General features: G+C 46.9%; 54 protein-coding genes and 1 riboswitch (2 of these 55 running past the window's edge). Of the genes, 31 read left to right on the top strand and 23 right to left on the bottom strand.

Annotated features, from left to right (window positions below; all coding sequences use genetic code 11):
• Both yoaA and JAO78_RS03100 read right to left on the bottom strand, forming a co-directional pair.
• Positions 1-603, bottom strand: partial view of a DNA repair helicase YoaA gene (yoaA, locus tag JAO78_RS03105; RefSeq protein WP_226749878.1) — the start only. Its footprint begins 1,344 nt before the window's first position; only the first 603 of its 1,947 coding nucleotides appear in the window; its start codon is at positions 601-603; its stop codon lies beyond the left edge, outside the window.
• 146 nt (positions 604-749) lie between these two features.
• Positions 750-998, bottom strand: coding sequence for a hypothetical protein (locus tag JAO78_RS03100; RefSeq protein ID WP_226749877.1), 249 nt, complete (start codon positions 996-998; stop codon positions 750-752).
• A gap of 480 nt (positions 999-1,478) precedes the next feature.
• Here JAO78_RS03100 and hisG point away from each other — a divergent pair, with 480 nt between their 5' ends.
• The 10 genes from hisG (at position 1,479) to JAO78_RS03050 (ending at position 13,221) form a co-directional block, all read left to right on the top strand.
• Positions 1,479-2,387 carry an ATP phosphoribosyltransferase gene (gene hisG / locus JAO78_RS03095; protein ID WP_226749876.1) on the top strand — a complete coding sequence of 303 codons (909 nt, stop codon included), beginning with the start codon at positions 1,479-1,481 and terminating at the stop codon, positions 2,385-2,387.
• A 3-nt stretch (positions 2,388-2,390) separates the two neighbouring features.
• Positions 2,391-3,713, top strand: a complete 1,323-nt coding sequence (gene hisD / locus JAO78_RS03090; protein ID WP_226749875.1) for a histidinol dehydrogenase — start codon at positions 2,391-2,393, stop codon at positions 3,711-3,713.
• Positions 3,706-4,782 carry a histidinol-phosphate transaminase gene (gene hisC, locus JAO78_RS03085; RefSeq protein ID WP_226749874.1) on the top strand — a complete coding sequence of 359 codons (1,077 nt, stop codon included), beginning with the start codon at positions 3,706-3,708 and terminating at the stop codon, positions 4,780-4,782. Before hisD ends, hisC begins: the two co-directional genes overlap by 8 nt.
• The gene (gene hisB, locus JAO78_RS03080) at positions 4,779-5,849 is read left to right on the top strand and encodes a bifunctional histidinol-phosphatase/imidazoleglycerol-phosphate dehydratase HisB (protein ID WP_226749873.1); all 1,071 of its coding nucleotides are present in this window, start codon (positions 4,779-4,781) and stop codon (positions 5,847-5,849) included. Before hisC ends, hisB begins: the two co-directional genes overlap by 4 nt.
• Entirely contained in the window at positions 5,849-6,442 is a 594-nt protein-coding gene (hisH, locus tag JAO78_RS03075; protein WP_226749872.1) for an imidazole glycerol phosphate synthase subunit HisH, read from the top strand. The genes hisB and hisH overlap by 1 nt, the downstream gene beginning before the upstream one ends.
• Complete coding sequence (hisA, locus tag JAO78_RS03070; RefSeq protein ID WP_226749871.1) at positions 6,439-7,176, top strand: 1-(5-phosphoribosyl)-5-[(5-phosphoribosylamino)methylideneamino]imidazole-4-carboxamide isomerase; 738 nt, start codon at positions 6,439-6,441, stop codon at positions 7,174-7,176. Before hisH ends, hisA begins: the two co-directional genes overlap by 4 nt.
• Positions 7,158-7,931, top strand: a complete 774-nt coding sequence (gene hisF, locus JAO78_RS03065) for an imidazole glycerol phosphate synthase subunit HisF (RefSeq protein ID WP_226749870.1) — start codon at positions 7,158-7,160, stop codon at positions 7,929-7,931. The genes hisA and hisF overlap by 19 nt, the downstream gene beginning before the upstream one ends.
• Positions 7,932-8,417: 486 nt before the next feature.
• Positions 8,418-9,032: a bifunctional phosphoribosyl-AMP cyclohydrolase/phosphoribosyl-ATP diphosphatase HisIE gene (gene hisIE, locus JAO78_RS03060; RefSeq protein ID WP_226749966.1), complete on the top strand. Its 615-nt coding sequence runs from the start codon at positions 8,418-8,420 to the stop codon at positions 9,030-9,032.
• 215 nt (positions 9,033-9,247) lie between these two features.
• Complete coding sequence (locus tag JAO78_RS03055) at positions 9,248-10,942, top strand: PocR ligand-binding domain-containing protein (protein ID WP_226749869.1); 1,695 nt, start codon at positions 9,248-9,250, stop codon at positions 10,940-10,942.
• Positions 10,943-11,064: 122 nt separating this feature from the next.
• Positions 11,065-13,221, top strand: a complete 2,157-nt coding sequence (locus tag JAO78_RS03050; protein ID WP_226749868.1) for a S46 family peptidase — start codon at positions 11,065-11,067, stop codon at positions 13,219-13,221.
• Between the two features lie 51 nt (positions 13,222-13,272).
• Here the strand turns inward: JAO78_RS03050 and JAO78_RS03045 are convergent, their stop codons facing one another.
• Both JAO78_RS03045 and JAO78_RS03040 read right to left on the bottom strand, forming a co-directional pair.
• Positions 13,273-13,704 (bottom strand): CBS domain-containing protein, encoded by a 432-nt coding sequence (locus tag JAO78_RS03045; RefSeq protein ID WP_226749867.1) that lies wholly within the window; start codon positions 13,702-13,704, stop codon positions 13,273-13,275.
• 137 nt (positions 13,705-13,841) lie between these two features.
• Positions 13,842-14,660, bottom strand: coding sequence for an EamA family transporter (locus tag JAO78_RS03040; protein ID WP_226749965.1), 819 nt, complete (start codon positions 14,658-14,660; stop codon positions 13,842-13,844).
• A 330-nt stretch (positions 14,661-14,990) separates the two neighbouring features.
• On the opposite strand from JAO78_RS03040, the gene JAO78_RS03035 reads away from it, so the two are divergent.
• Together JAO78_RS03035 and JAO78_RS03030 are read left to right on the top strand one after the other, a co-directional pair.
• Positions 14,991-16,268 carry a DUF3422 domain-containing protein gene (locus JAO78_RS03035; RefSeq protein ID WP_226749866.1) on the top strand — a complete coding sequence of 426 codons (1,278 nt, stop codon included), beginning with the start codon at positions 14,991-14,993 and terminating at the stop codon, positions 16,266-16,268.
• Positions 16,269-16,286: 18 nt separating this feature from the next.
• On the top strand, positions 16,287-16,991 hold the full coding sequence (locus JAO78_RS03030) for a lytic transglycosylase domain-containing protein (protein WP_226749865.1): 705 nt from the start codon (positions 16,287-16,289) through the stop codon (positions 16,989-16,991).
• Positions 16,992-17,031: 40 nt separating this feature from the next.
• Here JAO78_RS03030 and JAO78_RS03025 read toward each other — a convergent pair whose 3' ends face one another.
• Genes JAO78_RS03025 through JAO78_RS03015 form a run of 3 tightly spaced genes read right to left on the bottom strand, consistent with a single transcriptional unit; the run spans position 17,032 to position 19,644 of the window.
• Positions 17,032-17,457 (bottom strand): CBS domain-containing protein, encoded by a 426-nt coding sequence (locus tag JAO78_RS03025; protein WP_226749864.1) that lies wholly within the window; start codon positions 17,455-17,457, stop codon positions 17,032-17,034.
• 13 nt (positions 17,458-17,470) lie between these two features.
• On the bottom strand, positions 17,471-18,589 hold the full coding sequence (locus JAO78_RS03020) for a PilT/PilU family type 4a pilus ATPase (protein WP_226749863.1): 1,119 nt from the start codon (positions 18,587-18,589) through the stop codon (positions 17,471-17,473).
• 11 nt (positions 18,590-18,600) lie between these two features.
• Positions 18,601-19,644, bottom strand: coding sequence for a type IV pilus twitching motility protein PilT (locus JAO78_RS03015; protein WP_226749862.1), 1,044 nt, complete (start codon positions 19,642-19,644; stop codon positions 18,601-18,603).
• A gap of 30 nt (positions 19,645-19,674) precedes the next feature.
• Here JAO78_RS03015 and JAO78_RS03010 point away from each other — a divergent pair, with 30 nt between their 5' ends.
• The 11 genes from JAO78_RS03010 (at position 19,675) to JAO78_RS02960 (ending at position 30,361) form a co-directional block, all read left to right on the top strand.
• Positions 19,675-20,373, top strand: coding sequence for a YggS family pyridoxal phosphate-dependent enzyme (locus JAO78_RS03010; RefSeq protein WP_226749964.1), 699 nt, complete (start codon positions 19,675-19,677; stop codon positions 20,371-20,373).
• Entirely contained in the window at positions 20,366-21,181 is an 816-nt protein-coding gene (gene proC, locus JAO78_RS03005; RefSeq protein WP_226749963.1) for a pyrroline-5-carboxylate reductase, read from the top strand. Before JAO78_RS03010 ends, proC begins: the two co-directional genes overlap by 8 nt.
• 18 nt (positions 21,182-21,199) lie before the next feature.
• Complete coding sequence (locus tag JAO78_RS03000; protein ID WP_226749861.1) at positions 21,200-21,739, top strand: YggT family protein; 540 nt, start codon at positions 21,200-21,202, stop codon at positions 21,737-21,739.
• A 71-nt stretch (positions 21,740-21,810) separates the two neighbouring features.
• Complete coding sequence (locus JAO78_RS02995) at positions 21,811-22,251, top strand: DUF4426 domain-containing protein (protein WP_226749860.1); 441 nt, start codon at positions 21,811-21,813, stop codon at positions 22,249-22,251.
• Between the two features lie 9 nt (positions 22,252-22,260).
• Positions 22,261-22,875 (top strand): RdgB/HAM1 family non-canonical purine NTP pyrophosphatase, encoded by a 615-nt coding sequence (rdgB, locus tag JAO78_RS02990; protein WP_226749859.1) that lies wholly within the window; start codon positions 22,261-22,263, stop codon positions 22,873-22,875.
• Complete coding sequence (gene hemW / locus JAO78_RS02985) at positions 22,872-24,014, top strand: radical SAM family heme chaperone HemW (RefSeq protein WP_226749858.1); 1,143 nt, start codon at positions 22,872-22,874, stop codon at positions 24,012-24,014. The genes rdgB and hemW overlap by 4 nt, the downstream gene beginning before the upstream one ends.
• A 24-nt stretch (positions 24,015-24,038) precedes the next feature.
• Complete coding sequence (locus tag JAO78_RS02980; protein WP_226749857.1) at positions 24,039-25,898, top strand: DUF885 domain-containing protein; 1,860 nt, start codon at positions 24,039-24,041, stop codon at positions 25,896-25,898.
• Positions 25,899-25,978: 80 nt separating this feature from the next.
• Positions 25,979-26,941 carry a magnesium transporter CorA family protein gene (locus tag JAO78_RS02975; RefSeq protein ID WP_226749856.1) on the top strand — a complete coding sequence of 321 codons (963 nt, stop codon included), beginning with the start codon at positions 25,979-25,981 and terminating at the stop codon, positions 26,939-26,941.
• Between the two features lie 12 nt (positions 26,942-26,953).
• The gene (gene mgtE, locus JAO78_RS02970) at positions 26,954-28,303 is read left to right on the top strand and encodes a magnesium transporter (protein ID WP_226749855.1); all 1,350 of its coding nucleotides are present in this window, start codon (positions 26,954-26,956) and stop codon (positions 28,301-28,303) included.
• A gap of 88 nt (positions 28,304-28,391) precedes the next feature.
• Entirely contained in the window at positions 28,392-29,309 is a 918-nt protein-coding gene (gene rimK / locus JAO78_RS02965; RefSeq protein ID WP_226749854.1) for a 30S ribosomal protein S6--L-glutamate ligase, read from the top strand.
• Positions 29,309-30,361: a succinylglutamate desuccinylase/aspartoacylase family protein gene (locus tag JAO78_RS02960; RefSeq protein WP_226749853.1), complete on the top strand. Its 1,053-nt coding sequence runs from the start codon at positions 29,309-29,311 to the stop codon at positions 30,359-30,361. Before rimK ends, JAO78_RS02960 begins: the two co-directional genes overlap by 1 nt.
• Positions 30,362-30,407: 46 nt before the next feature.
• Here the strand turns inward: JAO78_RS02960 and JAO78_RS02955 are convergent, their stop codons facing one another.
• From JAO78_RS02955 to JAO78_RS02940, 4 genes are all read right to left on the bottom strand, one after another.
• Positions 30,408-31,106, bottom strand: a complete 699-nt coding sequence (locus JAO78_RS02955) for a DUF2884 family protein (protein ID WP_226749852.1) — start codon at positions 31,104-31,106, stop codon at positions 30,408-30,410.
• A gap of 165 nt (positions 31,107-31,271) precedes the next feature.
• Complete coding sequence (locus JAO78_RS02950) at positions 31,272-32,921, bottom strand: flagellar assembly protein A (protein WP_226749851.1); 1,650 nt, start codon at positions 32,919-32,921, stop codon at positions 31,272-31,274.
• Between the two features lie 108 nt (positions 32,922-33,029).
• The gene (locus JAO78_RS02945; protein WP_226749850.1) at positions 33,030-33,365 is read right to left on the bottom strand and encodes a hypothetical protein; all 336 of its coding nucleotides are present in this window, start codon (positions 33,363-33,365) and stop codon (positions 33,030-33,032) included.
• Between the two features lie 58 nt (positions 33,366-33,423).
• Positions 33,424-34,089, bottom strand: a complete 666-nt coding sequence (locus JAO78_RS02940; protein WP_226749849.1) for a DUF2982 domain-containing protein — start codon at positions 34,087-34,089, stop codon at positions 33,424-33,426.
• A gap of 220 nt (positions 34,090-34,309) precedes the next feature.
• Here JAO78_RS02940 and JAO78_RS02935 point away from each other — a divergent pair, with 220 nt between their 5' ends.
• Together JAO78_RS02935 and JAO78_RS02930 are read left to right on the top strand one after the other, a co-directional pair.
• Entirely contained in the window at positions 34,310-35,365 is a 1,056-nt protein-coding gene (locus tag JAO78_RS02935; protein ID WP_226749848.1) for an efflux RND transporter periplasmic adaptor subunit, read from the top strand.
• Between the two features lie 2 nt (positions 35,366-35,367).
• Entirely contained in the window at positions 35,368-38,493 is a 3,126-nt protein-coding gene (locus JAO78_RS02930; RefSeq protein WP_226749847.1) for an efflux RND transporter permease subunit, read from the top strand.
• A 254-nt stretch (positions 38,494-38,747) separates the two neighbouring features.
• Here the strand turns inward: JAO78_RS02930 and JAO78_RS02925 are convergent, their stop codons facing one another.
• The 3 genes from JAO78_RS02925 to JAO78_RS02915 form a co-directional block, all read right to left on the bottom strand.
• Positions 38,748-39,806, bottom strand: coding sequence for an alpha/beta hydrolase family protein (locus JAO78_RS02925; RefSeq protein WP_226749846.1), 1,059 nt, complete (start codon positions 39,804-39,806; stop codon positions 38,748-38,750).
• An 88-nt stretch (positions 39,807-39,894) separates the two neighbouring features.
• Positions 39,895-40,605, bottom strand: a complete 711-nt coding sequence (locus JAO78_RS02920; protein ID WP_226749845.1) for an SDR family NAD(P)-dependent oxidoreductase — start codon at positions 40,603-40,605, stop codon at positions 39,895-39,897.
• The gene (locus JAO78_RS02915) at positions 40,598-41,575 is read right to left on the bottom strand and encodes an NAD(P)/FAD-dependent oxidoreductase (protein WP_226749844.1); all 978 of its coding nucleotides are present in this window, start codon (positions 41,573-41,575) and stop codon (positions 40,598-40,600) included. The genes JAO78_RS02920 and JAO78_RS02915 overlap by 8 nt, the downstream gene beginning before the upstream one ends.
• Before the next feature lie 86 nt (positions 41,576-41,661).
• Between JAO78_RS02915 and msrA the strand changes: the two genes are divergently transcribed.
• Entirely contained in the window at positions 41,662-42,195 is a 534-nt protein-coding gene (msrA, locus tag JAO78_RS02910) for a peptide-methionine (S)-S-oxide reductase MsrA (RefSeq protein WP_226749843.1), read from the top strand.
• An 87-nt stretch (positions 42,196-42,282) separates the two neighbouring features.
• Here msrA and JAO78_RS02905 read toward each other — a convergent pair whose 3' ends face one another.
• Both JAO78_RS02905 and JAO78_RS02900 read right to left on the bottom strand, forming a co-directional pair.
• The gene (locus tag JAO78_RS02905; RefSeq protein ID WP_226749842.1) at positions 42,283-44,055 is read right to left on the bottom strand and encodes a TonB-dependent receptor domain-containing protein; all 1,773 of its coding nucleotides are present in this window, start codon (positions 44,053-44,055) and stop codon (positions 42,283-42,285) included.
• A gap of 36 nt (positions 44,056-44,091) precedes the next feature.
• Positions 44,092-44,296: riboswitch (cobalamin riboswitch) on the bottom strand.
• A gap of 71 nt (positions 44,297-44,367) precedes the next feature.
• Complete coding sequence (locus JAO78_RS02900; RefSeq protein ID WP_226749841.1) at positions 44,368-44,850, bottom strand: YajQ family cyclic di-GMP-binding protein; 483 nt, start codon at positions 44,848-44,850, stop codon at positions 44,368-44,370.
• 83 nt (positions 44,851-44,933) lie between these two features.
• Between JAO78_RS02900 and JAO78_RS02895 the strand changes: the two genes are divergently transcribed.
• Together JAO78_RS02895 and JAO78_RS02890 are read left to right on the top strand one after the other, a co-directional pair.
• Positions 44,934-45,305, top strand: coding sequence for a VanZ family protein (locus JAO78_RS02895; protein ID WP_226749840.1), 372 nt, complete (start codon positions 44,934-44,936; stop codon positions 45,303-45,305).
• Positions 45,281-46,171, top strand: a complete 891-nt coding sequence (locus tag JAO78_RS02890) for a ketopantoate reductase family protein (protein ID WP_226749839.1) — start codon at positions 45,281-45,283, stop codon at positions 46,169-46,171. The genes JAO78_RS02895 and JAO78_RS02890 overlap by 25 nt, the downstream gene beginning before the upstream one ends.
• Here JAO78_RS02890 and thiI read toward each other — a convergent pair.
• The 3 genes from thiI to pomA form a co-directional block, all read right to left on the bottom strand.
• Positions 46,168-47,625 carry a tRNA uracil 4-sulfurtransferase ThiI gene (thiI, locus tag JAO78_RS02885; RefSeq protein ID WP_226749838.1) on the bottom strand — a complete coding sequence of 486 codons (1,458 nt, stop codon included), beginning with the start codon at positions 47,623-47,625 and terminating at the stop codon, positions 46,168-46,170. The two genes, JAO78_RS02890 and thiI, sit on opposite strands and share 4 nt — an antisense overlap.
• A gap of 84 nt (positions 47,626-47,709) precedes the next feature.
• A complete protein-coding gene (locus JAO78_RS02880; RefSeq protein WP_226749837.1) occupies positions 47,710-48,660 on the bottom strand; it encodes a flagellar motor protein MotB in 951 nt (316 codons plus the stop codon).
• Positions 48,657-49,427, bottom strand: a complete 771-nt coding sequence (gene pomA / locus JAO78_RS02875; RefSeq protein WP_226749836.1) for a flagellar motor protein PomA — start codon at positions 49,425-49,427, stop codon at positions 48,657-48,659. Before pomA ends, JAO78_RS02880 begins: the two co-directional genes overlap by 4 nt.
• A gap of 211 nt (positions 49,428-49,638) precedes the next feature.
• Between pomA and xseB the strand changes: the two genes are divergently transcribed.
• The 3 genes from xseB to dxs are packed head-to-tail and all read left to right on the top strand — an operon-like array spanning position 49,639 to position 52,654.
• A complete protein-coding gene (xseB, locus tag JAO78_RS02870; protein WP_226749835.1) occupies positions 49,639-49,881 on the top strand; it encodes an exodeoxyribonuclease VII small subunit in 243 nt (80 codons plus the stop codon).
• Between the two features lie 2 nt (positions 49,882-49,883).
• Positions 49,884-50,771: a (2E,6E)-farnesyl diphosphate synthase gene (gene ispA / locus JAO78_RS02865; protein WP_226749834.1), complete on the top strand. Its 888-nt coding sequence runs from the start codon at positions 49,884-49,886 to the stop codon at positions 50,769-50,771.
• Between the two features lie 14 nt (positions 50,772-50,785).
• Complete coding sequence (gene dxs / locus JAO78_RS02860) at positions 50,786-52,654, top strand: 1-deoxy-D-xylulose-5-phosphate synthase (protein WP_226749833.1); 1,869 nt, start codon at positions 50,786-50,788, stop codon at positions 52,652-52,654.
• A 55-nt stretch (positions 52,655-52,709) separates the two neighbouring features.
• Here the strand turns inward: dxs and JAO78_RS02855 are convergent, their stop codons facing one another.
• The 4 genes in view from JAO78_RS02855 to nusB are tightly spaced (at most 43 nt apart) and all read right to left on the bottom strand, a layout consistent with a single transcriptional unit that may run on beyond the window.
• Entirely contained in the window at positions 52,710-55,733 is a 3,024-nt protein-coding gene (locus JAO78_RS02855) for a two-component regulator propeller domain-containing protein (RefSeq protein WP_226749832.1), read from the bottom strand.
• A 43-nt stretch (positions 55,734-55,776) separates the two neighbouring features.
• On the bottom strand, positions 55,777-56,268 hold the full coding sequence (locus JAO78_RS02850) for a phosphatidylglycerophosphatase A family protein (protein WP_226749831.1): 492 nt from the start codon (positions 56,266-56,268) through the stop codon (positions 55,777-55,779).
• Entirely contained in the window at positions 56,265-57,227 is a 963-nt protein-coding gene (thiL, locus tag JAO78_RS02845) for a thiamine-phosphate kinase (protein WP_226749962.1), read from the bottom strand. Before thiL ends, JAO78_RS02850 begins: the two co-directional genes overlap by 4 nt.
• A 35-nt stretch (positions 57,228-57,262) precedes the next feature.
• On the bottom strand, positions 57,263-57,671 hold the 3' portion of the coding sequence (nusB, locus tag JAO78_RS02840; protein ID WP_226749830.1) for a transcription antitermination factor NusB. Its footprint extends 5 nt past the window's final position; 409 of the gene's 414 nt are visible here — the last part of the coding sequence; the start codon falls outside the window, past its right edge — the gene reads right to left on this strand; its stop codon occupies positions 57,263-57,265.

Raw genomic sequence — 57,671 nt, 5'->3', positions numbered from 1 at the left:
ATTCACTACCACTAAATCGGCGGCCTGTGCCTCTTTGCGCGCTTTTAATAAGTGGCACTCTTCATAAACGGGGCAGTCTTTACCCAAGCAGTTATCGGTAGTACTGGTTACATAGGGTAAGGCTTTGGAGTCTTCGGCAATATAGGTTAATTCGCCGATGTCACCGCTGTGCGTCTCCGCAGACCATTTTTTGATTAAGCTTAAATCGGCGATCAGTTGCGGATCAGCTACCGGAATATGCTGATAATGCTGCTCTAAACGAAACAAACACAGGTAATTTGAGCGGCCTTTAAGTAAAGCCGTTTTAACCGGTAACGCTAACGCTTGAAGTACGGTTGGCAGATCACGAAAGTACAATTGCTCTTGCAGGTTTTTCGTTCCGGTTGATAACACCACTTTTTTACCAGACAGTAACGCAGGCACTAAATACGCATAGGTTTTACCGGTACCCGTCCCGGCTTCTACCACCAAGGCACCGTCTTTTTGAATGGTTTGTTCAACAGCGGTTGCCATTTCCAGTTGCGCGGCGCGAGGTTTAAAGCCTGCAATATGCTGCGCGAGTATACCGTTTTCAGCAAAGGCTTTGGCAGATTTAACGGCCATAGGTTATCCAGATGAAAACGGGCAAATTGCAATAGCTCACTGGCACTCCACAAAGGCTTGATTAGCTTAAACGCAGGCTTTGAAACGCTAACGTATTCGCTGCATAAGATGTATTGCTGGCTATTATGCCTTGTTCAGCTAAAAAATCAGACAAAAATATCTAAATGCCCGTCTTTATCAACATGCTGATCTTCTTCGGGAGTGGTGTAAGGGGCGGCAGGATAATCATCAGCGAGGCCGGTTTTATAACCAAAACGACGTAAAATAAGGTACTTTTGCTCTTCGCGCTTGAGGGGCTCAAGGCGTGCCTCTTTAAAAACAGGCAGCACCGTTTTCGGGTCCGGCTCAATCGGCGTTCCCGGAATACGTTGTATAAATGGCATAAAAGCATCCATTTTTGCCTCCTGTCCGTATCTCAAATGTTATTTGGGTTTTATATTATTATATCGGCGGAAAATCGCATCACTTTAATGCTAAGAGTGCAATGCATGCCTATACAACCTGACCACAATTTAAACAAATGGTTTAATTTTTAAAAACACGACTCTGCAACTGTTTAGCTTAAAAAAACGCAGCATCAGCTTATACTATTGATTTTAATGAGTTTACATTAAATTACCCGTTGGATTACTTGAAAAAAAGCGCTTGCGAAAAACAGTCTGCTGCAGTAACTTGTATAGCATAGCATTTTGGATAAATTTACAGCATGAATAGTTTAACAGTAACATTGCATCACCATCATATTACCTAGCCTTACCGCTTAGGTGGAGGGCTGTTGTCTGGGCCTCCGGTGCATCTTGTTACTCGCAACCCCGCAGGCCTAAGCCACGGGGTTTTTTGTTTTTAATTACAGTTTTTAATTTTCGGAGTGACCAATGAGTCCAGCCATTGAAAGTAAGCGTCTTCGCATCGGTATGCAAAAATCAGGTCGTCTGTCGATTGAATCACAAGCACTGCTAAGCAGCTGTGGTTTAAAAATTAATCTACGTGAACAACGCTTAATTGCTCACGTTGAAAATATGCCGATTGATATTTTACGGGTGCGAGATGATGACATCCCAGGCTTAGTAATGGATGGCGTCTGTGATCTAGGCATTATCGGCGAAAACGTATTAGAAGAAGTGTCACTGCAACGGCAAATCGACAACGAAAGCGCGGACTATGAAGTGCTAGCCCGCTTAGATTTCGGCGGTTGCCGCTTATCAATTGCCGTACCACAAGAAGAGCAATACCAAGGCGTTAGCAGCCTTGAAGGCAAAACCATTGCAACTACTTACCCACGTTTACTGACGCGCTATTTAAAACAGCAAGGCGTGAATGCCCGCGTAGTGATGTTAACCGGTTCAGTTGAAGTGGCACCTCGGGCCGGTTTAGCCGATGCGATTTGTGACCTCGTTTCTACCGGCGCGACTTTAGAAGCTAATGGTTTAAAAGAAGCCGAAGTGATCTACCGCAGTAAAGCCGTGCTGATCCAACGCAAAGGTTTAGCTGATGCTCAGCACCAGAAACTGATTGCTAAGTTAATGCCACGCATTCAAGGCGTGATGCAAGCCAACGAAAGCAAATACATCATGCTGCACGCCCCGCGCGCTAAGTTAGATGAAGTGATCGCGTTATTACCTGGTGCAGAAAATCCAACCTTACTGCCACTCGCCGGCAATAACGATATGGTGGCACTGCATGTGGTCAGCAGCGAAACGCTGTTCTGGGAAACCATGGAACAACTTAAAGTGTTGGGCGCCAGCTCAATCTTAGTATTACCTATTGAAAAGATGATGGAGTAATCGATGCAACGCTTTAACTGGAGTCAACTTGATCAAGCTGGCCAACAAGCGGCCTTGGCCAGACCGGCCCTGCCTGATTCAGCCAGCCTTGCACCCAAAGTACGCGAGATCATTGCGGCGGTGCGAGCAGAAGGTGATGCTGCCTTACGTCGTTTTAGTCAGCAATTTGATCAGCTTACCGATAACCCATTGGCGTTAAGTGCCAGCTTGCAGCAGCAGTTGTTAAGCCAATTACAACCTGAGCGTAAAGCCGCGATTGAATTAGCCTATGACAATATACGCAAGTTTCATGCGGCGCAATTACCGCGGGATATCGAAGTTGAAACCAGTATTGGCGTAATGTGTCAGCTAAAAAGTCGCCCGATTGGCAGTGTCGGCCTGTATATTCCTGGCGGTAGTGCGCCGTTACCTTCTACGGTGTTAATGCTGGGTGTCCCGGCGCAATTAGCCGGCTGCCCACGTGCAGTCTTGGTCACGCCACCGGGTAAACCCTTGGCGACCGATATTGCACCCGAGATTATTTATGCCGCTAACCTTTGTGGCATTACCGAAATTTATACCATTGGCGGGGCTCAAGCTGTGGCGGCGCTGGCTTACGGTACAGAGACGATTGCCAAAGTAGATAAAATTTTTGGACCAGGCAATCGCTATGTTACTGAAGCGAAACAGCAAGTAAGCCAAGATGCAAAAGGTGCGATGATTGATATGCCAGCCGGCCCGTCTGAGGTGCTCGTGCTGGCTGATGCTCAGGCTAACCCAGAGTTTGTCGCAGCAGACTTACTCTCGCAGGCTGAACATGGTCCTGATTCACAGGTTATTTTAGTTAGCGATAGCGCAAGTTTGCTGGATGCTGTAGAGCAAGCCCTCAGCGTGCAATTAGTCGCCCTTCCGCGCCGTGATATTGCTGCGCAAGCGCTTGCGCATAGTCGAGCCATCTTAACAGCCGACTTAGACAACGCCATTAGCGTGACCAATGCCTATGCACCAGAGCACTTAATTGTGCAAACGGAGCAAGCCGAGCTACTCACTGAGCGCTTTACCAGCGCAGCCAGTATTTTTGTTGGCGCTTGGACGCCCGAATCCGCTGGGGATTACGCCAGTGGCACTAACCATGTATTACCGACTTATGGCTACAGTCGCACCGTCTCAAGCTTGTCGATGACCGATTTTTACCGCCGCTTTACCGTGCAGCAATTATCTGCCACTGGGATGCGAAATATTGGCCCCGCCATTGTCACCCTGGCTGAAGCCGAAAGTTTAGAAGCGCACGCCAATGCGGTACGGTTACGCTTGGCCAGTTTATTAAAGGAGACTGAAAATGTCTAAGGTACACCCGCTGGCCCGTGATGCCGTAAAAGCTATCGTGCCTTATGCTTCTGCCCGCAGCTCGATGAGTGGCGGTGCGGTGTGGCTTAATGCCAATGAAAACGCGCTAGCGCCAGCTTATCAGTTAGATGGCACCTTTAATCGCTATCCGTCTTGTCAGCCCAAAGCCGTGATTGATGGCTACGCCGCTTATGCAGGATTAGCTGCCGAGCAAGTATTGGTAAGCCGTGGCGCAGATGAAGGCATTGAGCTGCTGATCCGAAGCTTCTGCGAGCCAAAGCAAGATAGCATTACAATTTGCCCACCGACCTATGGCATGTATGCCATTAGTGCCGAGAGCAATCAAACGTCGGTGAATAAAGTACTGTTAAAAAATAATGAGCGTTTAGATTTACCCGGCATTTTCGCTACCTCGCCAAAGCTTGTGTTTATTTGTAGCCCCAATAACCCAACCGGAGATCTCATTCCGCGCGAAGATATTATCGCCGTGTTAGAGCACTTTAAAGATCAAGCCTTAGTGGTGGTCGATGAAGCCTACATTGAATTTGCACCAGAGGCGTCTGTGGTGTCGCTACTGAGCCGTTATCCGCACTTGGTGATCTTGCGCACGCTATCTAAAGCCTTTGGTTTAGCGGGTTTACGTTGTGGTTTTACGTTGGCTGCACCTGAAATTATCAACGCCCTGAAAAAAATGATTGCGCCCTACCCGATTGCCGAGCCGGTGGCACAAATTGCTGCGCAAGCCCTATCGCCCACTGGTATCGCGCAAATGCAACAGAGCGTAGCCACCATTAACGCTTTACGTGATGACTTTATCACGCTTGCCGCAAGCTTACCGGGCATTAATAAAGTCTGGCCAAGCAATGCTAACTATGTGCTGTTGCAAGTAAGCGATGCCGCAGCCTGTGTTAATGCGCTGATTGCAGAGGATATCTTGATCCGCAACCAATCTAGCCAACTGGGTTTATCGCAGGTAGTACGGGTATCCATTGGCAGCCCTGCAGAAATGCAGCGCTTAGCCGGCGCAATGCAACGTTATTTCCAACCTAATCAGAGAGAAACCGCATGAGTGGCCAACCTATTTTATTTATCGATCGTGACGGCACCATGGTAGAAGAGCCGCCAATAGACAAGCAGCTCGATAGCCTTGAAAAATTGGCCTACGAGCCAGGCTTAGTGCCGGCGCTATTAAAACTGCAAGCGGCGGGTTATCGCTTAGTGATGGTGACCAATCAAGATGGTTTAGGCACCGACAGCTTTCCGCGCGATACCTTTGATGCGCCCCATGACAAAATGATGCAACTGTTAACCTCGCAAGGTATTCAGTTTGATGATGTGCTGATTTGCCCACATTTTGAGCGTGATAACTGCAGTTGCCGCAAACCGAAATTGGGTTTAGTCAAAGACTACCTGCAACAAGGTAAAATCGATTTTACCAATTCTTATGTGATTGGCGATCGGCTAACCGACGTGCAATTGGCTGAAAACATGGGCTTACCGGCTTTTCAGTATCAACGTGACAGCTTAGGCTGGGCTGAAATCACCAAACGTTTATTAAGCCGTGGCCGCAGCGCGACCGTGGTGCGTACCACCCGCGAAACCGATATTAAAGTGACGGTCGATTTAGATAGCAGTGGTAATAACCTGTTCAACACGGGCGTTGGCTTTTTTGATCATATGTTAGAGCAAATAGCTACCCACGGCGGCTTCTCATTGCAAGTGGAGGTGAAAGGCGATTTACATATTGACGATCACCACAGTGTCGAAGATACCGCCCTCGCCTTAGGCCAAGCCTTAAAACAAGCGCTGGGTAACAAGCGGGGTATCAACCGCTTTGGTTTTGTGCTGCCGATGGACGAGTGCCGCGCCGAGTGCATTTTAGATTTATCGGGTCGGCCGCTGTTTGTGTTTAACGGCGAGCTAGGCGAAGGTGCGGTGGGCGGTTTAACGCTGGAGATGGTGCCACACTTTTTCCGCTCAATAAGCGATGCCATGTTGATGTCTTTGCACTTGAGCATTACCGAAGGTAATAAGCACCATAAAGTAGAAGGCTTATTTAAAGCCTTTGGCCGGGCGCTACGCCAAGCCATCACCGTATCGGGTGAAGCCTTACCAAGCTCAAAAGGAGTGTTGTAATGAGTTTGGTGATTGTTGATACCGGCTGTGCCAACATCAGCTCAGTGTATTTTGCGGTAAAACGCTTAGGCGTTGAGCCTGTAATAAGCCGTAATGCCGCGGTGATCCGTGATGCCTCGCGGGTGATCTTACCGGGCGTTGGTACCGCAAAAGCGGCCATGCATAATTTAGCCGAGCGCGAGCTTATAGGTACCTTACAAAGCCTAACGCAGCCGATGCTGGGTATTTGTTTGGGCATGCAAATGCTCACCGCCCACAGTATGGAAGGTGATGTAGCCTGTTTAGGATTAATTCCAGGCGAAGTGGCACCGCTTAATGCCGCTGGCCTGCGCTTACCGCATATGGGTTGGAATACCTTGCACCAGATCAGTAAGCACCCCATTTTGGCAGGCTTTACTGAACAAGATTATCTGTATTTTGTGCACAGCTTTGCAGTGGTGCCGAGCGAATATAGCTTAGCACAATGCCACTATGGCTCTGACTTTGCCGCGGTTATTGGCAAAGATAATGTGGTCGGTGCGCAATTTCACCCTGAGCGCTCAGGTAAAGTGGGCGCGCGATTATTACAAAACTTTCTGGAGTGGCAGTTGTGATTATTCCGGCGATAGATTTAATTGACGGCACAGTCGTGCGTCTATACCAAGGCGCTTACGATAAAACCACCGAGTACACTTTCAGCCCCTTTACGCTTCGCGATAGCTATGCCAAAGCCGGTTCCCCGCTACTGCATGTGGTTGACCTCTCGGGTGCCAAAGATGCCAGCAAGCGGCAAATTGCCCTGTTAACCAAGCTAATGACCGACTCGCCATTGCAAATTCAAGTCGGTGGTGGTGTGCGCAGCGAGCAAGATGTGATGGATTTACTCGCCGCCGGTGCTAGCCGCGTGGTGATTGGTAGCTTAGCAATTCGGGAGCCTGAGTTGGTTCAAGGCTGGATCCGCAAATACGGCGGTGAGCGCATTGTGTTAGCCTTAGATGTGGCCATTAATGCCCAAGGCGAAAAAACCTTACCCAGCCACGGTTGGATTGAAGAGTCTGGCGTAACACTAGAGCAAGTGTTAGACGGTTATATTACCGCCGGTGCCAAGCATGTACTGTGTACCGATATCAGTAAAGATGGCACCTTAACTGGCGCTAATGTGGCGTTATACCGTGAGCTAAGCAGTAAATACCCAACGCTGGCTTGGCAAGCGTCTGGCGGCATCGGTTCATTAGCCGATATCCAAGCGTTAATCGGCTCGGGTGTTGCGGGGGTGATCTTAGGTCGCTCGCTGTTAGAAGGTAAATTTACGCTTGAGGAGGCCATTGCATGCTGGCAAAACGCTTAATTCCTTGTTTGGATGTGCGCGATGGCAAGGTAGTCAAGGGCGTACAGTTTCGTAACCATGAAATTATTGGTGATATAGTGCCATTGGCCCAGCGCTATGCTGAAGCCGGCGCAGATGAATTAGTCTTTTACGATATCACGGCGTCCAGTGATGGCCGGGTGGTTGATAAGAGCTGGGTGCGCCGCATTGCTGAGGTAATAGATATTCCCTTTTGTGTGGCCGGTGGCATTAAATCGGTGGCAGATGCCGGCAAAATTTTGGAGATGGGCGCAGATAAAGTGTCGATTAACAGCCCAGCCCTTTCTAACCCGCAGTTAATTGCCGAGCTTAACCAAACCTATGGACAGCAGTGTGTGGTCATTGGGATTGATAGCTTTTTTGATGTGGCGTCGGGCCAATATCAAGTATATCAATTTACCGGCGATGAGAGCCGCACCCAAAAAACACAGTGGTTAACTCGCGACTGGGTGACTGAGGTGCAGCGCTTGGGTGCCGGTGAGATTGTGCTGAACTGCATGAATCAGGATGGGGTGCGGCAAGGTTACGATTTGGCGCAGCTGAAAACCATTCGGGATCTGTGCAAGGTGCCGTTGATCGCCAGTGGTGGTGCCGGTGCAATGCAGCATTTTACCGAAGTGTTTCAACAAGCCGATGTGGATGGGGCCTTAGCGGCCAGTGTCTTCCACAAGGGTATTATTCAGATCAGCGAGCTAAAAGCGAAGTTACTGGCCGATGGTATTAGTATACGGCCTTAAAAGGAAAGCCATAAAACCCACGCAAGCACCACGTACATTTTTTCTGTGACACGCCGTGAAGCTTTCTCGGGGCTAGATTGTGAATATCATTCATGATATTCGCCCATTTGGACAGCAAGGCTGGCCCAAAAGGCAAACTTTTGGATTGAAGTTTGCCACACTACGGGAAAGTATTTACGGCGTCTTTGCGTGCTGTATTCATATGAAACGGACTAGAGATAACGCTAATAGACGTATCGCTCTTGCATAGCTCAGGGCTTTTTCTGAGCTGAGGAGCGAAACACTGATACTGCTAAGCAAAGCGTCTTTGGCATGGATGCCAAAGAGGAGCCTACAGGGAAGTATTCACGGCGGCTTTGCGTGCAGTATCAGTGTGAAGCGTGGAAGTGTTTACAGCGGTTTTGCGCACAATGACCATGTGAAGCGTACTAGAAATAACGCTAATGCTACATGGCAAAATACACATTCGAACGTGAGAATTACATGATGAACCAACAACAGATTGAACAACTGAGCTGGCCTGAAAATCAGTTACTGCCCGCCATAGTGCAGCATGCCATCTCGGGTAAAGTGCTGATGCAAGGGTATATGAATCCAGTAGCACTGTCTCACACCCTTGCAAGCAACACGGTTACCTTTTTCAGTCGCAGTAAACAGCGGTTGTGGACCAAAGGTGAAAGCTCAGGTAACACCCTAAGCCTGGTCAGCATTGACAAAGACTGCGATGCCGACAGCTTACTAATTATGGCGCTGCCGGCAGGCCCTACTTGCCACGAAGGCACCGAAACCTGCTGGCATGATAATAACGCCAACAGCCCACAACTGAGCTTTTTGTATGACTTAGAGCAAGTGATTGCCAGCCGCGAAGGTGCCGATCCGAAAAGCAGCTATACCGCCAGTTTATTTGCCCGTGGCGTAAAACGCATTGCGCAAAAAGTGGGGGAAGAAGGTGTAGAGTCAGCCCTTGCGGCCATGGCAGGTGATAAAGAAGAGCTGGCAAACGAAGCAGCAGATTTAATCTTCCACCTACTTGTTTTGCTGCGCAGTCAAAAATTAGCACTTAATGATGTCATTAAAGTGCTACAAGATCGTCATAAATAACAATACGCTAGCGATTTTACTGGGCTGAAAACGTTTTATACTGCGCGATTCAGCCTTTCTCATGACAACGTTCGTGCAAAATATATGCTATTCTTAACAGTGACGTTTTGGCTTAAAGACCATGGGTAGCTGGACGTTGGGGTGATTTAGCGCTTGCTGCAACAACGCTAAATCACAACTTGAGTTAACGCCTGACAAATAATGGATTAATTGGCATGGGCAAATTTAAAGCAGACATCAAATTTGATGTCCAAAATCTAAACCCTGTGCTGGCGTCGTGGCAGTTTTCAGCCAGTAATCAAGCACCGGATGCGCAACAGTCTGTTCTAAAAACCTTAGACCTCAACCTGCTAAATAGCATTTTTGAGAACTTTCAAAAAGCCTTAGGCGTGTCAATCGCGCTGATTGATTTACAAGGTAAAGTCGTCTCTTCATCTAACTGGCAACGCGTTTGTATGCAGTTTCATCGTCAGCACCCGGCTAGCCTTAAAAATTGCATTAACTCTGATACAACTCTCGCTAACGAAGCCATAAAACAGCAAAATTATGCCACTTATGCGTGTTTAAATGGCTTAATTGACTGTGCAGCGCCAGTAAAAATAAACAATAAGCACGTAGCTAATCTTTATATTGGTCAATTCTTTATAAAAAAACCGGATTTAAACTTTTTTAAACAGCAAGCAAAAGCACATAATTTTGATGAAGATAGCTATTTAAAAGCGATTGCCGAAGTCCCTATTATCCCAGAATCAAAAATTGAAGCGATGATGAAACTGATCGCTTTTCTGGCAGAACAAGTCGCAGAGCTGAGCCATAGCAATTATAAAGCAGACCGCATGCTGCAAATTGTCGAGCAACAAGTAAAAAATCGAACGCACGAATTAGAAATGCAAAACCAGATCCTTAGTATGATCAGTCATGGTTCGGTATTGTCTGATGTTTTAATACAACTTGTTCGACAAATTGAAGCCCAATATCCTGAAATATTATGCTCGATACTGTTACTCGATGACGCGCAGTATTGTTTACGCGTGGCCGCCGCCCCTTCGTTACCTCAAACGTTTAATGATGCTATTGATGGATTAACACCGGGCCCTGATGTCGGATCTTGCGGCAGTGCGGCTTACAGTGGCCAAGCTGTTATGGCTGAGGATTTATTACAACATCCTCATTGGCAAGCCTATCGCGAATTGGTGTTATTGAACGACTTAAGAGCCTGTTGGTCAATTCCGATAAAAAATGCCCAAGGTAAAGTGTTAGGTGCATTTGGCTTTTATCAAAAAGAACCCGGCTTACCCTCGGCTGAGTTTAGCAGCAAGATGTCTATTTTCAGTAACTTAGCTGAGCTTGCCATTTCCCGCTCGCTCTCAGCTGAACATATTCATAAAATGGCGTTTTATGATCATCTCACCGGTTTAGCCAATCGCCGCTTATTGGATGATCGCCTACAACTGGCTTTTAAACAAAGCAAGCGCAGCAACAGCTTTGGCGCTTTATTATTTATCGATTTGAATCATTTCAAGCCAGTGAACGATCGCTTTGGCCATAAAGTGGGCGACTTACTACTGATTGAAGTAGCGAATCGGCTAACAAATCAAGTACGAGAAGTCGATACGGTTGCTCGCTTAGGGGGTGATGAGTTTGTCATCGTGTTGTGCGATTTAGACTGTGATGCCGATAAAGCAAAAACGCTGGCACAACAACTGGCCGAAAAAATCAGTGCGGCTTTAGCAGAGCCTCATGTATTTACCGAAACGCTTGCCGTAAAGCATAGCTGCACGGGTAGTATTGGCGCTAACTTATTTCATGGGGCACTTCACAACAGTTCAGACGTATTGCGACAAGCAGACATGGCGATGTACCAAGCTAAACAGCAGGCTAAAGCCATTTGCTGGTTTGAATCTCGTTAATGCCTACTTACTTAACAAAAGTGTAACGGTGTATGTCTACGGCTTGACAAGACTGAGCCATGCACCGACTATAACGTTGTAACCTCGTTATCCTCATTAATTCAATAAGACTAAGAGATTTTATGAAAAAGTCATTACTTGTACTGGCACTGGCCAGCGGTTTCGCTATGGCAGATGAAGGCATGTGGATGCCGCAACAGCTGCCCAATATTGCCACTGAATTAAAAGCAGCTGGCCTAGAATTAGATCCAGCTAACTTGACGAAATTAACCGAATTCCCAATGGGCGCCATCGTCAGTTTAGGTGGCTGTTCAGCGTCTTTTGTTTCACCACAGGGATTAGTAGCCACTAACCATCACTGTGTTTACAACAGCATCGCGCACAACTCTACTGCAGAGAATGACTTACTCAGAAATGGTTTTTTAGCCAAAACTTTAGCCGAAGAAGTGCCGGCCGCACCGGGTAGCCGTATCTATGTCACTAAGGCGGTTGATAACGTCACTAACAAAGTGATTGATGCCCGTACCGCCAAATTATCTGGTAAAAAGCGTGTAGACGCGATTGAAGCCAATCAAAAAGCCATCGTTGCGGAATGTGAGCAGGATGCGGGGCATCGCTGTTCTGTAGCGGCTTATTACGGCAGCTTAGAATATTATTTAATTAAGCAATTAGAAATTAAAGATGTGCGTTTAGTGCACGCCCCTGCCGAAGGTGTCGGTAAATTTGGTGGCGACACCGATAATTGGATGTGGCCACGCCATACCGGTGATTACGGTTTTCTGCGAGCTTATGTTAGCCCTGAAGGGAAATCAGCCGATTTCCATGCGGACAACGTGCCTTACACCCCAGATTTTCACTTGAAATTAGCGAAAGAAGGCTTAAAAGAAGGTGATTTTGTGATGGCATTAGGCTATCCGGGGCGCACTAACCGCCATCGCTTACCGTCTGAAGTGGCGGACACCTTTGAGTGGAGCTATCCGAACACCGTTAGCCAGTTTGCTGAAACACTGGACATTATTGGCCGCGAAACGGCCGATGACCGTGATGCAGCATTAAAATATGCCAGCCGAGTGGCAGGTTTAAATAACTACATGAAAAATCGCCAAGGCATGCTCGATAGCTATGCACAAAGCGATTTTCTAGCGCGTAAACAAGCTGAACATCAAGCATTGACCGCTTGGGTTAACAGCAATAACGCCAACAAAAAAGCCTATGCCAAAGATCTGGCTAATATCGAAAAACTGTTAAAAGAGCAGCAGCAACAAGGCCGCGATAATTATTTACTGAATAATGCGAGCCCTCGCTTACTTGGCACAGCCCGCAGTTTGTACCGCTTGGCGCAAGAGAGCACTAAGCCCGATGCAGAGCGAAAAGCAGGTTTCCAGGCACGTGATTTACCGCGCTTTAAAGCCTTTATCGCCGGTATGGATCGCTCTTTTGATGTGCGTGTAGAAAAAGCGTTAGATCTGCAAAGCTTAACTAAGTATGTTGCTTTACCGAAAAAACAACGCAATGCCGACTTCGACAAAGCGATGGGCATCAAAGATAATATGGATCAAGCCGCTTTAGTAGCACTGATTGATAGCTGGTATGCCGCTACTGTATTAACGGATGCAGCACAGCGCGCGGCCCTGCTCGAAAGCACACCCGCACAATTTGCTAATAGCAACGATCCTTTTGTTAAAGCCGCAGTGGCACTGTACAAAACGGATCGTTCAAAAGAAGCGGAGCAAGAAGAGCTAGGTGGCAAGATCCAACAAGCTTATGCCAGTTACATGCGCGCGAAAATTGCCTTTATGCAATCACAAGGTAAAGCCGTTTACCCTGATGCCAACAGCACACTGCGTGTCACTTACGGTAATGTTACCGGTCGGGCTCACGGTAATGAAGATGGTAACGCTTGGACCGCATTCACCACCCTGCGCGGTATTACTCAAAAAGCGACCGGCGAAGGTGAATTTAATGCACCACAAAATCAACTTGATGCCATTAAAGCCAAAAACTATGGCCCTTACGCAGTTGATAGCATGAATTCAGTTCCGGTGAACTACCTTGCCACCTTGGATATTACTGGCGGTAACTCAGGCTCGGCCGTGTTAAATGGTAAAGGTGAGTTTGTGGGGTTAGCCTTCGATGGTACGCTAGATTCTATTATCTCTGATTGGGATTTTAACCTAGCGAACACGCGCTCAATCCAAGTCGATTTACGCTTTATGTTATGGCAGATGCAAGTTGTCGATAAAGCTGATAACCTGTTAAAAGAACTAGGTGTAAACTAAACCACTCCCCCAAGTCGGTTGACACTGGCTTGGGGGTTTTCATCTTGCACTTTATGCTTTTTCCGCCAACAACTGCACTGCTAATTTAACAAAATCAGATGACGTTAAAATACCAAGTAGTTTATTGTCGCCAGAGACCACTGGCAAACAACCATGCCGATTACTGACAAAAAACTCTGCCACATCAGTTAAGCTTTGATCGGGTGTGACTGTGGCAAAATCGGTTAACATTAATGTCGCTACACCTAACTGTTGTTCTTTATGATCTAGCGCCGCCGCACCGTATTTCGCCAAAAGATTAATCACAGCACCAATCAACACTTTTTGCGTTAACATGCCAATTAAGAAGCCCTCGTTATCAATCACCGGAATATGCCGGATATTTTTTATCCTCATCAACTCATGCGCGTCTTTCAAGGTGGCGCCGCGTTGCAGTGATAGCGGATCTGGGGTCATTAAATCAGTGACAGTTTGCATACTCATCGATACTCCTTATTCGCAGTAGCATAGCGCAACAGGATGCACTGTGCTTGCCCAACCCTTTAGTTATAACGAATAAAAGCCCTTACTGCTTCGGTACAGATCAACTTTTTATGATTTTAAGGGTTTAAAAACCCAACTTAGCTCGCTGCAGCAGATTTACTGCTTAAGGTGCTGCCTAACGAAGCACTGATCACTAATAAAATGGCGAGCCATTGCGTTAAGCTGAGTAACTCGGCTAAAAACAAGAAACCCGCTAAAGCCGCAATAGCCGGCTCTAAGCTCATCAAAACACTAAAGGTTTGCGCGGGTAGTTTTTTTAATGCCACCATTTCTAAACTATAAGGTATGGCACTGGATAACGCTGCCACGCCAATCGCTAATGGGATCACCTGCCAACTGAGTAAACTCTGCCCAGCAGAAAAGAGGCCAAGCGGCAACAGAAAGCTCGCGGCTACAGCCATCCCCAAGGCAACCGTGACACCCCCTGAGGCTAAGCTGCCAGCACGTTGCCCAAATAAGATATAACCCGCCCAACAAGCTCCCGCCCCCAGCGCCAGCGCAACACCGACGGGATCTAAGGCATCAACCGAGCGCATATCGGGTAACAGCAATACTATCCCCGCGATGGTTAGTGCAACCCACAATAGATCACTGCGTTTTCTTGAAGAGAATAACGCCACCGCCAGTGGGCCGGTGAACTCTAACGCCACACCTATACCCAATGGAATGCGCGCTATGGCTAAATAGAATAATAAATTCATGCCTCCTAAACAGACGCCATAGATAAAAACGGCTCGCCAATTGCGACCGACGGGTAAATGTCGCCAAGGTCGAAACACTAACCACAACATTAAAGCAGAAAAACCGATACGCAGACCGGTCGTACCTGTTGGGCCAATTAGAGGAAATAATTGCTTGGCTAAAGACGCACCGGATTGGATCGTCAACATCGCCATCACCACACTGGCAATCGCTAAGAAAAAGGTTTTGTTTAACGGCACATTATTCTCCGAATGCGCAATGGAATAGTTGTGGTATGCGAAGCCAATCGCCCTGATGGCCTGTTTTATACATTATTTGCACTGAAACTAGGCAACTGCTTTCATTTCAAGCACAAATTTTAGCAGTTTTAACGGCCTGAGCCTGATGTAATTTTCAAACTTTATTCATTTCAGCATCTTACACTCGCAAATTGTTACGCTTCACACTGGCATACAACCTGCAATAATCGTGTTTAGACCTTCCGCCTGAGTGAACGACCTAGGCCTGCAATCATGAGGTGAATTATGGAAAATCTATCCCGTCGCAGCCATCCTCTTCGCGATTTATTGGATAAAGAATTACAACAGCGCACGTTTCCGCCTTTAACGGCCCCCTGTAGACTGTGTCATTTTATGCTGACCTTAGCCCCCGCGTCACGCGCCCTAGAGTTTCAATGTATGCAGCAATTGGCTGCACAGCAAGGCAGCCAATTAACCGAAGCAGCACAAGATCTTACCTTATCACTGTATGGCCAATGGCTGCGCTGGGAACGACATGGTGAGTTTTCCAGTTATACATTTATTCGTGCTGACGCCGAAAAGCCATGGTTTGATGATCCATTAGATTTTTTGCCCTCACGTGATTGGTTTGATCACATCCCAGGGCAAATTTTTCGGATTGTACAACTGACGATCATTGATGCTAAACAACCCTTAGCGGCACAACAAGTGGCGCGCTTGTTTAATGCCGAGAATTGTATAAACAGCTTATTAGCTGCAGGCAAAGCCAAAATATGGACAGATTTTCAAAAACATGCTGAAGGTGCCGGTCGCATGCTGCTGCTGGATCAAGGGCTCTCTGCTGCGGCATTAGGCCGTTTAGTGCAGCAATTATTTGATTTAGGAAATTATCGAAAATTATCGCTACTCGGTTGGCCGGTCTCAAGACAAAGTTTGCAGCAACTCAATAGCTTAGAGCAAAATTTAGCTTCGCTGACTCAACGTATTGAACTAGAACGCGATAATGATGAACAGTTACTGGATCAGATCAGTCAGCTTGCGGCAGGAACAGAGCGCTTAATTGCCGAAAACAGTTCTCGATTAGAAGCCACCGCCGCTTATTATCAATTAACCTTGGATCGACTAAAAGCTTTAGACGAAACTAGTATTGACGATAAGCTATCGCTACAGGATTTTACCGAACGCCGTTTAACCCCGGCTTATCGAACCAGCGCATCGGTGCAACTGCGGCAAAATAGCTTGTCAAACCGGTTAGGCCGCTCAATTGAGCTACTACGCACCCGGATGAGTTTAAAATTAGCTCAGCAAAATCAGCAATTGCTGCTTTCGATGGAACAAAAAGCAAAACTGCAATTAAAATTGCAGCAAATGGTCGAAGGCTTGTCATTAGTGGCGATTAGCTATTATGCGGTGCAATTAGCCGATAAGTTATTGCGCTCATTAAGCTATTGGCTACCCGAATTACCGATAGCGCTCTGGCAAAGCATTAGCGTTCCCGTTATCATTTTAATGGTCGCGGTAGTATTAAAATGGTTATCCCACCGCGTTAAACGCCAAACCTGACAGCAAGGATCTCCGGTAATGCCAAGCGTGCGATGGGCCACACTAAGCGTAAGTAGTATTTGTTTAATCTTTAGCGCCCTGCTCGCGGCGACAGACCGTATCACCGAGCCGAAAACGACGATTAAACTAACGCCTAATAGTGCACCTTTACCGCAACCGACTGCCAGCAGCGCTAATACACCCAAGGTGTTAGTTTATAAAACCATGCTGCCCGATGGCAGCGCACGATTTTCAGATCAACGCCCTGTTGGCCAAGCTTTTGAATTATTGCGCTTTGATTGCTTTGCTTGTGCCCCTAACTCCAGCATTGACTGGCAAAAAACACCGTTATTTAAACAACGTTTTGCACGGTTAATTAATCAGGCGGCAGCTGAGCATCAACTAGAAACGGCTCTAATCCGGGCGGTGATCCACGCCGAGTCGGCATTTAATCCCAACGCTATTTCCGCAAAAGGAGCAATGGGACTCATGCAACTGATGCCCGCCACAATGCAGCAATTTCAGGTCTTAAATGGCTATGAGCCCGAACAAAACATTCGTGCTGGCAGTCAATATTTAGGGCAGTTGTTAAAAGACTATCAAGGCGATCTTACCTTAGCGTTAGCGGCTTATAACGCGGGGCCAGGCAACGTAAAACGCTATAATGGCATTCCACCTTTTGCAGAAACTCAGGCTTACATTGAGCGGGTGCAGATTTTACGCCGCCGTTATGCCGCAGATTAAATTTGGTGGACAACATTAAGTCATAATTGACCAAAGACGCTTAACTTTTAGGTTTGGCTAACAAAGCGGCTTTCATTATATCCTTCCATGATAACAAGCCTAGCAGGTGCTGTTGATTGTCGGTAACTAAAATACAACTGATATTATGCTCGATTAACATAGCCGCGATAACTCGAATACTGGTATCCAAGGGTACAGTAATCACCGGCGAGACCATCACTTGATGCACCTTTCGCGTGCGCATAAACAAGCCTAGCGTTGTTTCGCTAGCCGAGTCGATAAGCGGGCTGACCTCTTTAAAATAATCTTTTACTGAGACAATACCTACCACTTTATCGCTGCTATCGACAACCGGCACATGCTGAAAATGCGACTGTTTAAAAACGTTACGCAGCGAAGATAAACTGGCATCACCTTGAGTGGTTACCAGTTTGCTGCGAGGAGTCATGATCGAACTTAAACCCATAATTTGTTGGCGCCTATTCTTTATCCATGCCGTCTAGGGTGACTCCGGACAAGAAACCTGAACCTTTAACTTCATTATTACGCAGTTTAATCATTAAACGTAAGTCATTGGGAGAATCGGCATGATGTATCGCATCGGTATAGCTGATCACATCGGCCTTGTACAGATCATACAGCGCTTGGTCAAAGGTTTGCATGCCTAACTCGCGTGACTTTGCCATCACCGTTTTAATCTCGGCAATTTGCCCTTTACTGATTAAATCGGCAATAAACGGAGAATTGAGTAACACTTCAATGGCGGCAACACGCCCCTTACCGTCGGAGGTAGGAATTAATTGCTGCGCCACAATACCGCGTAAATTCAGTGATAAGTCAAATAGCAACTTACTGTGCATCTCTTTTGGTACGAGATGCATGATGCGGTCAATCGCTTGGTTGGCATTGTTCGCGTGCAAGGTGGCGATACATAAGTGCCCGGTTTCGGCGAAAGACAGTGCAAACTCCATGGTGTCTTGTGAGCGAATTTCACCAATCAAAATCACATCAGGAGCTTGGCGTAATGAGCTTTTTAGTGCTGAGTCAAAAGTATCAGTATCCAAGCCGACTTCACGCTGGGTAATCATACTGCGGCCATGCTCGTGCACAAACTCGATGGGATCTTCAATAGTCAGAATATGCCCTTTCGAGTTTTTGTTTCGGTAACCAATTAATGCCGCCAAAGACGTCGACTTACCAGTACCCGTTCCACCCACAAACAGCACTAAGCCGCGTTTGGACATGATGATTTCTTTTAAAATCGGTGGTAAACCCAGATCGTCAACATTCGGAATGGTGGTCACGATGCGCCGCATCACCATACCGGCTTTGTCACGTTGCCAAAAGGCGGAAACACGGAAACGCCCCGCATCATTGGCAATCGCAAAGTTACATTCTTTGGTGGTATTGAACTCGTGCTGCTGTTTTTCACTCATCGCCGACAACACTAAATTTAACGAATCGACTTCTGATAAGCGTTGATCATCAATCGGCTGTAATTCGCCGTTAATTTTTGCCGCCACCGGCATACCTGCGGTGATAAATAAATCCGAGGCTTTTAACTCAACCATTTTTTTCTGATAATCAACCAGCTGCATATAAACCCCGATTACATTCTGCTAAAGGTATTTTTATCTTGCGCTTTCGCTGCCGCATCTTTTTGCGACACTAAACCACGGTTTACCAAGTTAATCAGACATTGATCCATGGTTTGCATGCCATGTGCCGCACCGGTTTGAATGACCGAATACATTTGAGCAATTTTATCTTCGCGGATCAAATTACGGATAGCCGGTAAACCAACCATAATTTCGTGCGCAGCAATACGACCACCACCGACCTTTTTCAATAAGGTTTGTGAAATAACCGCTCGCAAAGACTCCGATAACATCGAACGCATCATGGCTTTCTCTTCGCCTGGGAACACATCGATGATCCGGTCAATGGTTTTCGGCGCGGAGGTGGTGTGCAAGGTACCAAACACCAAGTGACCGGTTTCAGCGGCGGTCATGGCTAAACGAATAGTTTCTAAGTCACGTAATTCACCCACCAGAATTACATCCGGATCTTCACGCAAGGCAGAGCGTAACGCATTGCTAAAACTGTGCGTATCACGATGCACTTCACGTTGGTTGATCAAACTAAATTTATTGGTGTGCACAAATTCAATGGGATCTTCAATGGTTAAGATGTGATCAAAGCGCGTGGTGTTGATGTAATCGATCATCGCCGCCAAGGTGGTACTTTTCCCCGAACCTGTGGGCCCCGTCACTAGCACCAAACCACGGGGGTTTTCTGATATCGATTTAAAGATATCCGGTGCGCCGAGATCATCTAACGTTAATACGTCACTGGGGATGGTTCGAAATACCGCAGCCGCACCGCGGTTTTGTACAAAGGCGTTAACCCGAAAGCGAGCAAGGTTAGGCACGTCGAACGAAAAATCCGATTCTAACCGCTCTTCGTATTCCTTACGTTGCTTATCGGTCATAATCTCATACACTAACGCATGCACTTCTTTGTGCGTTAACGGCGGAATATTCAGTTTGCGTACATCGCCATCGACACGGATCAACGGCGGTACACCCGCAGAAAGGTGTAAGTCTGATGCTTTATGTTCAACACTAAAAGCTAATAATTCGGTAATATCCACGTTTAGGAAACTCCAATTTACTTATTTATGATGAATAACATAGCAGAACAACTTGCCCTCGCCTATCAGAAGCTAGCGAAAAATTGTGAACAATTACCAGAATCGCGCCAGCCCGTGCAATTAATCGCCGTGAGCAAAACGCAACCTGATACAGCCGTACTGGCCGCCTACGAGGCAGGTCAACGTCTGTTTGGAGAGAATTACCCACAAGAACTGGCCACCAAGGCTGAAGCGCTGGCACATTTACCAGACTTGCAATGGCATTTCATCGGCCCCATTCAGTCTAATAAAACGCGGATTATTGCGCAGTATGCCAGCTGGGTGCATAGCATCGATCGTTTAAAAATTGCTCAGCGCCTTAGCGAGCAACGACCTGCTGATTCCGCCGACTTACAGGTGTTATTGCAGATCAATATCAGCGATGAAGCCAGTAAATCCGGTATTGCGGCCACAGAGATGCTGGCACTGGCGGCCAGTGTTAATGCATTACCTCGCATCACTTTACGAGGTTTAATGGCTATTCCAGCACCTGGCGATGAGCACAAGGTAACAGCCGACTTTGCGGCGATGCAGGCGTTATCCATGCAGCTACAAGCACATTATCCGGCGGCGACTGAATTATCCATGGGTATGTCGAATGACTGGCCACTGGCTCTACCATACGGTGCAACTATGATAAGATTAGGCACCGCAATTTTTGGCGCAAGGAATTATGAAAAACATGAATGACAATCGGGTGGCGTTTATAGGCGCTGGTAATATGGCGCGCTGTGTTATCGCAGCCATGGTTAAAGCTGGCTATCCAGCAGAGAATATTATGGCGGCTAATCGTAGCCAACCAAAATTAACCGAGCTGGCAAAAGATTACGGTATTGCCACCACCTTAGATAATGCGGCCGCGGCCGACTGGGCAGACGTTATCGTGCTGGCGGTAAAACCGCAAATGATGCAAGACGTTTGCAGCGCACTGCTTGAGCAAGCTCCGCAGTGCCAGGACAAAATGTTCGTAACGCTGGCCGCAGGTTTACCGGTAGCACATTATGAAAATTGGTTAGGCAACATTAAGTTAGTTCGCGCTATGCCTAATACGCCATCGTTGGTTGCACTCGGTGTTACCGGCTTGTTCCCAAGCCGTTGTTCAAACTATGAAAAAGCCTTTGTTGATCATATGTTTCAAGGCACAGGCATGACAGTATGGTTAAATGAAGAACACGAAATTAATCATATTATTGCCGTAACCGGCAGCTCACCGGCTTACTTTTTTTACTTTATGCAATCGATGCAACAAAAAGCCGAACAATTGGGGTTTAGTGCCGAACAAGCAAAAGCCATGGTGGCACAAACCGCCTTGGGAGCCGCAACAATGGCGCTGCAAAGTGATTTAAGTTTTGCACAACTGCGCGCCCAAGTAACGTCGAAAGGCGGTACTACGCACGAAGCTGTCAGCACCTTTGCAAATAACGGTTTAGAAGAGATGGTGGCAAAAGCAATGCAAGCAGCGATTGATCGGGCACAAGCCATGGCCAAAAGTATTTAAGTTAGCGGAGAAACTCAAATGGAAGCAATACAGTTTTTAGTGCATACCGCTTTTACACTCGCCATTATGCTGATGTTAATTCGCTTTTGGTTACAGCTGGTTAGAGCCGATTTTTATAATCCGTTTAGCCAGTTTGTGGTAAAAGCCACCAACCCCGTTGTACTGCCTTTGCGCCGGGTGATCCCCAGTATTGGTAAACTCGACACCGCCACCTTATTAATCGCATATTTACTTGCAACAACCAAGTTTATTGTGTTGCAGTTATTGTTTTCTGTGTCGTTACAAATTGGCCCAAGCTTTATTTTAGGCGGCTTGCTGTTAATGAAAGAGATCCTCAGCTTAATTTTCTGGATCTTATTGATCCGCGCCATTATGAGCTGGGTTAGTCAAGGCCGTAACCCGATGGAACAAGTGTTTCAGCAATTAACCGAGCCGATGCTCTCGCCGATCCGTCGCATCTTACCGCCGATGGGCGGCTTAGATTTATCGGTGTTGATTGCCCTAGTCGCGCTGAAATTTATTGAGTTACTGTTCGCGGGCTGGTTCCGCGGTTTATAAGCACGGTACTCAAACGGTTTTTAAGGCCGTCGAATGGCGGCGCATTTCTCACCTAAAGCGGAGTTATCAAGATGCAACAACGCACAACGCACTACTTACTGTATCTGCTTATGCTAAGCAGTTTTTTGTTTGCAGGTACATTACAAGCTGAACAAAAAAAACAGTTAGGCGATTGGGATATTCACTATATTGCTTTTAACTCGACGTTTCTGACACCAGAAGTGGCCAGAGCCGCTAATCTAAGCCGCAATAAAAACAACGCGATCATAAATATTTCGGTACTGGATACGCAAACTCAGCAAGCACAAGCCGTGATTATTAGCGGCATAGCCCGAAATTTATTAGGGCAACAGCGCAGTTTAACCTTTCGTGAAATTAAAGACGGTGCAGCCATCTATTATATCGCTGTCATGCCTTTTCGTAATGAAGAGCAGTTTCGTTTTAGCCTCGACATTCGCCAAGGTAATACCCGTCAGCAACTGAATTTCGAACAAAAACTTTATACAGAATAAGGCTTAGGCATGAACAAAGTGGTATTGGCGACCGGAAATAAAGGCAAGGTGGCAGAGTTAGCCGCAATGCTCGCCCCTTTTTCGTTAGACGTGGTCACGCAAAGTAGCTTGGGCGTGAGTGATGCTGACGAAACTGGTTTAACCTTTATTGAAAACGCCATTTTAAAAGCCCGGCATGCTGCGGCCATCACCGGCCTACCGGCCATCGCCGATGACTCCGGCTTAGCTGTTGCAGCCTTAGCCGGCGCACCGGGGATATACTCGGCACGTTATGCCGGTCAGGGGGCGAGCGATCAGCAAAACTGTGAGAAATTGCTCAGCGCTTTAACTGATGTCCCGCCAGCGCAACGTCAAGCAACCTTTCATTGTGTGTTGGTGTATTTAAGCCATGCAGCTGATCCAACGCCACTTGTCTGTCATGGTCAGTGGCAAGGTGAAATTGCCTTAGCTGCTCGCGGTGAGGGTGGCTTTGGTTATGATCCCATTTTTTATCTGGCCGACTTAAATAAAACCGCAGCAGAGCTGAGCCCTGACCAAAAAAAGCAACGGAGCCATCGAGCACAGGCCTTGCAGCAACTGGTAAAGTTAATGTCATTGGCGCAAAGTAATAAGGCGGCAACTTGAGTTTGCAATTACCGCCTTTAGCACTGTATATCCATATTCCTTGGTGTATTCAAAAATGTCCCTACTGCGACTTTAATTCGCATGCTGTGAAACAAGGCATTCCTGAGCAAGAATATATCGCACATTTACTCAATGACTTAGATGAAGATCTACACCTAGTACGGCAACGGCCTTTGCACAGTATTTTTATTGGTGGTGGCACACCGAGCGTGTTTAGTGCTGACGGCATCAAGCAGATCCTCGACGGTGTGTTAAGCCGTATGCCCGCGCAACCCGAACTTGAAGTAACGATGGAAGCTAATCCTGGGACTTTTGAAGCGGAACGTTTCGCCGGTTATGTCGCAGCGGGTGTTACGCGCTTCTCGATTGGTGTACAAACGTTTCAAGCGGCACAATTAAGCGCGCTGGGGCGTATTCATAATGCTGACGAAGCGTGTCGCGCGGCAAAGCTAGCCGCAACCTTACCGCTAAAAAGTTATAACCTAGATTTAATGCATGGTCTGCCGGGGCAAACCGTCGCTGCTGCGTTAGATGATTTAGCCCAAGCCATTGCATTACAACCACCACATTTATCTTGGTATCAGCTGACCATTGAACCGAATACCGCTTTTGCTTCAAAACCCCCGACCTTACCTGATGACGATATCCTTTGGGATATTCAGCAACAGGGTCTGGCTTTATTAAGCGCGGCGGGTTATCAGCAATATGAAACCTCGGCTTACAGTAAAACAGGTCATCAGTGTCAACATAACTTGAATTACTGGCGCTATGGCGATTATCTTGGTATTGGTTGTGGTGCACATGGCAAGATTACCTTACCCAGCCGCAACAGTATTTTGCGCACGGTTAAAGTAAAACATCCAAAAGGCTATATGGATTTAAGCCGTAGCTATCTGGATGAGCGCCAGCAAGTGGAGCCGGAGGATCGCCCCTTCGAATTTTTTATGAATCGCTTCCGCTTGCTTGAGCCTTGTCCTATGGCCGACTTTACGGCCTATACTGGCTTACCCTTAAGCTATATCACGCAGCCAATCACCACCGCCATTAACAAAGGTTTGCTGCGCGAAATACCGGGGCATTGGCAAATCACGCCTTTAGGGGCACGTTACCTAAACGATTTACTGACCCTATTTATTTAGATGCGACAAGATAAAGGAAGCACAATGCAGAAAAAACCTAAATATACTCTGGCTTTATTGCCACTGCTGTTATCTGCCGCCTTAGTTAGCGGTTGCGGCCCAAAACCCGCGGAAACGAATGTCAGCGAGCCCGCTTCGCAACAGCAGCAAGTAGATGTGAATGAGCGCGCCAATCAACTCTTTGAACGCATTTTTAATGAACGTGTGCAGCGTAGCCCAATTTTACAAACCAGCTTGGGCATCAAAGATGATTATGACAAGTGGCAAGATCTGAGCGACAGTGCCTTCGCCGCAGAATTAGTGCAAACGCGTGAACATCTTTTATTGTTAGCCACCATCGACCCTGCTGAATTAGATGCACAAACCCGCCTAAGTTATCAGTTAATGCAGCAGCAATTACAAGATATGCTGACCGATGCAGAGTGGCGTTTATACAGCTACCCCGTTAATCAGATGTATGGCGTGCACTCACAAGTGCCCTCGGTGTTGATTAATCAGCATAAAATCAGTGATATCAGTGATGCAAAAGCCTATATCGCTCGGTTAAATGCCGTGCCCAAATTATTCGAGCAGTTAAAAAAACAATTAAAACAGCGCGCTGATGTTGGCATTATTGTGCCAAAGTTTGTTTTTCCGCACTTAAAAAGCGCTAGCGAAAATTTGTTACAGGGCGCCCCTTTTACTGAGGAAGGTGATAGCACCCTTCTGAGCGACTTTACCAGCAAGGTCACCGCGTTAAATTTGCCAGCTGCAGAACAAAAACTGCTGTTAGATGAAGCGAAGGTTGCGCTTTTAACCAGTGTTGGCCCGGCTTATCAGCAGTTAATCAGTTATCTAGGCGAGCTAGAAAAATTAGCCGGTACCGATGATGGGGTGTGGCGTTTTGAGAAAGGCGCGGCGTTTTATCAAAATCGTTTAAACCGTATGACTACCACGGATATGGATGCCGCTACCATCCATCAATTAGGCTTAGATGATGTCGCTCGCATTCATAAAGAAATGCAGGCCATCATGCAGCAAGTCGGCTTTGCGGGTAACTTAGCCGAGTTTTTTGTGTTTATGCGCGAAGCGCCGCAATTCTATTACCCTGAAACCGCAGAGGGTAAAGCCGCTTATTTAGCCGAAGCCACTGCACTTATTGATAATATGCGCACCCGGCTGGATGAGCTGTTTATCGTGCAGCCTAAGGCACCGATGATTGTCAAAGCGGTTGAGCCGTTTCGCGAAGCCAGTGCCGGTAAAGCTTTTTATCAGCGGCCATCAATGGACGGCTCGCGCCCAGGTATCTATTACGCCAACTTGTATCAAATGAGCAGTATGCCCATTTATCAGATGGAAGCGCTGGCCTATCACGAGGGCATTCCGGGGCACCATATGCAATTGGCGATAGCGCAAGAGCTAGAAGGTATCCCTAAGTTTCGCCGTTTTGGTGGCTTCACTGCCTATATTGAAGGTTGGGGTCTATACTCTGAACTGGTGCCAAAAGAAATTGGGCTCTATCAAGATCCCTATTCAGATTTTGGCCGCTTAGCGATGGAGTTATGGCGCGCAGCACGGTTAGTGGTTGATACCGGTATTCATGCTAAAGGCTGGACACGTGAACAAGCCATCCAGTATTTAATGGATAACACACCGAACCCTGAAAACGATGCGATCAAAGCTATTGAGCGTTATATTGTGATGCCAGGTCAAGCCACCGCTTATAAAGTCGGCATGATGAAACTGCTAGAATTACGCCAGCACGCGAAAGAGCAATTGGGCGAGCAGTTTGATATTCGTGAGTTCCATCAAGTGGTTCTTGCCAATGGTGCCGTGCCGTTGGATGTGCTTGAGCAATTAGTCAACGACTATATCCGCGAGCGCAGCACGCCAAACGCCAGCTAAGGCCAACCCTCTGGACCCCACTGCCCAACACGCCTTGATGTGTTGGGCAGAATTAAAAACAAAAACCAATAAGGTCCTGCATGATTACATTATATTTTTTTGATCACGAATCGACTACTTGGCAACAACGAAAGTTAAAAGCCTTATCTGATGGCTTTCAATTTACCAGCCCGATCTGGATCGATTTATCTGAGGCGAGTAGTGAAGAAGAGCTGCATGTCATGCAGAAATTGGCGATTGCGCCGACCATGTTAGAAGATTTTACACGTCAGCGTCACCCGCCTAAGTTTGAAGCCCAAGACGACTTTTCTTTACTAATTTTAAGGGGTTATGCCGATCCCGACTTTAGTGAGTTGACCGAAAGCGCACAGGTTAATGTGTTATTTTCTCGCGATATTCTGATCAGTAAAATTCAATGTCACGATCCTTTACTCGCCAGCCAATTACAACCGCAATTAGCAGAGAAAAAAAATGCCACCGTCAGCGATTGGGTTAAGCAAGTTATCCTTGCCGTATCGGCCAGCTACTTAGGAAAGCTGCTGATTTTTGAGGACGAATTAAGTGAGCTCGAAGATGTTATGCTGCAAAAAGGTGACGATGAACTGATGTCGACCATGATGCGCTACCGATCGGTATTACGCAAAGTCAGTCGCAACTTGGCTTACCAAAAAGATATTTTTGCCGAAGCCAGTTACGAAGAACTGCATCCAATGAGTAAAATGTTTCTTAGCACCGATGTGCGTGACTTTTATGAGAAATTTGAACGACTGCACTCCATGACCGACATGTATTATGATCAGCTAAGCGATTTAGTGGATGGTTATATGTCGACAACGTCGCATCAAATTAACGAACGCATGAAAGTATTAACCATGGTCAGCACGATTTTTATTCCCTTAACCTTTATTGCCGGCATTTATGGGATGAATTTTGCTAATATGCCAGAATTAATGTACAAAAATGGTTATTTTATTGCTTTAATCGTGATGTTTTTTGTCGGGCTGGGTAGTCTAATCTGGTTTAAGTTCAAGAATTGGTGGTAACAAGGAGTCTGTATGGTAGAGAGCCAACATCTTGATATTGAAGAAATTGTCCGTGACAGTTTCGATGAAGACGAATTAAATCAGCTGCTGACTCGGTTAACTGAATTAGAACCGTCTGAGCTGGCATTAGCGTTAGAGTCTATGCCGCTAGAGCAGCGGTTAAACTGTTGGCTAGGCTTAGCGGCAGAAGATCAAGTTAGTGCCTTAACCCATATGCGGGTCGATGCGCGAGAGAACATTTTCAAACAACTCGATGATCAACAACTGCGTACCCTCGTTGAGGAAATGGAAGTTGATGATTTACTTGAGTTATTGGAAGAATTGCCCCCTCGCCTTTACGATTACGCCTGCTCACGCCTGGACGCCAGTCAACGCCGTTGGCTTGAGATCGCTTTAACCTATGATGAAGATCAGTGTGGTCGTTATGCCGATCATGACTTACTGATCTTAAATAAAAATGCGCGTGTGCGTGATGCCATTCGGCTGTTTCAAAGTCTGCCAGAAGACGCTGAATACCAAGAAACCTTATTTGTGATTGACCGCACCGGCCGCTATGCCGGACAAGTCTCCGCTAGTCGCTTGCTGGGTCGCGGTAGCCATTTGCCGATTGAAAGCTTTATTGATGATGAGGCCCCGGTCGTTGATGGCCAGTTAGATTTAGACCAAGGCTCAGATATGGTCTCTCGCTCTGGGTATACCGCTCTAGCGGTCGTCTCTGCCGAGGGTAAATTATTGGGCCGCTTATCTATTGGTGAAGCATTAGAAAATGTGAGGCGCAGCTTAGAAAGCCAATTCATGCACACCGCCGGTTTAGATGAAGAAGAAGATTTATTTGCACCGGTCTTCATTAGTGCCAAACGCCGCGCGGTGTGGCTCGGTATTAATTTACTTACCGCATTTTTAGCTGCTTGGACTATCGGTTTATTTGAGGCGACATTACAAGAAGTGGTCGCCTTAGCCGTGCTGATGCCTATTGTCGCCAGTATGGGCGGCATTGCGGGCAGTCAAACGCTTACGCTGATGATCCGCGGTTTGGCGCTAGAACAAATTACTGAACAAACCTATGTTGCGCTGTTGCGCAAAGAGATTGGTGTTGCGGCATTAAATGGCTTGCTTTGGTCAATCGTCATCGCGGTGATCACCTTCTTTTGGTTTGGTAGTTGGCTGATTGGCGGCATCATTGGTGTGGCGATTATTATTAATATTATTATTGCGGCCATCTGCGGTGTCTTTATTCCTCGCTGGTTAGATAAACTGGAAATTGATCCGGCCTTATCGGGTTCAGTTATTTTGACCACCGTGACCGATGTCGTCGGTTTTTTTGCATTCCTGGGGCTGGGTTCGCTATTTTTACTGGCATAATAGCTTGCCTAATTCCTGACAATCGACCGATTGTCAGCCCCCTGGTGTTTAGTGTCTGCGCCAACCTGGCGAGCAGGCAGGAGCCTTTATGAAGATAGCGATTTTGTCGCGTAACGCTGAGCTGTATTCCACCAAACGATTGGTAGAAGCCGCTACTCACGCTGGCCATGAGGTCAGAGTGCTCGACCCGTTAATGTGTTATATGAACATTAACCGCAGTAATTCCTCGATTCACTACAAAGGTGATGTGCTCGAGCGCTTTGACGCGGTTATCCCACGCATTGGTGCTTCAATTACCTTTTATGGCACCGCAGTACTGCGCCAATTTGAGATGATGGGCGTGTACTCGCTAAATGAATCAGTCGCCATCGGTCGCGCTCGCGATAAATTACGCTCATTACAATTATTAGCACGCCAAGGTATTGGTTTACCGATCACGGGCTTTGCGGATAAGCCCGGTGATATTCCCGATTTAATTGATATGGTCGGCGGAGCCCCGCTGGTCATTAAACTGTTAGAGGGTACCCAAGGTATTGGCGTGGTGTTAGCCGAAACCCGCACCGCGGCAGAAAGCGTGATTGATGCCTTTATGGGCTTAAATGCGCATATCCTGGTACAAGAATACATTCGCGAAGCGAACGGTGCCGATATACGCTGTTTCGTGGTGGGCGATAAAATCGTGGCCTCGATGAAACGCCAAGCTAAAGCCGGCGAGTTTCGTTCAAACTTACATCGCGGCGGCAGTGCCACTAAGATCACCCTTACGCCAGAAGAGCGTAAAACCGCCTTGGCGGCAGCGCAAACCATGGGTTTAGATGTAGCGGGTGTTGATTTACTGCGCTCTAATCATGGTCCAGTGGTCATGGAAGTCAATAGCTCACCGGGGTTAGAAGGCATCGAAACCACCACCGAAAAAGATGTCGCCGGCATGATCATTCGCTATCTAGAGAAAAAGGTTGCAAGCCATCAAAGCAAAAAACCATTAAAAACCAAAGGCACCGGCTAATGAGTACAACTCGTCCCCCTTTTATGCTGGCTAATACCTATATCGCTGCAGGTGAACGCGCGGTTGTGGATATTCCTTTTGGTAAGCTTTATACCCACACAGAACTGAATATCGGCGCGCATGTGGTGCATGGCCGCCAAGATGGGCCAGTGTTGTTAATCACGGCGGCCCTGCATGGTGATGAAATAAACGGGGTCGAGATCTGTCGACGTTTGCTTAAACTGCCAAGGTTAAGTCGACTCAAAGGCACCTTAATCGTCGTGCCAATCGTCAACACCTATGGCTTTGTGCAGCAATCACGTTACCTGCCCGATCGGCGCGATCTTAATCGCAGTTTCCCTGGCAGCGAAAAAGGCTCGCTGGGTAGCCGCATGGCATTCCAATTTACCAATCAAGTGTTGTCAAAGTGCAGCCATGCAATCGATTTGCACACGGGGGCCATCCATCGGGCAAACCTGCCACAAGTTCGCGCCAGCGCCAAAGATAAAATGGCGCTGCGCATGGCAGAGAGCTTTAACGCACCGATTATCGTCAAAGCCGCTACACGTGATGGCACCATGCGCGGCACGGCCAATAATATGGGCATTCCCATTTTGTTATATGAAGCGGGTGAAGCACTGCGCTTCGACGAGCAATCGATTAAAATCGGCGTGCGTGGCATTGTTAACGTGATGCAAGATCTCGGTATGCTGAGTCGCTTAAAACGCGGCAAAAAAACAGACTCACTGTTTACTAAAAAAAGTAGCTGGGTGAGAGCTGAGCACGATGGTATCGCCCGCTACTATGTCAGCCTAGGACAAACGGTACAGCAAGGTGATTTACTGGCTCATATATACTCACCCTACTCTGATTTTGAAGTAGCTATTCACGCCACCTTAGCGGGAGTGGTAATTGGCCGCAATAACTTACCGCTAGTCAATGAAGGTGAGGCATTGTTTCATATTGCCGAAGTCAGCTCATTGGAAGAAGCGGAAAAGACGCTGGATGCAATCAGTGATGAAGTCGATAACTCGATGCCGGTATCGCTGCAAGATGAGTACGGCGTGGTATAAGCGCCATGACAGCGCCAGAGGTAAATAGTCCGTCTAAAGCACACAGCTATTCGGGCTTTTCAACCACCACATCAAACTGCGCAAGGCTGGCAATACGCTTTTGCAGTTTTGATTCAATATGGTCCAGCTCGCGCATGCGTTGGCAAAACAAGGCTGATTTCGCTTCAAGCTCGACCATTTTTTCGTCCATACCCAAGGTGATCTTTTCCATCAATTGATTCACAGACTGCCAATCTTGAGTTTCCGCCCGCTCAAAGTTGTTATCTGATTGACGTAACGCATCGCGCAATGCGCCCCACACAGCACCGACAGTGCGCCGCGCTAGGCTGGTTAACTGCGGTTTGAGTTCACGATTAAGAAAGTTGTCTAACTCGTTCAAGCTTTGCGGCGCCAGATAAAAGTGGTCCCCACTGCGTACAAAACGCGATAAAAATTGAAAGGTAGTTTCACGGATCAGCGCGCGCCACTCGTCTTGCTGAGATTGACTACCCACGCCAGCTAACATGGCTTCGATACTGGATAACCCCACTTCAACACCATCGACGGCTAAGCTGACAATCTCAGGCACGAACTTACGTAAACCTTCGGCATATTGCTGCAGTAAGCGCTGTTCTTCTTCACTGAGTGTTTGCAACTCACCGCGCACAAACAATTGCTGATCATGATTGATTTGCACATGCGTACGATTGTTTTGCATCATTCGAATATGCTCAGGCGAGATTAATACGCCATAACGAAATGCCATATTACAATTGGCTGCAGCCGGAAAACAAAATAATAACAGCAAAACGAAAAGTAAAGGCACCGCAAAAGCTCAGTTATTGAATTGATGTATAGCATAGAAAAAAAACAGACAATTTACACGACCTAATAACGCAAAGTAGCTCCAGCTGGTCGCATTGCAGCTATGTTACAAAGGTTCAATCAGCGGACGCCCCTCACTGATCTTAATTCGAGAAGGGCTATGCTCACGTCGGGTACGCACACTCTGTGGTCCAAACTGCACTTCAACGGCAGAAAATAACTGCTGCGTAACCTTAATTTCTAATGTTTGCAAAATGTTTTGGCGCTGCTCTTCAAGAGCTTTTACTTCAGTGATCAAGGCTTTAACCAACTCTCGTTGTTGCTGAAAATCCAATTCAAACATTTGTAATTGCGGATCACCTTTACCGGCGGACGCTTTACGCAGTTGCTCAATTTGTGCTTTGCACTCTTCAAGCTCATGTCGACTCAATACTAACTGCTCTCGAAGTAAACGTTGTTGTTCCAATAAAGGCGTAATTAAACGGTTCAATTGGATCATCACCGGACTATTCGACGGCGAGCCGAGCTGACCGCAGCTAAGACCATTTGCCAGCAGATAATGCCCCCCGACAATTTTGCCGTTAATTTTATCCTCACTACCTGCCAATACTGTTTTAGCTTCGACCTTGCAGTGCATTAAGTATTTACTGGCGAAGAGTGCCCCCTGACAATTTAATTCAGAGTACTGTGCTAACGCGCAATGAATATCGCCTTTAGCTTTAACAACCGTTGTAAAATGCTGATCGCCTTCGCTGATTTGATGACCAATAATAGAACCATCAATCACCACATCACCACCGGCTTCGATCAATTCTCCTTCAACAACACCTTTGATATAAACATTGCCACCTGCCAGCACTTTCATTCCAGCAGAAACGTTACCGGTGATCACCACTGATCCTTTAAAAATGATATGACCAGATCCTAAATCGACTTGTGAAGTATTAAAAACGTCATCTACGGTCGCACCATGTTCAATTGAGCGAGGTAAGCCATCTTGTTTTGCCAGCAATAGGTTGGGGTCATTGCTACTTAGCGCTACGCCACTGCCAAATTGCCACTCGATAACCTTACCAGGTTCAGCCGGCATTTTTTCTCCGGTCACCGTATAGCCCGCCTCACCTAGCGTGGGGGGTAAGCGGCGCATCAAAGGATCGCCGGCAACAACAGAAGGGACACTACCAAAATCACGCAAGTCCACTTTATGAATTGAATCGACCTGTGGTCGCTTACGTCTTACCACCATGTCAGGAATTAATGGGTCAAAACGGGAATCCAAACCATTCTTAGCCAGTCTGCCGGTAGCAATTTCTGCCTGTAGCTGAACACCAGGCTCAGCCTGACTGCTGGTTTGGATTAATTGTATAATCTGTTCTTTTTGAAAGCCAAAGACAATACCAGCCTCTTGCGCCGCTTTTACCAATGCATTGGCAGCCAATGGCGCGCCGCCATAAGCCGCAGTAACGGTCGCTATAGCTGACATTTTGTCTTCAGATAATTGAAAGCTCACTGTTGCTGGGCGTTTTTCAGCAACTGGATAAACCAGCTCTTCACTATTTTCAGGCAAAGTCTGTTTTTCTACTTGTTTACACAAGGGAGCGTATTCGGCTAGCAAGGCGTCGATTTGTGCTTGCAGCACAAAACAACGGCCATAACCTGCGTCTATTAATGCTTTGCGGATCAGTTCAGCACTGATAGCAGTAGCAGACACCGGCACTTTTATTATTATTTTAAGTTTGTGCTCAGTAAATTGCATAAGTAACCCGTTATCTCAGGTTAAAGGTAAAGCAAAAGGAACCATGACACGCTCTAACAATAACATTAACCCTGGATAAAGCAGGGTTTCAGGGTGTAATGGAGCGCTTTAGATATAATTATCCTGGTGTAAACGAATAAACATATCGGTGTCTTTTTTGGTGTAATCAACTTTATATTCTTTGTTATTTAACGCTTGAATAAACAACAATGTTTTTGTTTCACCAAATACATCAACACTGGAAACATCAACCAACTCCATGTACTGCTCTTTAGCTTCTAAGCGACTGTCTGGCACTTCATCTTCAAACACCTTAACGCCATGACGAGTGACGATCAGCGTTGGGTTGTTATCATCATTGATGATAATCAAATCCAACTTCTTGTTTTTATGAATAATGGTGTTACGGCCACTCACCAAAAATGCTTTGTCATAACTGCTCATTTTAACCCTGCCAGCTAACTTTATATGGTTGTATTATTATACACCACGGCACAAGTGTCTAGTTATCATCAGGATGCAGTTGTTGCAGTCGTAACCGATTAATATCCTGACACCATTTGCGCACAGTAGCAGGTTCTGCATTAACAGGCACTAACAATTCAAAGCCACAAGCCGCCGTAATACGCTGCATGCGTTGGGCAAAAATCGCTTTAACACCATCATAATGCTGCTTGCTAGTAGTAAAATGATCTTTTTCACGCAGTAACTCAGTCGCGCACTGGCCAATACTACAACTTTGTTTGATGGCTTCTAAAAAAATAGGCCGTTGCTCAGTCATAATTTTCACGGCTAAACGTAACGGCAGTTTTGCTAACACCGCATCGTAATCTGTTACTTTAAAACCAATAAATGCCAAATCTTCGCCGCTAATACTTGGCACAGCACTGTAACTAAAGGCTTGCCATGGCAACAGCCAGCTGCCGGCACGATGATGATAATGCACGCCCAGTTCATCACAATCGATACTGTATTTGGGCTCTGCTAATTTTGCCCAAGCAATAAAAATCCCCATAAAACTGGCTATATACGCCACCGCTAGCAACCAATTAAATTGTTCCGCCAATAATAAGGTATAGATAAAAAGCACAAACAATGTGCCAATACTTAGCAGCAACAGTTTGGCTCCGCCACTGCTGGCTGAACCAGCAAGCGATAATTTGCTCATTATGCTCTCCCCTTTCCCGTATTCTTTGCTTTATAGTCTGCCAGTGTTTGTTTGGTTTAAGCCAGCTAAAACTATATTTCAGCCACAATAACGGTTGAGATTTTCCGAAACATCGTTCTGATACGACCAAGTGTAGTCAGATTGCGATAATAGGGAATCTGACCGGTCGATAATTCCATACAATAGCCAAGATGATTTTTCTTAACGTTCCGGAGTTCCCTTGGCGCAATTACATTCACGATTAATATGGTTCATTTTGTTAGCATTACTGTGTTTTGTTGGCTTTTTGTTCTGGCAATCCGGACAAGTTCAAGACAGCGGACGTGGACCTAGCGGCGCGGTTTCGGTTAAAACGGCCCAGGTTGAAAGACATGAAATGAGTCGCGAAGTCGGCGCCATAGGCACCGGTATTGCCAACAACTCCATTCAACTCATTGCGCCAAGTAGCGAATTCTTAATAGAACTCAACGTCAGTGAAGGCAAAAAAGTTAATAAAGGCGAAATCATTGCCAAACTCAGTGACATTCAGCAAAAAGCCCGTGTGGCGGAGTTAAAAGCCGTGTTAGTAGAACAATCTCGGCAGTTGGATCGTTTGAAGAACTTAGCCAAAACCCAAGCCACCGCCCAATCGATGCTGGATGAACAACAAAGCCGCGTAAACAGCACACAAGCGCAACTGGACATCGCCAGCAAGCAGCTGAACGATATGACCATCCGTGCGCCTTTCAGCGGTTTTTTAGGTTTACGCCAAGTTAGCCAAGGGGCTTACATCAATGCTGGCACTGTGATTACTAGCCTTGATGATATGCAAACGCTACGCGTGCAATTTAGTGTTGCAGAACGCTATCTTTCAGAAGTGGCTCTTGGTATGCCCTTAACTGTGACTAACGTAGCTTATCAGGACGAAACCTTCAGCGGCAAAGTCTCGGCCATTGATACGCGTTTAGATCCGGTCACGCGCTCGGTAACCGTGCATGGTGAAATTGACAACGCAAGCTTAAAACTGCGCCCAGGGATGTTATTGTCTGTACGTTTGCAACTTGAAAACCGTGAAGTACTGCGTATTTCTGAAAAAGCCTTAGTACCCCAGCAAAACCGGCAATATGTCTATGTGGTCGATGCGGATAACAAATTGATGCAAAAAGAAATCGAAATTGGCCAACGCATTCCAGGTTGGGTAGAGATCTTGTCTGGGTTACGAGAAGGCGATGAAGTGATTGTTGAAGGCGTACAAAAGGTTCGCAACGGCATTACCATCAATAAAGTTGGAGGTTAAGGATGTGGTTATCAGATACCTCCGTTAAGCGACCGGTTTTTGCCACCGTTATTAACATCTTGTTAGTGATTTTCGGTATCGTTTGCTTCAGCATGCTGCCGCTGCGCGAATACCCTGATATCGACTCACCGGTAGTCAGCATCAATACCAATTACCCGGGTGCTTCTGCTGAAATTGTTGAAAGTAAGATCACGCAGTTGCTTGAAGATCGCATCAGCGGTGTTGAGGGCATCAAAAATATAAACTCCAGTAGCCGCAATGGCCGCTCAAGTATCACCATTGAATTTAACGTTGAACGTGATATTGATGCCGCCGCAAATGATGTGCGTGAGCGCGTGTCTCGGGCACTGAACAACCTTCCAGATCAAGCTGATCCACCAGAAGTATTCAAAGCAAACTCAGACGAAGATACCATTGCCTGGTTTGTCTTAAACAGCGAAAACATGACCACGCTGGAATTAACTGATTATGCTAACCGTTATATTGCTGAGCGTTTTTCAGTGGTAGATGGCGTGGCCCGTTTGCAATTCGGTGGCTCACGCGATTACGCCATGCGTATCTGGTTAGACCGCGATGCAATGGCGGCGCGTGGTGTCACCGTGCAAGATGTTGAATCTATTTTACGTGCTGAAAACGTCGAATTACCCGCCGGTAATATCAAATCTTTTGACCGTGATTTTACTGTGCGCGTGGTGCGCTCTTTCCGCTCGCAACAAGATTTTGAACGCTTAGTAGTCAAACGCGGTGCCAATAATTACTTAGTGCGTTTATCAGAAATTGCCGATGTTAGCTTGGCCGCTGAAGATGAAGAAGGTGAATTTCGCAGCGACGGTAAAAACATTCTCGGTATCGGCATTATTAAACAATCTAAAGCTAATACCCTGGAAGTGGTTCGCAATGCCCGCGCGGAAATGGAAAAGATTAAAGTCAATCTCCCGGCAGGCATGACCATTGAGCCAGGCTATGATTCTTCAGTGTTTATCTCGGAGTCTATTAAAGAAGTATACAACACCTTAGGTATTGCCATGGGTATGGTTATATTAGTGATATTCCTGTTCTTGGGTAATATCCGTGCCACCTTTATCCCAGCGATTACCGTCCCGGTTGCCCTAGTTTCGGCCGTTACCGTGCTCTATGCATTAGATTTTTCAATTAACTTGCTGACCTTGCTAGCCATGGTACTGTCTATTGGCTTAGTCGTTGATGACTCTATCGTCGTTTTAGAAAATATTTATCGGCGGATTGAGCAAGGTGAAGCGCCGTTACTGGCAGCCTATCGAGGTGCGCGCGAAGTTGGCTTTGCTGTGGTGGCAACCACGCTAGTATTGATCTCGGTGTTTGTACCACTTGTCTTTATGCAAGGTGAGCTAGGTAAACTCTTTACCGAGTTTGCGTTGGCGGTGGCCGCGGCAGTGGCCTTTTCCAGTGTGGTCGCACTCACCTTATCACCGATGCTTTGCAGCAAAATATTGTCGCATCGCAAACGTGAAAGTAGATTTGGCACTTGGTTACACAAGGCATTTGCCAAGCTAGAAAGCGCCTACCAACGTCAACTTGCCGTAGTGTGCACCAAGCGTTGGCCGGTTTTGGTGGTGGTCACGTTATGTTTTGTCGCCAGTGTGCAATTAGTCAGAATGCTGCCAAGCGAGCTCGCGCCGCAAGAAGATCGCGGTACTTTCTTCGTGATGATGAGCCCCGCCGAAGGGGCAAGTTATCAAAGCAACAGCCGCAATATGCGCTTAATTGAAGATATTTTAACGCCTTACTATGAGGATGGGCAGCTGACTCGGATGCTATTGCGCGTCCCTGGTTGGGGTAACAGCGGTGGTATCGCCATTGTTGGTACTGAAAACTGGTATAACGGCAAACGCAAGACACAAGATTTACTAACGGAAATAGGCAGCAAAGTAAACGAACTGCCTGACGTGCGAGCCTTTACGTTTATGCGTAGTGGCTTAGGCGGCGGTGGCGGCGGTAATCGTCCAATACAGTTCGTTATTCAAGGCAATACCTATGAAGAGCTAGCGCAATGGCGTGACATTATTCTGGCTAAAGCCGCTGAAAACCCGAACTTACTCATGCTGGATCACGATTATAAAGAAACCGTACCGCAGATCTTAGTTGATATCGACATCGATCGCGCCGGTGATTTAGGCGTGTCGGTAGGTGCCATTGGCCGCTCACTGGAAGCGATGCTCGGTGGCCGCCGCGTCACCACCTTCTTAGACCGTGGACGTGAATACGATGTGATTATCGAAGGTTTAGATGATGACTTCCGCGCGCCAACTAAAATCAGTAACGTTTATATTCGCTCGGATCGTAGCAACGAGTTAATTCCTTTAGATAACTTAGTGACGCTGCGTGAAGAAGCCACAGCTTCCAGCCTAAACCGTTACAACCGGATGAGGTCGATTACCATCACCGGTAGTATGGCGGATGGTTATAGCTTGGGCGAAGCACTGGAGTATCTGCAAAATATCGTCAAAACGGATATCAATGACACTGTGGGTGTTGACTATAAAGGCGAGTCGTTACTCTTTCAAGAAAGTGGCCGCTCTACGGCGCTGGTTTTCGTGCTAGCACTGGTTATCACTTATTTGGTATTAGCCGCACAATTTGAAAGCTTTATACACCCTCTGGTGATCATGGTTACCGTGCCTCTTGGCTTAGTCGGAGCCTTGTCAGGCCTTTACTTTGCCGGCATGACGCTGAACATCTACAGCCAAATTGGTTTAGTGATGCTGATCGGTTTAGTGGCGAAGAACGGTATTTTGATTGTGGAATTTGCTAACCAACTACGCGATGCCGGAGTAGCATTTGAAGATTCGGTAAAACGTGCCGCAGCGCAACGTTTGCGCCCAATCGTGATGACTGCCTTTACTACGGTAATGAGTAGCTTACCGCTGGTATTGGCAACCGGCCCTGGCTCTGAAAGCCGCATGGTTATCGGTATGGTGATATTAGCCGGCGTTGCCTTAGCAACCTTATTAACCATCTATGTGGTACCGGTGGTCTATATTGCTATTGCACGCAATACAGGTTCACCACGCTCGATTAGTCGTAAGCTAGAAGAACTCGAATTAGCTGCACCTGATGAGCATGCCGCTGACGAGGTAGTGCCAAAATAAGGCCTAACTGCAGCTGATTGATCACAAACGGGAGCTTAAGGCTCCCGTTTTTATTGGCTGAATGGCTTACTTAACATGTCGCGTTCATCCGTTAACTTGGTCGCGCCATGTATTGAACAGCAGGGTTAAAACAGCATTGTCAGCCGGTTATTCCTGTGTCCGTTGTGCGATAGAAAGAGCTGAAACATGAAGGGATAATTGTATTGAAATATCATTAAGCCGCGTAAAACCACGCGGCCTTCGCTAGCAACGCCTTAGCGTAGCGCAACACTATCCGAACGTATAAAGTTTGCTAACACGGGTTGATGCTGCTGCGCCCATTGCCGTAATTCACGATCATCGCCGCTAGTAATTTGCGCGATAAACGCGCTTGATAGCGCTTGTGTAGCCGCTTTAATCACTTGCTGCTGAGGCACAGAGTCTCCACTACGACGCCAATTGGTAAAAATATTATGACTGCCGGCACTGAACACCGCCAATACTTTGTATTGACTGCCAATAGCGTAATACAGCTCAAGCCGATCTTGTGGTGCAGAGTAAAAACCCGGCACAGTGATTTCATCTTCGGTAGTGGTGATGTGCAGCGTTGGGATCCTAACATCAGATAGTACCTGAGACAGCGGCTGTTTATTGTAAAAAGGCGGGGCTGAAATCAAAATGGCCGCCGTGATCCGTCCATCCTTTAGGCTGACCAAACGGCCATTTTGCTTAACCTGTGCTCCACTTAATAGCATAGCGGTGTTAGCACCATAAGAATGTCCAGCCATCACAATATGCTGCGGATCAAACTGCCCGGCATACTCTGAGGCTAAAATGTGATCTAAAGCGAATTTCACATCCTCAACCCGAGCCAGTGCTTCAGTATCATCGGCCGCATCCATTAAACGAAAGGGTAATAATAAACGGCTACCTCGCCAAACTTTGCGGTCGCTGCCAACATGCTGTAAGTGTAAACTTGCAAAACCCTGACTGGCCCAATATTGCCCCAGATAAGCATAACGCTCTTTGGAGCCGCCTAAACCATGTGAGAACACGATTAAGGCTTTCGCCTGTTGTGCTGCAGCCGGTTTGAACAATAATGCTGGTACACTGCGTTCTCGAGCCGAGTCCAGCCATTCAAAGCTGATTTGTTCAACATCACGCGACAAATTTTCAGCAACAATCAGTGCTTGTTGTACTGAGGGTAAACTCAACTGTTGCTGCCAAGCCACATTGTTGATCGGCTGTTTTTGTGAACAGGCCGTTAGCGTTAAGAGTAAGAGTCCAAGGCAACTGCCCAGTGTTAAGGCTTGATGCTTGCTGAAAAAACGCATAGGGATCCTCTTGCTTGAAATGATGATAAGTTCAGCTAAAGACTGTCATAGTTCAGACAAGCGACATGGCGCATAAAAAACCTAAGCTCTAATAAGGTAGCGCTTGCCCATCCCAATTGAGTAATTGACCGGATTGCTCTGGGTTTAAGCCCGCGATAACCGGCAATAAACGCTCCGCGGTGGCATGCGCGCTTTGTAACTGCCCTTCAGGTAAATTTCGCTGAAATGGCGCAGATAGCGCCGTATCCGTGGTGCCGGGATGTAAACTAACTAAACTGGCCGTTTTGTTATAACGCGCCAATTCAATACTGGTTGTTTTCACCAACATATTCAGCGCCGCCTTGCTCATCCGATAGCTGTACCAGCCCCCTAACTGATTATCCGTAATACTGCCCACTTTGGCACTGAGCACGGCTAACTTGATATTCGGCAGTTTTTGGATAAAAGGAAACAAAGCCTGTAAATACAGTGCCGGACTCATAATATTAGCCTGAAAACTTTGCTGCATCGCTAGAGCGCTCAGTTGCCGGATGGTTTTCTCTGGCTGCATACTATCGCCGTGCAACCAACCTTGACATAACACGATAGCCGTAACCGGTTGACTAAAAATAGTCGTCAATACCGATGCCGTCTCAGGCGCATCGGCCTGCGGCAGTGTATACCACGCCAGATTTGCTACTTTTTCAGTTAGCGGTTGTCGGCTGATTGCCGACACTTGCTTGCCTTGTGCCAGTAACTGGTCAACAAAAGCACGGCCAATACCGCCGCTTGCACCAATAATGAGCCAATGTTCAACCATGCTGGATCCTCTGAGCTAATTCATAACCACTTAGCCAGGCATTTTCAACCCGACCACCACGTGTCCAATCGCCCGCTAACCATAAACCTGGCGCTATTGCATCTTGGAAATTACTATCTGGCATCTGCTGTTGCTGGGCATACAGCCACCGATGACATAACGCACTATTGACTGAAATACTGTCATTAGCCAAGCCTAAAATTTCGCATAAGGCATGCTGAGCTTGTTGCTGCCAAAAAACAGCATCTTGCTCTAAATGCTGTTGGCTAAACTCAGGCGTAAAATGCACCAGCCAATTTTCAGTCACAGAGCGCCCGGGCTTACTGTTTTGCCGACTGATCCAACTGACACCCAATGCCTGATCCTTAACAAAAATACCACCGGCGGCATGCTGCGTAGCCTTACTTAGTTGTAAACTCACGGCCCAGCAAGGTTGTAATAAATCGGTGGGTAACGTCACCGCTAATGGCGGAGGTAATAATGTGGCAGCTTGTGCCGGCGGGATCGCCAGTATTACCTGAGCAAAGGGCCCAAACTGCTCCGCGTGCTCGTTTTGAATAAACCAGCCCTCTGCCGTATTTGTTATGGTGCTGACACGGCAGTTAAAGTGGCATTCTAGGGTGTCGGCCATCACGCGTAGTGGGCTGTGCATCGCCGGCGTACCAATGAAGCGTTGCTCAGCATCGGGGGAAGCTGCTAATTGCCCAGCACGATATTGATACATGGGTGCTAACCAACGATTGACCACACCTTGCTTTAACCACTGTGCAACTTGCTGCTGAAATAAGGGTTGCCGCGCCGTAAAATATTGGGCGCCGAGATCTAAATAGCCTTCGGCACTGCGCTTACTGCTCATGCGGCCACCGGCGCCGCGCGCTTTATCGAATACCGCAACCTGTTGTCCCGCTTGTTGCAGCGCAAAGGCACAACTTAACCCGGCCATTCCGGCACCAATTACTGCCAACGTCATTATTACTCCGGCGTGTTATAATCTATTAAGTTTTACATTACGTATTAGCCGACAGGCACGATCAACGGTTGATGCAAGGAGAAGAGATGAGTACACAGATTGCCACGTTCGGCGCAGGCTGCTTTTGGTGTTTAGAAGCAGCGTTAAATGAAGTCTCCGGTGTACACGCGGCCATCAGTGGTTACATGGGAGGTCATACCCTCAATCCTGATTATCAAAGCATCTGCACCGGTGAAACCGGCCACGCGGAAGTGGTACAAGTGAGTTATGACGATAGCCAGATCAGTTTTAAACAGCTATGCCAACTGTTTTTTAGTTTACATAACCCTACCCAACTTAACCGCCAAGGCAATGATGTCGGCACTCAGTACCGCAGCGTTATTTTTAGCCATAACGCGGAGCAAGCAGCCGAAGCCGCGGCGATAATAAGCGAGCTTGAACAACAACAGCTATTTGAACAACCCATTGTGACTGAGATCAGCCCGGCCAGTGTGTTTTATCCAGCAGAAAGTTATCATCAAGGTTATTATTTGCAAAACCCACAGCAAGGCTACTGTCATTGGGTCATTTCACCGAAAATGTCGAAATTTCGCAGCCAATTTCAGCACCTGTTAAAATAAATCCAGCGCTGACTGCAGCCTAGTGATAACAACTTAGGTAGCAAATGCAGCGCTGGTTTTTTTCTTTAGCGTTTAATCACTAGGCGTTTAAGGCAATTTATATTGCAGGCTTAAACCAAAGTTTACGCCGGCAGTTTCATAACCCGAACTGGTTTGATAATGTTTATCAAACAGGTTATCCACCTTAGCACTTAACGATAAAGCTGGGGATAATGCAAAGCTACCGCCCACGCCAAACACAGTAAAGCCCCCTAGATATGGGCTACTGGCATACTCACCTTGATAGGTATCGCTTTGGTAATCCGCCGTCACAAATCCCGATAACTGCTGCCATTGTTGCGTCAAGCGCCAATTCACATTGTGCTCAGGTCGGCGGGCTAACCGTTGCCCAGTCAAGGTATTTTCAGTGTCCAACCAGCTATAACTGATTGTTTGCTCTACAGAATCCCAACGCAGATCAACACTGAGTTCCACGCCAGAAATTTTGGCACGTTCAATGTTTTGTGGTGTGTAGGTCGCAAAATCAAACTGGATCAGATTATCAACATCTTGCTTAAACCAGGCTAACTGCAACGTCGCAGCGGCTAACTGATAACTCAGTGCAATTTCATTCGACAACGTTTTTTCTGGTTGTAAATCGGGATTGGCACTACCAGGATAATACAAGTCGTTAAAGGTCGGCGTTTTAAAAGCCGAACCCCGGCTCAGTCTGAGCTGCATCGCATCACTGAGATCAACACCTGCAGCTAATTGCCAAGTCGTGTTACCACCGTATTGGTCGGTAAGGTCGCGGCGCACTGCCCCGTCTAAACGCAAGCCTTGCGCAGCAAATTGTAAACCGGCAAAGGCGGCACGATTTAGGCGATTATCCTTTACATAGGCTACGCCTGAGCGTGCTACGCTCTCTTGATACCAGTTCACGCCCGCTAAACCCGATAGGCTATCTGTCAATGCGGTGGCTGCTTGATAGTTAAATTCATCGCGTTCAGTCACATATGGGCTTTGCGAAACAGGCCCGTAAGTCGTGTCATCATCCAGCGTACGGCTGAATTGTGCTTGATGTTGCCATGATCCTTGCTGATGTTCCCAGCCCAACAAATAACTGCGGTTTAACGTTTCAGCTTGATCTTCACTGCCCCAGGCCGTATCAAACTGATAAAAACCGGAGTTAACATCCACCTGACCACGCCAAAGACCCAATCCTGTTTGATAAGCTGCCACCAGTTTAGCAAAACGTTGTTGGTAACCATCCCGATCGTTATCTAAATCGTTACGCACATTAAAACCATCGGCCCGGCTATACCCAGCAGTAGCACTCAAAGTCAGATCACCCTGTTGTTGACTGGCATTAATGCTAGCACCAGCCTGCCCATAACTGCCAACATCCGCAGTTAATTCCACGCCGCTGGCTTGACGAGTGGTAATAGCAATTACTCCAGCTAAGGCGTCAGCACCATACCATGCCGCTCGAGGGCCACGGATCACTTCTATTCGTTCAATTAACGCTAAGGGCAACATCGATAAGGTTTTATAACCCAAGGTGGCGGAGCCACTGCGCACGCCGTCAATCAATACGAGCGTATGGCCATTATTCCCGCCACGCAAATACAAACCGCTATTTTGGCCACGGCCACCGTCACGAGAAATAGTAATACCGGGTAATTGCGCTAATAAAGCAGGTAAATCACTGGCTTGACGAGCCTCAATATCTGCACGATCTAGCACAGAAACACTGGCTAACACTTCGGAAGTGGCTACAGGGATGCGATTAGCGTAAACACTAATATGTTCGACCGCGTCAGTCGCGGATACAGCAGTAGGCACGGCTGACAACAGCAGCGCCCAAGAAGGTTTAAACATAGATACTCCAGCAATGTGCCCACCGCACATTTCTTTGGTTTGAAGGACTTTTAGGCCGGTCTCCGGGCTAACAACCTGCTGACGCGAGTATTTCGCCTTCCCATCTTGCGACAGTGGCGGATGAAATACTTTAAGTTGCTTACCGTTGCGGGGGCAGCTCTGGTTTTACACCAGATTCCCGTTTAACTTGGTCGATGACATTAAAAAGCAGCGACCAAGCACCTAAAAAAGCGGCGGCTCTATCAAGAGCCGCCGCAAGTTTACGCTGAATCAGCGCCAAGTCAATAGACTTCTAGAAGTCTTAACTACAAATCAATCGCGAAAGTTGGTAAATTGAAAAGCTTGCTCTAATTCAGCTGCACGCACCGCCGCAATCGCTTCTTGTAAATCATCGCGCTTTTTACCAGTAACGCGCACTTGATCGCCTTGAATAGCGGCTTGCACTTTTAACTTATTGTCTTTAATTAATTTAACCAACTTTTTCGCCATATCCGTTTCGATACCTTGGCGCAGCGATAAGGCTAAACTGTAGGTTTTACCCGAGTGCACCACATCGCCTTCTTTAAAAGAGCGCACATCTAGATTGCGTTTCACCGCTTTGGCAAAAAAGATTTCGAGCATTTGCTGTAACTGAAACTCTGCCTCAGCCACCATGTTAATTTGTTTATCTTTGAGGGTAAATTCAGCATTTACGCCGCGAAAATCAAAACGCGTTTGTAATTCACGGTTAGCATTATCAACCGCATTTAGTACCTCTTGCTGGTCAACTTCAGAAACTATATCAAAAGCGGGCATCTTGCTCTCCTATCTCGGTCTATGCTGGTGATTATAACCAGAAAACTGCTACAATCCGAGCCCCATTTATCGGAGGTGAGAACGTGCCGCAATCGTTTTATCGCTTTTTGTTTTTATTATGTTTGCTGTTAGCCACTTTTGGCTTTATGGCCGAGATTAACGGCCACAAGCTTGCTGGCGAGTTGTCTTTTTTTAAAATTGAAAATCTCGATAAAGTGGCCCATTTTGGTATTTTCTTTGTACTCAGTGGCTTAATTTGGAAAGGCTTTCGCGCAGTGTTTTGGAAAATCCTACTTTTAATGGCAATCTATGGCGCCTTAATTGAAGTGATACAAGAAAACTATACGCGACGCACGGGCGATTTTTGGGATTGGGTAGCTGATATGGCTGGGGTTTTAACCTTTTTCGTTGTGCGTAAACTGTGGCATTTATGGCGACCACGCAGCAAGCGTTAAACTGGACCGTCGTTGGCCAAGGCGCTATTGGCCTGCTTGCTGCCTGTCGGTGGCAACAGGCTGATACGCCAGTACGTTTGTGGTTGCGTCAACCTAAATCGTTAAGCGTGCGCTTTTTGGCGCTAGATCACACCGAGCAACAATGCCATTTTCAAGCGGCAGTCTCCCCCATCCATGCCTTGTTTTTACCGGTAAAAGCCTATGCCGTTACCGAAGCCTTAGCCCAACTACAACCGCATCTCACTGACAACGCCCAAATTGTCGTTTCCCATAATGGTATGCCAGACCTTGCAGCATTACGGCAATTTGCACGAGCTAAACAAGGGATCTGGTTTTTAACGACTAGCCATGGAGCCTTACGACAAACGGAGCAGATCCACCATACCGGCCAAGGTAAAAGTATGCTCAGCCCACTGAATGAGGCAACGAGTGCACATCGCAAAGCCGTTTTCATGGCTTTAAATCAGGCCTTAGGCCCGTTAACCGTCACCGAGAATAGCATAGCGGCTTTATGGCAAAAGCTGGCGATTAATGCGGCTATTAACCCGCTCACCGCAGTGTTAAATTGTAAAAATGGTGCTTTAGCGGCGGCAGAGCATCAACCTCAATTACAGCAAATTGTCAGTGAAGTCTGTCAGCTGGCCTCGCTTGAACAAGTTGATTTGCCGTTTACGGCAACCTTTGCGCAAGTGCAACAGGTGATCACCGCGACGGCCAATAACTATTCATCAATGCAGCAAGATTATTACCATGGCCGCCCCACCGAGCTTAGCGTGATCACTGGCTTTATTGTCGCCACGGCGGCAAAACATCAGCTAGCGGTTCCGGCCAATCAAGCACTATGGCAAGCGCTGCAAGATACTTAAGGCCGATACACTGCAACATTGTTAAATCCCATCTCTTGCAGCAATAAAGCCTGTAAACGACTCATCACGCCACGTTCACAATAACAGTAATATTGCTGTTGCTGATCTAATTGTGCAAATGCCGTAGCTAAACGGTAAAACGGGATGGTCAGTACCTGATGCTGCTGTAATTGCAATGGCCGCGCGTCGACTTCGTCGTGACTGCGAATATCTAACACGATCGCGTTAGCCGGTAATATCGCTTCGGTAGCGATAACACCCGCTTGTTGTTCTGCTTGATATTCAACGGTCCGAATATCGAGGATTTTAGCTTGCTCAATAGCTTGATTTATCCTGCGCGGATCGAGCAGTGCTTCGGCTGTGATGACTTCGCTGAGGATGGCATTCACTGTCGGATTTTGTGAAATCACGCCACAATATTCCGGCATACTTCCCGCCAACTCGGCCACACCAATTTGTCGTGCTAAATCCACAATATCTTGTTTGTCATGATAAATAAGCGGCCGCAAAACTAAGCTGGGGCTCGCTTGATCGATCACGGCTAAGTTAGCCAGCGTTTGACTCGCGACCTGGCCAATACTTTCACCGGTAACCACCGCCGAGATCCCAAGCTTTTCAGCCATAGCGCTGGCCACCTGCATCATCAAGCGTTTTAAAACAACCCCCATTAAACCCGTGGGCACATGCTCCAAAATATCTGCCACAACGGGGGCAAAGTCGACACTGACAAACTTCACCCGATGCGAGGCTGCATAGGTTTTCCATAGATAAAAGGCGATTTCGCGCACACCGTTCTCATGCGCTGCACCGCCTAAATTAAAGAACAGATAATGGGTACGTAAACCCTTGCGGATCATTAGATAACTGGCAACAGCCGAATCAAAACCGCCTGAGATCAACGACAAGGCATCCGATTGCGATGGGATCGGTAAGCCGCCCATGCCTGTGAAGCTTTCGGTGACCAGTAAAAATTGCTGCTGTTTAATCTCTAGTTTAATCTCTAAATCAGGCTGCTTTAATTGCACTCTTGCGCTATTGACTAATTGGTTTAAACCGCCACCAATATAACGCTCGGCGTCGAGTGAACTAAATTCATGTTCACCTTGGCGTCTCACCCTGACACAAAAGCTTTTATTAATAATTTGAGACTGATAAACCGCCGCAACTTGCTGAAAAAGATCGGCTAAATCAGTGAACTGCCGCGTTTGCATCTGAGCAAAGGTAACAATACCGGGAATACATTTTAAACGTGTAATTAATTCTTGGCGCCAAGCGGTTGTCTGGTATTGGCTAGTGACCGTTAGATGGTCAAAATAACCGGTAACTTTCACTTTATGCGGCAGATGTTTTAGTAAGGTTCTGAGATTCTGCTCCACCAGCAACGTTTGACGCTTGCGCACCGACTTACTTTTGATGGCGATTTCAGGATGCAACTTAATAATAAATTCGAGCATGATGGGCGCATTTAGCTAACAATGTTGCGCATTATAACTAAGCGTAACAAAAACGCCTAATCAAGCGATTAGGCGTTTGCTGACTTAAGGATTCGATGCCGGTTCAAAACTGATCGGTTCAGACACCTTAGGCTTGCCCTGCATGATCGAGATTTCGACACGCCGGTTACGCCGACGATTTAGCTCACTATTATTTGGCATCAAGGGGCGAGTATCAGCATGCCCTACCACGACAATGCGGTTTCGATCAAAACCCGGCGCAGCAATTAAAGCGGTAGCCACTGAAACGGCTCGCTTAGCCGATAAATCCCAATTGTTGGCATGTAACTCATCACCCACCTGAAAATCATCAGTGTGCCCACTGACGGTAATTTCACCGGGAATATCATTGAGCATCACCCCAATTTGCCGCACTATCGGGATAAAACGCGGCTGTAAAAAAGAAGAGCCCGACGGAAAAGAGCCATTTTCGCGGATACGAATAATGATTTGCTGCCCCAATGATTCTAACTCGACTGCGCCGTCAACGATTTGTTGCTCCAGCTCTTCAGCTAACTTCTTCACCGTTTCATTAACTTGCTCTTGGGCGGCTTCTGCGGCAGCGGCGGCTGTAGCATCGGCAGCTTCTTGCTCCTCAGCATTTAATGCCGATTGCCCACCGGTTTGATCATCGCGTTGGTCTTGGCGCCCGCCGGCAGAGTCTTCTTCACCCGCTTGAAATTCAATGACTTGCTGGGTCATTTCCATGGTTTGCTGCTGGATCGTTTCAATTGGCGTGGGATCAGGCCGCCCAGGGCGAAACTCCATGGCAATAACACTGGTTCCCTTGGGGATATCATCCACTTCAATTTTATTTTGCACACCAAAAGCAAACTTCATAGAGCCGGCAATTTGTTTAAACTTCAACACGTCCATTTCAGAAAAGGCTAATAACAACACGAAGAAGCACATCAAAAGCGCCATTAAATCAGCAAAGGTTCCCATGTAAGCGGGTAACCCAGGCGGTGGGCATTTGCATTCTTCTTCGTCACTCATGCTGCCTCTCCTGCCACTTCGCGTTTATTTTGCGCTAAATAGTTACGTAAAATCCCTTCAATAACCTTTGGATTCTGCCCATCTTGAATGCCTAATACCGCATCTAAGATCAACATATTGTTCAGTTTTTCTTGCTGGTTGCGGATCGCTAATTTGTCGGCCAACGGAATAGCCATAACGTTGGCAACAAAGGCACCATACAAAGTTGTTAACAATGCCACCGCCATCGCCGGGCCGATGGCTTTAGGATCATCCATGTTAGATAACATCGCCACCAAACCAATCAAGGTACCGATCATTCCCATAGCCGGTGCTACGTCACCCAAACTACGAAAAATAGCAATAGCTGTTTCATGGCGCTTTTCGGTTAACGAAATATCCTTCTGCATGGTTGCTCGAACAACATCAGCGTCATGGCCATCCACCAACATATTAATGCCTTTTTGCATAAAGCTATTAGGAATCTCAGCCTCTTCTAGGGCTAAAAAACCACCTTGACGTGCGGCACCACCTAATTGCACGGCCTTTTCAATTAATTCTTCTGGTGATTCAATTTTAAACATAAAGGCTTTGGCAGCCGCTTTACCTGCACCTAAAAATTGAGCCAAGGTAAATTTAGCTAGTACAACAAATACCGAGCCACCAAATACAATGAGCACCGAGACCAAATCACCAAACATGCCGACGTCACCGCTACTACTGATAAACATCGCCATTACAATAAAGCCAATTGCGCCAATCAATCCGATTAGGGTCGCTAAATCCACATCCTACTCCTTCCAAAACAGTGCCGGGGCTGGCTTTTGAATCTTAATTTTAGTTATTTTATATCAGCTGCAAACTAGTTATCGACCTTAACTCTGAATCATTAAGCAATAAATCAGCAAAGAATACCAATTTAGTCGTTACTATACGCAATTTCATTGACCATAATAGCCTGCTACGATAAGGTTGCGCACAGTTTTTTTGGGGAATAATATGAGTAAAAAATCTGCAGACCCAGGTCAGTTTGAACAATCCATCCAAGAACTCGAACACATCGTCCAACAGTTGGAACAGGGTGAGCTGTCTTTAGAGCAAGCCTTAAGTCAATTTGAGCGTGGGATCAGTTTGGTCAAACACAGTCAGCAGCAACTGCACGCGGCGGAACAAAAAGTCCAGATTTTGTTACAACAACAACCTGAACCTTTGCAGCCGTTTGAGCCGCAAACAGGAGACTAACCTTGGCCCCAACCAGTCTTTCGCTATTTCAGCAGCGGGTGGAACAACAACTGCAACAGGCGCTTGCAACAACAGTTCCGACGAACTTCTTGTTGCATGATGCCATGGCTTACAGTTTGTTGCTGGGTGGCAAACGGGTTCGACCTTTTCTGGTATACAGCCTAGGTCAAATGTTAGGTGCTAAACTGTCTGATCTCGATGCCCCAGCAGTGGCAATTGAAGCGATCCACAGTTATTCATTAATTCATGACGACTTGCCGGCCATGGATAATGACGATTTACGCCGCGGCAAACCCACTTGCCATAAAGCTTATAGTGAAGCCACGGCGATTTTAGCCGGAGATGCACTGCAAGCTTTTGCTTTTGAGCTATTGAGCAGTCATGATTACCAACAGGTTTGCCCACGTCGGCAGGTATTAATGGTGAAAACGCTAGCACAAGCAGCAGGCGCCACCGGCATGTGTGCCGGCCAAGCGATAGACTTGGCGCAAACCAATCAAAAAATCACCTTAGAGAAATTAGAGTTAATGCATCGTTTAAAAACGGGTGCATTAATTGAAAGCACAGTTAAACTAGCCTATTACGCCAGCCCGGTAGAAGATGAACAAATCCTGCTGGATTTGTTAAAGTTTGCTAGTGCGCTAGGTTTGGCCTTTCAAGTGCAGGACGATATTCTGGACATTGAAAGCGACACGGCCACTTTAGGAAAAACACAGGGTTCTGATCTTAAAGCCAACAAAGCTACGTATCCGGCCTTATTGGGGCTGGCCGGCGCCAAAGATAAAGCGGCACAACTTTATCAAGAAGCCCTTGCCGCCCTCGAACGGCTACCCTACGATACGGCTGAGCTTGCACGCTTTGCCCACTATATTATTGCCAGAAAGTTTTAACATAGGCATTTGTTATGCAAATTGATATGACGGAATATCCACTGTTAACTAAGGCTAATTTGCCCGATGAACTTCGGCAATTACCTCAGGAAACCTTACCCCAACTGAGCCATGAACTGCGGCAGTTTTTATTAAAAACCGTTAGCCAAAGTAGTGGTCATTTTGCCTCAGGTTTAGGTGCCGTCGAACTGACTGTTGCCCTGCACTATGTTTACAACACGCCTTTTGATCGGGTGATCTGGGATGTAGGTCATCAGGCATACCCACACAAGATCCTCACGGGTCGTCGTCATCAAATGCATACTATCCGCCAAAAAGAAGGCCTACACCCTTTTCCATATCGGGAAGAAAGTGTCTATGACGTGTTATCGGTAGGTCACTCCAGTACTTCCATCAGCGCAGCCTTAGGCATGGCTGTGGCAGCACAACAAGCTAAGAATCAACGCAAAGTTGTAGCGGTTATCGGCGATGGCGCCATTACAGCTGGTATGGCATTTGAAGCCTTAAACCACGCAGGTGAAATTAAACCGGACATGCTAGTGATCTTAAATGACAATGAAATGTCTATTTCAGAGAACGTTGGCGCGTTAAACCAATACTTTGCCCGCATTTTATCGGGCAGTTTTTATACTAGCTTGCGTGAGGGCGGCAAAAAAATCCTCAGCAACATGCCACCATTACATCAGTTAGCCAGCCGCGCTGAAGAACACTTTAAAGGCATGGTAACACCCGGTACCTTCTTTGAAGAGCTTGGCTTTAATTATATCGGCCCAATTGATGGTCACGATGTATTGGGCTTGGTCGATACCATTCGCAATATGCGCCAGCTTAAAGGCCCTCAGCTACTGCATATCGTCACGAAAAAAGGTAAGGGCTATGCCCCTGCCGAAGCCGATCCGATTGGTTATCATGCGGTCGCAAAATTTGATCCCGCGGCTAAAACGCAACCGGCTAAAAAAGCCAGTGCACCAACCTTTTCCAATGTATTTGGCCAGTGGATCTGCGATATGGCAGAGCAAGATGAGCGGCTCCAAGGTATTACCCCTGCCATGCGAGAAGGTTCTGACTTAGTGGCGTTTTCAAAACGCTTTCCTAAGCGCTATTTTGATGTCGCCATCGCCGAGCAACATGCGGTGACGCTGGCCGCAGGCATGGCTATTGAGGGCTTAAAACCAGTAGTGGCTATTTACTCGAGCTTTTTACAACGCGGTTACGATCAACTGATCCACGATGTGGCGCTGCAACAATTAGATGTGTTGTTCGCCATTGACCGCGCGGGCATTGTAGGAGCTGACGGCCCAACTCACCAAGGTGCTTTTGATATCAGCTTTTTACGCTGCATTCCCAATATCACCATTATGGTGCCATCCAATGAAAATGAATGCCGGCAAATGCTTTATACCGGCTATCAACATAACGGGGTGGCCGCCGTTCGCTATCCACGAGGTAGCGGTAACAATCAAGCGGCCGCAACAACGATGGAGTTATTACCACTGGGTAAAGCAAAAGTGGTACAGCGCGGTAAAAAATTGGCTATCTTGGCCTTTGGTCCACTGCTTGGCGCCTGTGAGCAAGCGGCCACAGCGCTTGGCGCCACCTTAGTTGATATGCGCTTTGTTAAGCCATTAGATACTGCACTGTTACAGCAATTAGCTGTGGATCACAGCTACGTGATGACTGTTGAAGATAACGCCATTATGGGCGGTGCCGGCTCTGCGGTAAATGAGTACTTGGTGCAGCTACATTATCAAGGCCAGATCCTCAACTTAGGCTTACCAGATGAGTTTATTAAACACGGTACGCAACAAGAGATTTATCAAGAATTAGGCTTAGACAGTGCCGGTATTTTGGCACAAGCGCAGCGTTTATTAAAAGAAGAGTAGTCAGCGCTACACAAACGACACCCAAAACGTGGGTGTCGTCTTTGCAAAAGCGGTGCTAAAGCCGATGCTGCTCTAACCAAATCAACCCTTCAGCTAACAAGCGATTAATCTGCAACGGTAAATCAACACTCTCTTCAAATTCAAACGCATCCAATTGACTGGCAAAAGCCAAACTGCCCACCACCGCGCTTAAACCTTGAGCTTTTAACTGCAGTAATGCCTGCTCGGCTAATTGCATTGAGCTTTCCCAATTCAACAACTGGCCACCGAGTAAAGGTAATGGATAAAGTGCATAACCGCCAGACGCGGTTAGATTAACCACTTCACCATCGGGCAGCGTAAAATGACTGGCCGCAATCTGTTCTAGCAACCGGCAACTATAAGATGCCACCAACTCTTGCGCGATATCACGAAACACCACAACAAAACGTGCATCGACAAAACGCACCACATAATCTGAGCCGCGTGTTTCTCGACTTAATAACGAGCTTAATTGTTGTAACAAACTATCCGCAGTGCTAACGCCATACTTTAAAAGAATTTGCTGATAATGATCAGGTTCAAGCAACAACAAAGCAATGGTTTTACCCTGCTCGGTTAACGCTTGACGATTGCGCTGAAAATGCTCGATATCTTTAGGCAGCTGCTCAAACATAAAGCGTTTATTACGTAAGCCGGTGGTAGTGTCACGATGCGTTAATTGACTGAGTTGCTCGTTCAATTCATTCAGCTTTTGATTGGTGTTTTCTAATTCTTGGGTTCGTTGACGCACCAAACTGGTTAATTGTTCCTGTTTATGTAAGTTATTTTGCCGATAAAGCCAAAATAAGCCATAAAACAAACACAATAACAAACAGAGCCAAAGCAAGCGATACACCAAGGTTTCATCAAAGCGGCGCGGGATCACCAATTGAATTTGCGTTTCTTGGGCATCCAACCAATGTTGATAGTTATACCTTACCTGTAATTTAAAGGTAAAGTTGCCAGGTGGCAGGTTGGTATAGACCGCTTCGCGCCGATCGACCACTTCATGCCACTGCTGATCAAAGCCCATTAACTGATAACGAAAAATCACACTATCAGGCCGAGTATATTCAAGTGCTGAATAACTGATGGTTAGATTGCGCTCTTGCCGTTCCAGAACTTGCCGCAGTTGTTGACCCGACAGCGGATAACTCTGCTGAGCACTGATTTTCTTTAAAATGGGTCTTAATGTCTTGGGGGTAGTACTATCTAATTCTTCAGGTACCGCAACCAAACCGCGTAATGTTGGATACCATAGCTGTTGCTGCCAGAACGCTACTTTAGACTGGCCTGCACCGTTACAACAACGGCTGGTTAACGAGCCCATCTGCCTATCGTAGGGCGATAGCACTTCTTCTAAACGAAACCCCTCATTGGCGGCTTGCGGCAAACTGTCGACACGTAACCGAAAGATCCCTTTATGCGTACTCAACCAGAGCCAACCCGACTGCTGGTGAAAATAAAAACTTAAGGCAGGGCCATGTAATAAGCCATTACCACTGTGCAAATGTAACCACGCGTTATTGGGCCTTTGAATATACACACCATCATCTAAAGTACTCACCAGCACAGTGCCATCGGGTAACACTAATGACGCTAAAATATAAGCGTTATAAAGGGCACTGCCGATGCCTAAACGAGTTAATTGTGCATTTTGCCAACGGTACAAACCACGACTGGTGCCAAACAATACTTGGCCTTTATGCTGACTTAAAGTGGTGATCTGTTTAGATTCTAATTCGGCGTTAAAGGGAAGTAAGGTTAAAACATTATCTTGTGCATGATATAAACCATTAAGACTACCGATCCATATGCCGCCCTGTTCCGCCGGTTTTACCACCCTAACGGCTTGGCCTTGTAACTGGGGAAATAACACGCTGAGCTGGGCCGTTTTCACATCATATTGGTATAAACCGCGCTCCAGCCCCAGCCATAGCTGCTCAGGGCCAGGCCAATAGAGATCGTGTACCGTTTGCCCTTGTAATTGTTCGGCAGCGATCAAGGGCTGAAAACGTTCAGCCATGTCTAAATAGCCTACTTCGCTTTGACTGGCTAATAACAGCTTACCTTGAGGTGTAAGTGAGACACTGCGAATAATAGGATCGCTTCCGGGAACTAATCGACGAATTTGACTGCGATTGACCATAAAAATGCCATCGCTAAAACTGGTTAGCCAAATATTATGCTCTTTATCTTGAAATACCCGGCTAAACCAAGGTGAACTGCCAAGTTCGGCAACCGTAACCGTTTGCCAAGCTTGTCCGGGATATTGAAAAAATAGTTTACGATAAGAAGAAAGCCATTGCGCGCCAGTATTATCTTGTAACAAGCGGTATACCGGTGCCATGGTATTGTCAGGTAGTGACTGCGCGGTAATTTCACCGTCGCTTTGTAACCGAAATAAACCGTTTTCACTGGCGATATGTAAACCGTTATCGGTCCATGCTAAGTCGTACACGGGGTTTTGTGCTAATACAAGTGGCAAGGCGAATTGCTGCCAGCTGCCGTCGGCCGCGCGCTGATGCAAATAATCGCTGGCCATCACCCAGATTTGCTCATTGGTTTGGGCTAATTGGCTGACCACCGCTTTAACTTGCTCGACGCGGCGTACCTTATTTTGCTGCACACTAAATAATTGATCGGCGGCGACCCAAATCTCGCCTGGCGCCACTTCAAGCAGCGAAGTCACTTCACTGTAAATCGGTAAGCGTTGTAATTCTAGAGTGGCAGGATCCAGCACCGACAAACCCGCTTTGGTACCGATCCATATTTTACCGTCACTGTCGGTCAGCAAACGCGTAATCGCATTACTGGCTAATTTCGGATGGGTTTCATTACTAAATACTTCAAAATGTTGGCCATCAAAGCGGTTTAAACCATACAGAGTACCGAGCCAGATATAGCCAAGTTTATCTTGCGTGATCGCTCGAACAGAATTGCTTGATAAGCCTTCGGCACTGGTCCAGTGCTTCAGATCATAGTCATAGACGGAAGGTGGGGCCGCCAAAGCGCTCTGACACATCAAAACAAAGATGATGAACAGAAAACGAGACATGCAGCCCTCCATGGTGATAGTGATTACGGTGTGGTCACAGCCCTTAGTTTAACCATGACAGATACACCAATAGATGCAAGATGGCTAAAGCAGGTAACGCGGCCAGTAAATCATCCAGCATAATACCGAAACCACCGTGTACCCTGCGATCAAACCAGCTGATAGGCCAAGGTTTTAAAATATCGAACAACCGAAACAAAATAAAGCCCAGCAACAGGCTTTGCCAGCTGATGGGCACCAAGAGCATGGTTAGGGCAAAACCGATAATTTCATCCCAAACTATGGCGCCATGGTCATGCTCGCCTACATCAGCAGCGGCTTTGCCACACACATAAATGCCCAGCAAGCTACCGAATAGAATAAACAGCAGTAGCCAAGCTTGACCGGCCAAACTTAGTAACCAAACCAACGGCAATGCCGCCAAAGTACCAAAGGTACCTGGTGCTTTTGGGGCTAAACCACTGCCAAAGCCCAACGCTAAAAAATGCTGCCATTTACCCAGCTGAAATTGGGCTTTGCTATGTGCTGTTGTCATAGAAAATGCTGAAACCCCTGATGTTGATACGCATAAGGCTGTTCACCGGTTTTTAATTCCAGTTTACCCACCGCCCCTGTGATCCGGCCAATACAGGTGATTGGCACGCCATAAGGCGACAGTAGCACATCAAGTGAGCCGCGGCGATTCTCTGGTACGGTAAAGAGTAACTCGTAATCTTCTCCACCCGATAACGCCAGATGCATTGCCTCTTCCGCGGTACAGCTGTCTTTTAACGCTTGTGACATAGGTAAACGCTGAATATCAACATAAGCGCCTACGCCTGAGCGACGTAAGATATGCGGTAAATCACCGGCTAAACCATCAGAGATATCCATCGCGCTACTGGCGGTATTACGCAGCGCCTGACCTAAAGCAACCCGAGGAGAGGGATAATGAAAACGCTGTAACACATGGCCTTGATGCTTTTTACTGATCTCGCATTGTCCTTGCACCCACTTCAGGCCCAAGGCCGCATCGCCCAGAGTACCCGTGACATAAATATAATCACCCACTTTTGCACCGGCACGGGTAATGGCTTTACCACGCGGTACTTGGCCTTTAGCCATCATACTGAAACTGAGTGGGCCACGTGTGGTGTCCCCCCCTATCAATTGGCAATTATAGTATTCGGCGGTTTCATGCAAACCGGCAGCAAATTGGGCTAACCAGCTTTCATCTGCCGACGGTAACGTCATCGCCAACGATAACCATGTTGGCTCTGCCCCCATCGCGGCCAGATCGCTCACATTGACAGCCACTAATTTATGGCCAAGTGCACGCGGATCAACATCAGGAAAAAAGTGAGTCCCCGCGACCATGGTATCTGTTGTAACAACGATGTCGTAACCATCACGCACCTGTAACACAGCACCATCGTCACCGACACCAATACTGACATCAGTGCGCTTCACGCCGATATTCGAGAAATATCGCGCGATTAAATCAAATTCACCCATAGCGTATAAAAAGCCGACTGACGTCGGCTTCTCCATTAATTTGGACGCAATACCTTGACCGCTTTGTCCAGGATACTGTTCACAAACTTATGACTATCATCAGCCGCAAAGGCTTTGGCTAATTCAATAGCTTCATTGATGATCACTTTATAGGGGACATCTAAACGGTACTTCAGTTCATAGGCTGAAACACGTAATACCGCTTTTTCGACCAAGTCGATATCTTCGAACGGGCGCTCGAGATACGGCTTAATCGCTTCGTCTAATTTGGAATGGTGTAATACCACACCGCGTAAAATGTCTTGGAAATACGCAACATCAATATGTTTAACATTATTTTCCAATAACAATTGCTGCTCAATATCAGCTATCGGGTTGTGGCTAACTTGCCAGCTGTAAATACCTTGTACAGCGAGTGAGCGAGATTGACGACGGACGTTAGGT

Source organism: Alishewanella maricola (genome assembly GCF_016343785.1).
In the GTDB taxonomy this organism is placed as follows: Bacteria; Pseudomonadota; Gammaproteobacteria; order Enterobacterales; family Alteromonadaceae; genus Alishewanella; species Alishewanella maricola.
The sequence above is the reverse complement of the archived record's forward strand: the minus strand, read 5'-3'. Positions and strand labels throughout refer to the sequence as shown.

Excerpts from the sequence above, each read along its gene's own strand:
- hisD (WP_226749875.1), top strand. The coding sequence starts at position 2,391 with ATGCAACGCTTTAACTGGAGTCAACTTGATCAAGCTGGCCAACAAGCG.
- JAO78_RS03040 (WP_226749965.1), bottom strand. The coding sequence starts at position 14,660 with ATGGCGATGTTGACGATCCAATCCGGTGCGTCTTTAGCCAAGCAATTA.
- JAO78_RS02940 (WP_226749849.1), bottom strand. The coding sequence starts at position 34,089 with ATGAGCAAATTATCGCTTGCTGGTTCAGCCAGCAGTGGCGGAGCCAAA.
- JAO78_RS03020 (WP_226749863.1), bottom strand. The coding sequence starts at position 18,589 with ATGCAGCTGGTTGATTATCAGAAAAAAATGGTTGAGTTAAAAGCCTCG.
- hisC (WP_226749874.1), top strand. The coding sequence starts at position 3,706 with ATGTCTAAGGTACACCCGCTGGCCCGTGATGCCGTAAAAGCTATCGTG.
- JAO78_RS03025 (WP_226749864.1), bottom strand. The coding sequence starts at position 17,457 with ATGGGTTTAAGTTCGATCATGACTCCTCGCAGCAAACTGGTAACCACT.
- JAO78_RS02980 (WP_226749857.1), top strand. The coding sequence starts at position 24,039 with ATGCAGAAAAAACCTAAATATACTCTGGCTTTATTGCCACTGCTGTTA.
- JAO78_RS02930 (WP_226749847.1), top strand. The coding sequence starts at position 35,368 with ATGTGGTTATCAGATACCTCCGTTAAGCGACCGGTTTTTGCCACCGTT.
- thiI (WP_226749838.1), bottom strand. The coding sequence starts at position 47,625 with ATGCTCGAATTTATTATTAAGTTGCATCCTGAAATCGCCATCAAAAGT.
- hisF (WP_226749870.1), top strand. The coding sequence starts at position 7,158 with ATGCTGGCAAAACGCTTAATTCCTTGTTTGGATGTGCGCGATGGCAAG.
- hisIE (WP_226749966.1), top strand. The coding sequence starts at position 8,418 with ATGAACCAACAACAGATTGAACAACTGAGCTGGCCTGAAAATCAGTTA.
- JAO78_RS02960 (WP_226749853.1), top strand. The coding sequence starts at position 29,309 with ATGAGTACAACTCGTCCCCCTTTTATGCTGGCTAATACCTATATCGCT.
- JAO78_RS02920 (WP_226749845.1), bottom strand. The coding sequence starts at position 40,605 with ATGGTTGAACATTGGCTCATTATTGGTGCAAGCGGCGGTATTGGCCGT.
- msrA (WP_226749843.1), top strand. The coding sequence starts at position 41,662 with ATGAGTACACAGATTGCCACGTTCGGCGCAGGCTGCTTTTGGTGTTTA.
- JAO78_RS03045 (WP_226749867.1), bottom strand. The coding sequence starts at position 13,704 with ATGAGTATGCAAACTGTCACTGATTTAATGACCCCAGATCCGCTATCA.
- dxs (WP_226749833.1), top strand. The coding sequence starts at position 50,786 with ATGCAAATTGATATGACGGAATATCCACTGTTAACTAAGGCTAATTTG.
- JAO78_RS02915 (WP_226749844.1), bottom strand. The coding sequence starts at position 41,575 with ATGACGTTGGCAGTAATTGGTGCCGGAATGGCCGGGTTAAGTTGTGCC.
- JAO78_RS02995 (WP_226749860.1), top strand. The coding sequence starts at position 21,811 with ATGCAACAACGCACAACGCACTACTTACTGTATCTGCTTATGCTAAGC.
- JAO78_RS03035 (WP_226749866.1), top strand. The coding sequence starts at position 14,991 with ATGGAAAATCTATCCCGTCGCAGCCATCCTCTTCGCGATTTATTGGAT.
- JAO78_RS02955 (WP_226749852.1), bottom strand. The coding sequence starts at position 31,106 with ATGGCATTTCGTTATGGCGTATTAATCTCGCCTGAGCATATTCGAATG.
- JAO78_RS03000 (WP_226749861.1), top strand. The coding sequence starts at position 21,200 with ATGGAAGCAATACAGTTTTTAGTGCATACCGCTTTTACACTCGCCATT.
- JAO78_RS02890 (WP_226749839.1), top strand. The coding sequence starts at position 45,281 with ATGGCGACCACGCAGCAAGCGTTAAACTGGACCGTCGTTGGCCAAGGC.
- JAO78_RS02850 (WP_226749831.1), bottom strand. The coding sequence starts at position 56,268 with ATGACAACAGCACATAGCAAAGCCCAATTTCAGCTGGGTAAATGGCAG.
- hisG (WP_226749876.1), top strand. The coding sequence starts at position 1,479 with ATGAGTCCAGCCATTGAAAGTAAGCGTCTTCGCATCGGTATGCAAAAA.
- JAO78_RS02925 (WP_226749846.1), bottom strand. The coding sequence starts at position 39,806 with ATGCGTTTTTTCAGCAAGCATCAAGCCTTAACACTGGGCAGTTGCCTT.
- xseB (WP_226749835.1), top strand. The coding sequence starts at position 49,639 with ATGAGTAAAAAATCTGCAGACCCAGGTCAGTTTGAACAATCCATCCAA.
- proC (WP_226749963.1), top strand. The coding sequence starts at position 20,366 with ATGAATGACAATCGGGTGGCGTTTATAGGCGCTGGTAATATGGCGCGC.
- JAO78_RS02905 (WP_226749842.1), bottom strand. The coding sequence starts at position 44,055 with ATGTTTAAACCTTCTTGGGCGCTGCTGTTGTCAGCCGTGCCTACTGCT.
- thiL (WP_226749962.1), bottom strand. The coding sequence starts at position 57,227 with ATGGGTGAATTTGATTTAATCGCGCGATATTTCTCGAATATCGGCGTG.
- JAO78_RS03010 (WP_226749964.1), top strand. The coding sequence starts at position 19,675 with ATGAATAACATAGCAGAACAACTTGCCCTCGCCTATCAGAAGCTAGCG.
- rimK (WP_226749854.1), top strand. The coding sequence starts at position 28,392 with ATGAAGATAGCGATTTTGTCGCGTAACGCTGAGCTGTATTCCACCAAA.
- JAO78_RS02855 (WP_226749832.1), bottom strand. The coding sequence starts at position 55,733 with ATGTCTCGTTTTCTGTTCATCATCTTTGTTTTGATGTGTCAGAGCGCT.
- JAO78_RS02975 (WP_226749856.1), top strand. The coding sequence starts at position 25,979 with ATGATTACATTATATTTTTTTGATCACGAATCGACTACTTGGCAACAA.
- mgtE (WP_226749855.1), top strand. The coding sequence starts at position 26,954 with ATGGTAGAGAGCCAACATCTTGATATTGAAGAAATTGTCCGTGACAGT.
- JAO78_RS02945 (WP_226749850.1), bottom strand. The coding sequence starts at position 33,365 with ATGAGCAGTTATGACAAAGCATTTTTGGTGAGTGGCCGTAACACCATT.
- hisH (WP_226749872.1), top strand. The coding sequence starts at position 5,849 with ATGAGTTTGGTGATTGTTGATACCGGCTGTGCCAACATCAGCTCAGTG.
- JAO78_RS03055 (WP_226749869.1), top strand. The coding sequence starts at position 9,248 with ATGGGCAAATTTAAAGCAGACATCAAATTTGATGTCCAAAATCTAAAC.
- JAO78_RS02880 (WP_226749837.1), bottom strand. The coding sequence starts at position 48,660 with ATGAGTGACGAAGAAGAATGCAAATGCCCACCGCCTGGGTTACCCGCT.
- JAO78_RS02900 (WP_226749841.1), bottom strand. The coding sequence starts at position 44,850 with ATGCCCGCTTTTGATATAGTTTCTGAAGTTGACCAGCAAGAGGTACTA.
- hisB (WP_226749873.1), top strand. The coding sequence starts at position 4,779 with ATGAGTGGCCAACCTATTTTATTTATCGATCGTGACGGCACCATGGTA.
- JAO78_RS02950 (WP_226749851.1), bottom strand. The coding sequence starts at position 32,921 with ATGCAATTTACTGAGCACAAACTTAAAATAATAATAAAAGTGCCGGTG.
- JAO78_RS03050 (WP_226749868.1), top strand. The coding sequence starts at position 11,065 with ATGAAAAAGTCATTACTTGTACTGGCACTGGCCAGCGGTTTCGCTATG.
- rdgB (WP_226749859.1), top strand. The coding sequence starts at position 22,261 with ATGAACAAAGTGGTATTGGCGACCGGAAATAAAGGCAAGGTGGCAGAG.
- JAO78_RS03030 (WP_226749865.1), top strand. The coding sequence starts at position 16,287 with ATGCCAAGCGTGCGATGGGCCACACTAAGCGTAAGTAGTATTTGTTTA.
- JAO78_RS03100 (WP_226749877.1), bottom strand. The coding sequence starts at position 998 with ATGGATGCTTTTATGCCATTTATACAACGTATTCCGGGAACGCCGATT.